Annotated in this window: 47 protein-coding genes, 2 tRNA genes, 1 other RNA gene and 1 pseudogene; 15 read left to right on the plus strand and 36 right to left on the minus strand. The window is 59.4% G+C overall.

Features of this window, described 5'->3' with window-relative positions; all coding sequences use genetic code 11:
• The 5 genes from QP922_RS04780 to QP922_RS04800 form a co-directional block, all read right to left on the minus strand.
• The coding region (locus QP922_RS04780; RefSeq protein ID WP_284808133.1) for an HtaA domain-containing protein at positions 1 to 918 on the minus strand (918 nt) is incomplete at its 3' end.
• Positions 911 to 1,705, minus strand: coding sequence for an ABC transporter ATP-binding protein (locus QP922_RS04785; protein ID WP_042531671.1), 795 nt, complete (start codon positions 1,703 to 1,705; stop codon positions 911 to 913). The genes QP922_RS04785 and QP922_RS04780, both read right to left, overlap by 8 nt.
• Positions 1,705 to 2,748: a FecCD family ABC transporter permease gene (locus QP922_RS04790; RefSeq protein WP_042531673.1), complete on the minus strand. Its 1,044-nt coding sequence runs from the start codon at positions 2,746 to 2,748 to the stop codon at positions 1,705 to 1,707. The genes QP922_RS04785 and QP922_RS04790 overlap by 1 nt, the downstream gene beginning before the upstream one ends.
• A complete protein-coding gene (locus tag QP922_RS04795; protein WP_042531676.1) occupies positions 2,729 to 3,775 on the minus strand; it encodes a heme/hemin ABC transporter substrate-binding protein in 1,047 nt (348 codons plus the stop codon). Before QP922_RS04795 ends, QP922_RS04790 begins: the two co-directional genes overlap by 20 nt.
• A 10-nt stretch (positions 3,776 to 3,785) precedes the next feature.
• Positions 3,786 to 5,639 carry an HtaA domain-containing protein gene (locus QP922_RS04800; protein WP_070670313.1) on the minus strand — a complete coding sequence of 618 codons (1,854 nt, stop codon included), beginning with the start codon at positions 5,637 to 5,639 and terminating at the stop codon, positions 3,786 to 3,788.
• A gap of 114 nt (positions 5,640 to 5,753) precedes the next feature.
• Here QP922_RS04800 and QP922_RS04805 point away from each other — a divergent pair, with 114 nt between their 5' ends.
• Together QP922_RS04805 and QP922_RS04810 are read left to right on the plus strand one after the other, a co-directional pair.
• A complete protein-coding gene (locus tag QP922_RS04805) occupies positions 5,754 to 6,218 on the plus strand; it encodes a hypothetical protein (RefSeq protein ID WP_042531680.1) in 465 nt (154 codons plus the stop codon).
• A gap of 139 nt (positions 6,219 to 6,357) precedes the next feature.
• Positions 6,358 to 7,335 (plus strand): SLAC1 family transporter, encoded by a 978-nt coding sequence (locus tag QP922_RS04810; protein ID WP_083311835.1) that lies wholly within the window; start codon positions 6,358 to 6,360, stop codon positions 7,333 to 7,335.
• A gap of 30 nt (positions 7,336 to 7,365) precedes the next feature.
• Here QP922_RS04810 and QP922_RS04815 read toward each other — a convergent pair whose 3' ends face one another.
• Positions 7,366 to 7,938 carry an META domain-containing protein gene (locus tag QP922_RS04815; protein WP_042531684.1) on the minus strand — a complete coding sequence of 191 codons (573 nt, stop codon included), beginning with the start codon at positions 7,936 to 7,938 and terminating at the stop codon, positions 7,366 to 7,368.
• Between the two features lie 121 nt (positions 7,939 to 8,059).
• Entirely contained in the window at positions 8,060 to 8,653 is a 594-nt protein-coding gene (locus tag QP922_RS04820; protein WP_284808134.1) for an META domain-containing protein, read from the minus strand.
• Between the two features lie 105 nt (positions 8,654 to 8,758).
• Between QP922_RS04820 and QP922_RS04825 the strand changes: the two genes are divergently transcribed.
• Positions 8,759 to 9,133, plus strand: a complete 375-nt coding sequence (locus QP922_RS04825) for a hypothetical protein (protein ID WP_284808135.1) — start codon at positions 8,759 to 8,761, stop codon at positions 9,131 to 9,133.
• Here QP922_RS04825 and QP922_RS04830 read toward each other — a convergent pair.
• Genes QP922_RS04830 through thrC form a run of 4 tightly spaced genes read right to left on the minus strand, consistent with a single transcriptional unit; the run spans position 9,112 to position 12,085 of the window.
• Positions 9,112 to 9,645, minus strand: a complete 534-nt coding sequence (locus tag QP922_RS04830; RefSeq protein ID WP_284808136.1) for an NUDIX hydrolase — start codon at positions 9,643 to 9,645, stop codon at positions 9,112 to 9,114. The two genes, QP922_RS04825 and QP922_RS04830, sit on opposite strands and share 22 nt — an antisense overlap.
• Before the next feature lie 18 nt (positions 9,646 to 9,663).
• Positions 9,664 to 10,500 (minus strand): trypsin-like serine protease, encoded by an 837-nt coding sequence (locus tag QP922_RS04835; RefSeq protein ID WP_284808137.1) that lies wholly within the window; start codon positions 10,498 to 10,500, stop codon positions 9,664 to 9,666.
• Positions 10,493 to 10,636, minus strand: coding sequence for a hypothetical protein (locus QP922_RS04840; RefSeq protein ID WP_284808138.1), 144 nt, complete (start codon positions 10,634 to 10,636; stop codon positions 10,493 to 10,495). Before QP922_RS04840 ends, QP922_RS04835 begins: the two co-directional genes overlap by 8 nt.
• Before the next feature lie 3 nt (positions 10,637 to 10,639).
• Positions 10,640 to 12,085: a threonine synthase gene (gene thrC / locus QP922_RS04845; RefSeq protein ID WP_284808139.1), complete on the minus strand. Its 1,446-nt coding sequence runs from the start codon at positions 12,083 to 12,085 to the stop codon at positions 10,640 to 10,642.
• A gap of 38 nt (positions 12,086 to 12,123) precedes the next feature.
• Between thrC and QP922_RS04850 the strand changes: the two genes are divergently transcribed.
• Positions 12,124 to 13,419 carry an MFS transporter gene (locus tag QP922_RS04850; RefSeq protein WP_284808140.1) on the plus strand — a complete coding sequence of 432 codons (1,296 nt, stop codon included), beginning with the start codon at positions 12,124 to 12,126 and terminating at the stop codon, positions 13,417 to 13,419.
• Between the two features lie 258 nt (positions 13,420 to 13,677).
• Here the strand turns inward: QP922_RS04850 and QP922_RS04855 are convergent, their stop codons facing one another.
• The 4 genes from QP922_RS04855 to QP922_RS04870 all read right to left on the minus strand — a co-directional run bounded on the left by QP922_RS04855 (position 13,678) and on the right by QP922_RS04870 (position 18,991).
• Positions 13,678 to 14,115 (minus strand): hypothetical protein, encoded by a 438-nt coding sequence (locus QP922_RS04855; RefSeq protein ID WP_284808141.1) that lies wholly within the window; start codon positions 14,113 to 14,115, stop codon positions 13,678 to 13,680.
• 28 nt (positions 14,116 to 14,143) lie between these two features.
• Positions 14,144 to 14,461 carry a Cgl2226 family protein gene (locus tag QP922_RS04860; protein WP_284808142.1) on the minus strand — a complete coding sequence of 106 codons (318 nt, stop codon included), beginning with the start codon at positions 14,459 to 14,461 and terminating at the stop codon, positions 14,144 to 14,146.
• Between the two features lie 125 nt (positions 14,462 to 14,586).
• Positions 14,587 to 17,646 carry a bifunctional [glutamine synthetase] adenylyltransferase/[glutamine synthetase]-adenylyl-L-tyrosine phosphorylase gene (locus QP922_RS04865; protein ID WP_284808143.1) on the minus strand — a complete coding sequence of 1,020 codons (3,060 nt, stop codon included), beginning with the start codon at positions 17,644 to 17,646 and terminating at the stop codon, positions 14,587 to 14,589.
• 7 nt (positions 17,647 to 17,653) lie between these two features.
• The gene (locus QP922_RS04870; protein WP_284808144.1) at positions 17,654 to 18,991 is read right to left on the minus strand and encodes a glutamine synthetase family protein; all 1,338 of its coding nucleotides are present in this window, start codon (positions 18,989 to 18,991) and stop codon (positions 17,654 to 17,656) included.
• 193 nt (positions 18,992 to 19,184) lie between these two features.
• On the opposite strand from QP922_RS04870, the gene QP922_RS04875 reads away from it, so the two are divergent.
• Complete coding sequence (locus QP922_RS04875) at positions 19,185 to 20,258, plus strand: DUF2786 domain-containing protein (RefSeq protein WP_284808145.1); 1,074 nt, start codon at positions 19,185 to 19,187, stop codon at positions 20,256 to 20,258.
• A gap of 111 nt (positions 20,259 to 20,369) precedes the next feature.
• Positions 20,370 to 22,091, plus strand: a complete 1,722-nt coding sequence (locus tag QP922_RS04880; protein ID WP_284808146.1) for a CYTH and CHAD domain-containing protein — start codon at positions 20,370 to 20,372, stop codon at positions 22,089 to 22,091.
• A gap of 133 nt (positions 22,092 to 22,224) precedes the next feature.
• Here QP922_RS04880 and QP922_RS04885 read toward each other — a convergent pair whose 3' ends face one another.
• Positions 22,225 to 22,413, minus strand: a complete 189-nt coding sequence (locus QP922_RS04885; RefSeq protein ID WP_039676191.1) for a hypothetical protein — start codon at positions 22,411 to 22,413, stop codon at positions 22,225 to 22,227.
• Positions 22,414 to 22,627: 214 nt separating this feature from the next.
• Between QP922_RS04885 and QP922_RS04890 the strand changes: the two genes are divergently transcribed.
• The gene (locus QP922_RS04890; RefSeq protein WP_284808147.1) at positions 22,628 to 23,899 is read left to right on the plus strand and encodes a galactokinase family protein; all 1,272 of its coding nucleotides are present in this window, start codon (positions 22,628 to 22,630) and stop codon (positions 23,897 to 23,899) included.
• Here the strand turns inward: QP922_RS04890 and QP922_RS04895 are convergent.
• The 5 genes from QP922_RS04895 to QP922_RS04915 all read right to left on the minus strand — a co-directional run bounded on the left by QP922_RS04895 (position 23,896) and on the right by QP922_RS04915 (position 28,508).
• Positions 23,896 to 25,311, minus strand: coding sequence for a ribonuclease catalytic domain-containing protein (locus QP922_RS04895; protein WP_284808148.1), 1,416 nt, complete (start codon positions 25,309 to 25,311; stop codon positions 23,896 to 23,898). The two genes, QP922_RS04890 and QP922_RS04895, sit on opposite strands and share 4 nt — an antisense overlap.
• 36 nt (positions 25,312 to 25,347) lie before the next feature.
• Positions 25,348 to 25,785, minus strand: an RNA gene (rnpB, locus tag QP922_RS04900) — RNase P RNA component class A.
• A 15-nt stretch (positions 25,786 to 25,800) separates the two neighbouring features.
• Positions 25,801 to 26,946 carry a bifunctional RNase H/acid phosphatase gene (locus QP922_RS04905; RefSeq protein ID WP_284808149.1) on the minus strand — a complete coding sequence of 382 codons (1,146 nt, stop codon included), beginning with the start codon at positions 26,944 to 26,946 and terminating at the stop codon, positions 25,801 to 25,803.
• On the minus strand, positions 26,943 to 27,659 hold the full coding sequence (locus tag QP922_RS04910) for a zinc ribbon domain-containing protein (protein ID WP_284808150.1): 717 nt from the start codon (positions 27,657 to 27,659) through the stop codon (positions 26,943 to 26,945). The genes QP922_RS04905 and QP922_RS04910 overlap by 4 nt, the downstream gene beginning before the upstream one ends.
• Positions 27,660 to 28,508 carry a Nif3-like dinuclear metal center hexameric protein gene (locus QP922_RS04915; RefSeq protein ID WP_284808151.1) on the minus strand — a complete coding sequence of 283 codons (849 nt, stop codon included), beginning with the start codon at positions 28,506 to 28,508 and terminating at the stop codon, positions 27,660 to 27,662. It lies immediately after the preceding gene.
• Between the two features lie 105 nt (positions 28,509 to 28,613).
• Here QP922_RS04915 and QP922_RS04920 point away from each other — a divergent pair, with 105 nt between their 5' ends.
• Together QP922_RS04920 and QP922_RS04925 are read left to right on the plus strand one after the other, a co-directional pair.
• Positions 28,614 to 29,105: a low molecular weight protein-tyrosine-phosphatase gene (locus tag QP922_RS04920; RefSeq protein ID WP_284808152.1), complete on the plus strand. Its 492-nt coding sequence runs from the start codon at positions 28,614 to 28,616 to the stop codon at positions 29,103 to 29,105.
• Between the two features lie 10 nt (positions 29,106 to 29,115).
• Entirely contained in the window at positions 29,116 to 30,081 is a 966-nt protein-coding gene (locus QP922_RS04925) for an SURF1 family cytochrome oxidase biogenesis protein (RefSeq protein ID WP_284808153.1), read from the plus strand.
• A gap of 428 nt (positions 30,082 to 30,509) precedes the next feature.
• On the opposite strand, the gene QP922_RS04930 is transcribed toward QP922_RS04925, so the two are convergent.
• Together QP922_RS04930 and QP922_RS04935 are read right to left on the minus strand one after the other, a co-directional pair.
• Positions 30,510 to 30,585, minus strand: a tRNA-Val gene (locus QP922_RS04930).
• Positions 30,586 to 30,695: 110 nt separating this feature from the next.
• Positions 30,696 to 31,133, minus strand: a complete 438-nt coding sequence (locus QP922_RS04935) for a DUF3052 domain-containing protein (protein WP_070670261.1) — start codon at positions 31,131 to 31,133, stop codon at positions 30,696 to 30,698.
• 172 nt (positions 31,134 to 31,305) lie between these two features.
• Between QP922_RS04935 and aceE the strand changes: the two genes are divergently transcribed.
• Positions 31,306 to 34,062: a pyruvate dehydrogenase (acetyl-transferring), homodimeric type gene (aceE, locus tag QP922_RS04940; protein ID WP_070670324.1), complete on the plus strand. Its 2,757-nt coding sequence runs from the start codon at positions 31,306 to 31,308 to the stop codon at positions 34,060 to 34,062.
• Positions 34,063 to 34,302: 240 nt separating this feature from the next.
• Here aceE and QP922_RS04945 read toward each other — a convergent pair whose 3' ends face one another.
• Positions 34,303 to 35,316: an alpha/beta fold hydrolase gene (locus QP922_RS04945; RefSeq protein WP_284808154.1), complete on the minus strand. Its 1,014-nt coding sequence runs from the start codon at positions 35,314 to 35,316 to the stop codon at positions 34,303 to 34,305.
• 26 nt (positions 35,317 to 35,342) lie between these two features.
• Here QP922_RS04945 and QP922_RS04950 point away from each other — a divergent pair, with 26 nt between their 5' ends.
• Both QP922_RS04950 and QP922_RS04955 read left to right on the plus strand, forming a co-directional pair.
• Positions 35,343 to 35,645: an acyl carrier protein gene (locus QP922_RS04950; protein ID WP_284808155.1), complete on the plus strand. Its 303-nt coding sequence runs from the start codon at positions 35,343 to 35,345 to the stop codon at positions 35,643 to 35,645.
• Positions 35,642 to 36,421 carry an HAD-IIA family hydrolase gene (locus tag QP922_RS04955; RefSeq protein WP_284808156.1) on the plus strand — a complete coding sequence of 260 codons (780 nt, stop codon included), beginning with the start codon at positions 35,642 to 35,644 and terminating at the stop codon, positions 36,419 to 36,421. Before QP922_RS04950 ends, QP922_RS04955 begins: the two co-directional genes overlap by 4 nt.
• A 3-nt stretch (positions 36,422 to 36,424) precedes the next feature.
• Here QP922_RS04955 and QP922_RS04960 read toward each other — a convergent pair whose 3' ends face one another.
• The 3 genes from QP922_RS04960 to QP922_RS04970 form a co-directional block, all read right to left on the minus strand.
• On the minus strand, positions 36,425 to 36,874 hold the full coding sequence (locus QP922_RS04960; protein ID WP_284808157.1) for a hypothetical protein: 450 nt from the start codon (positions 36,872 to 36,874) through the stop codon (positions 36,425 to 36,427).
• 338 nt (positions 36,875 to 37,212) lie between these two features.
• The gene (locus QP922_RS04965; RefSeq protein ID WP_284808158.1) at positions 37,213 to 38,016 is read right to left on the minus strand and encodes a serine hydrolase domain-containing protein; all 804 of its coding nucleotides are present in this window, start codon (positions 38,014 to 38,016) and stop codon (positions 37,213 to 37,215) included.
• Positions 38,017 to 38,026: 10 nt separating this feature from the next.
• Positions 38,027 to 38,698, minus strand: a complete 672-nt coding sequence (locus tag QP922_RS04970) for an excalibur calcium-binding domain-containing protein (protein WP_284808159.1) — start codon at positions 38,696 to 38,698, stop codon at positions 38,027 to 38,029.
• A 127-nt stretch (positions 38,699 to 38,825) separates the two neighbouring features.
• Here QP922_RS04970 and QP922_RS04975 point away from each other — a divergent pair, with 127 nt between their 5' ends.
• A complete protein-coding gene (locus QP922_RS04975; protein WP_284808160.1) occupies positions 38,826 to 40,493 on the plus strand; it encodes an alkaline phosphatase D family protein in 1,668 nt (555 codons plus the stop codon).
• 134 nt (positions 40,494 to 40,627) lie between these two features.
• On the opposite strand, the gene QP922_RS04980 is transcribed toward QP922_RS04975, so the two are convergent.
• The 5 genes from QP922_RS04980 to QP922_RS05000 all read right to left on the minus strand — a co-directional run bounded on the left by QP922_RS04980 (position 40,628) and on the right by QP922_RS05000 (position 46,119).
• Complete coding sequence (locus QP922_RS04980; protein WP_284808161.1) at positions 40,628 to 42,184, minus strand: mechanosensitive ion channel family protein; 1,557 nt, start codon at positions 42,182 to 42,184, stop codon at positions 40,628 to 40,630.
• A 53-nt stretch (positions 42,185 to 42,237) separates the two neighbouring features.
• Positions 42,238 to 43,842: an ABC transporter substrate-binding protein gene (locus QP922_RS04985; protein WP_284808162.1), complete on the minus strand. Its 1,605-nt coding sequence runs from the start codon at positions 43,840 to 43,842 to the stop codon at positions 42,238 to 42,240.
• Positions 43,843 to 43,888: 46 nt separating this feature from the next.
• A complete protein-coding gene (locus QP922_RS04990) occupies positions 43,889 to 44,965 on the minus strand; it encodes a trimeric intracellular cation channel family protein (protein ID WP_502869587.1) in 1,077 nt (358 codons plus the stop codon).
• 514 nt (positions 44,966 to 45,479) lie between these two features.
• Positions 45,480 to 45,929: a Panacea domain-containing protein gene (locus tag QP922_RS04995; RefSeq protein WP_284808164.1), complete on the minus strand. Its 450-nt coding sequence runs from the start codon at positions 45,927 to 45,929 to the stop codon at positions 45,480 to 45,482.
• A gap of 116 nt (positions 45,930 to 46,045) precedes the next feature.
• Positions 46,046 to 46,119, minus strand: a tRNA-Ile gene (locus QP922_RS05000).
• Positions 46,120 to 46,413: 294 nt separating this feature from the next.
• Between QP922_RS05000 and QP922_RS05005 the strand changes: the two genes are divergently transcribed.
• Together QP922_RS05005 and QP922_RS05010 are read left to right on the plus strand one after the other, a co-directional pair.
• Complete coding sequence (locus QP922_RS05005; protein ID WP_284808165.1) at positions 46,414 to 47,742, plus strand: AAA family ATPase; 1,329 nt, start codon at positions 46,414 to 46,416, stop codon at positions 47,740 to 47,742.
• A gap of 65 nt (positions 47,743 to 47,807) precedes the next feature.
• Positions 47,808 to 48,227 carry an organic hydroperoxide resistance protein gene (locus QP922_RS05010; protein ID WP_284808166.1) on the plus strand — a complete coding sequence of 140 codons (420 nt, stop codon included), beginning with the start codon at positions 47,808 to 47,810 and terminating at the stop codon, positions 48,225 to 48,227.
• Positions 48,228 to 48,330: 103 nt separating this feature from the next.
• Here the strand turns inward: QP922_RS05010 and QP922_RS05015 are convergent, their stop codons facing one another.
• The 4 genes and pseudogenes from QP922_RS05015 to QP922_RS05030 form a co-directional block, all read right to left on the minus strand.
• On the minus strand, positions 48,331 to 48,903 hold the full coding sequence (locus tag QP922_RS05015) for a PIN domain-containing protein (protein WP_284808175.1): 573 nt from the start codon (positions 48,901 to 48,903) through the stop codon (positions 48,331 to 48,333).
• Positions 48,904 to 48,943: 40 nt separating this feature from the next.
• Entirely contained in the window at positions 48,944 to 49,411 is a 468-nt protein-coding gene (locus QP922_RS05020) for a helix-turn-helix domain-containing protein (protein ID WP_284808167.1), read from the minus strand.
• Positions 49,412 to 49,540: 129 nt separating this feature from the next.
• Positions 49,541 to 49,693, minus strand: a complete 153-nt coding sequence (locus tag QP922_RS05025) for a hypothetical protein (RefSeq protein WP_284808168.1) — start codon at positions 49,691 to 49,693, stop codon at positions 49,541 to 49,543.
• Positions 49,694 to 49,954: 261 nt separating this feature from the next.
• Positions 49,955 to 50,123: pseudogene (locus QP922_RS05030) on the minus strand (IS3 family transposase); the annotation flags it as partial.

Here is a 50,123-nt window from a genome sequence, read left to right on the forward strand (position 1 = left end):
CTTCGGCTTCTCCCCCTCGGACGGAACCTGGGGCTTCGGCTTCTCCCCCTCGGACGGAACCTGGGACTTCGGCTTCTCCCCCTCGGACGGAACCTGGGACTTCGGCTTCTCCCCCTCGGACGGAACCTGGGGCTTCGGCTTCTCCCCCTCGGACGGAACCTGGGACTTCGGCTTCTCCCCCTCGGACGGAACCTCGTCATTGTCTTTCTCTTGGCCGCAGCCCGGGGCGAGATTGAGGGTCAGCTGCGCGCTGTCCACCTCTGGGTTGTAGTCGTGGCTGTACATACCCATGAACAGGAAGTCAACGCCCTCGACGTCACCAGAATCATTCGTTCCGGGCTGTCGCTCGTACATCACGTCGGAAGCATTAAGCGTGAGAGTATCGCCGTCCTTGCTCCACTGTGCCTTACCTTGACCGAACGCCCCTTCACCAGTACGCTTGTTGGCTTCAACGCGGTCCTCCGGGGTGTACTGCGTCATGTGCTTGCCTTCAACAAAGTAGGCCTCGTAGCCGGAGCCGAGCTGGGCCTTATCGCCTTCGGTCTGCACGAATGGGTTCGTCATCTTGGAGTACAGCGCTCCGTGGTGTCCAGTGAAAGTAATCGAAGAGTCCTTGGCCTTGATCTTCGATGCAGTGACATTGCCGGCCTCGTCCACAGAGACTGTGGACGCTTCCGGATCGACTTCGAAACCGAAGGTGAAATCGCTGCCTGTCGGATCGCCGTTTTCCTTCACCGTTCCGGTCGTCTCCCAGTCACCGTTAGCGATTCGTCCCTTGATGTAGGAGCGCCAGGAGTGCTTGATACCCCAGTTGAAAGTGCCGGATTCGATGGTGCAGGATTCTGCTTCTGCCGCGGTTGCCTGCGGCACAGTAATCGCCGTCGCTGCGATAGCGGTCACCAAGATTTTTTTAAACATGGAAGTCCTCCAGTTGATGCGAGAAAAATGAATTGATTGTGGGCGCGGCACGCTGTGGTTGTACCTGCAGCCCGTCGACGGAGATCGGCCAGCCGTACACCTCTGACAAGATGGGACCGGTGAAAACCTCCGCCACGCGCCCTTGAGCTGCGATCCCCCCGCGTGAGACGCACACGATGTGATCGCAATATGCGGCTGCCGCGTTCAGGTCATGGAGCACCACGAGTGCGGTTACTCCTGCCTCGCGGGCTAGGGCTTTCGCAGAACCCAGTAGCTGTTCTTGGTGGCGGATATCGAGGGCCGCTGTCGGTTCATCCAGCAGGATTATTGGAGTATTTTGTGCAAGAACACGGGCAAAGGCCACCCGCGCACGTTCACCACCGGAAAGCGTGCTGATATCGCGTCCGGAGAGATGCGCGGCTCCAGCTGTTTCAAGGGCAGCTTCGATAAACTGCTCGTCAAGTTCGGCGTGGGGCGTTCCGCGCCAAGGGCGGCGGCCCATCGCGACAACATCGCGTACCAGAAATTCAAAGGACACCGAAACATCCTGAAGCATCACCGCACGTTTGCGTGCGAGCTCACGGGGCGAGGTCTTCGGCGACAAACCGCCGACACTGATTTCACCGGAGAAGTCGATATCACCCGCGATCGCGCCAAGGACAGTTGACTTCCCCGCACCATTCGGGCCAATTAGTCCGGTGACCTCGCCTGGCCGGGCATTAAAGGTCACGCTGTCAACGAGGGTAACCCCGTCGACTTGGACGGTGAGGTTGTCCACGTTCAGCATCAGTGCACCCCCTTTCGCATCATGCGGCGCAACAGGATGAAGAAGGTCGGTCCGCCAACTAAGGCGGTAAAAATACCGATTGGGAGGTCCGCAAAGGGAATCAAGGTTCGTGCTGCCACATCCGCAAAGCCGATGAGCACCGCACCACCTAAGGCGGATGCAGGAATGAGGATGTGGTTTTGCGGTCCTACGATGCTGCGTAACAAGTGGGGAACGATGAGCCCAACGAAGCCGATGAGGCCGGCGAAGGACACAGCAGCTGCGGTAAGCACTGCGGATGCCACAATTGCCACGATGCGCAACACAGACACATCTACGCCAGTGTGCACAGCAGCGCGTTCGCCCAGCGCAAGAATGTCAAGTTGCCTGCCCAAACGCAGGGCTACTGCTATACCGATAAGGACGATGGGAAAAACAACCCATACGTGCTTCCACTGCGAGCCATTGAACGAACCCATCTGCCAAAAAATGATGGCTTCCCGGTTGGCGGTCGGTGCTAGGTACACCATGAAGGAGATGATTGCATTGCACACTGCATTAATGGCGATACCCGTGAGGATCAGGTGAACCACCGTGACGCGACCGTTATAGCGTGCAAGTTGGTAGATAATGAAAGTAACTAAAAGTGCGCTCAAGAAAGCCAGCGCTGGCACAGTGAAAGTTCCCACGAAGGTGAGGTTGAAGACGAATGCTACAGCCGCCCCAACACCTGCACCGGAGGTCACTCCGATGATGGATGGCTCCGCCAGAGGATTGGCAAAGATGGCCTGCATCAACGTGCCGGCAACGCCTAGAGCAGCACCTACGAGTAGCCCCAAAACCAAGCGCGGCAGGCGAATATTCCATACCACGCTGGCTGTGAGGGACTCTTGCCCCGGCCCTAAGGCCAGAATCGGGAACAGATCAGAAAGCGCAATGTAGTACTGTCCGAGGACGATCGAGATGAGTCCCGCTAGAACAGCAAGCACCGCTAAGAATATGAATACCGATATCCGCTGAGTGCGGCGTCGTGTGAAGACGTCGCTATGCATTGTCTGGGTCATATACAGCCTTTGCGAGTTTGACCAGTGTCTGACCGGTCATGGGGCCGAAGGCCAGGGACTGGCCGTCAGGAATGGTGACGATGCGCTGCTTTTGACCAGCAATGGTCTGAGCCACACCAGGACGTTCCAGTAGTCCGTCGACTCCGCCAGTGGATTTCAAACCATCGGTCATCATGATGATCACCTCTGGGTTGATGCGGGCCAGCGCTTCTGCGTTAGCAGGTTCGGCATAAGAAAGGTTGTTCTCCGCAGCGAGGTCGACTCCCCCTATTCCTTCGATGAGGTCTTGGGCGCCGGTCCCCTCCCCCATGATGAAGAACACGCCACCGTTCCCGCGGGCGTAGAGGAAGGCCATACGCATTGGTTCCTCGGGGGCAATGGTCTTAATGGCTTCCTTCGACTCATCAATTTCCTTGATGGAGCGCTCTGATAACTTGCGGGCCTCGTCCGGAAGCCCGACGGTCTCACCCAGCGTAATGATGTCTTCGTCAACCGAGTCGATGGTCCGCTGCGGTTCCATGACCACAGTGGTCACGCCTGCTTCACGGATCTGATCGATCGCATCACGGGGCCCAATGGAGTGGTCCACGATAACGAGCGTCGGATTAAGTTCTAGGACTGCCTCAACATTGATATTGTGGCCGCCTTCAGTCACGACAGGACGATCCGCCAGATTCGGTTCAGTGGAAGAGACGGTGCGGCCAACGATATTGTCCGCGAGCCCCAATCCACTCAGCGTTTTGGTGTAGGTCCCATAAATATCGAGCGCCAGAATCCGCGAGACGTCCGTGACGGAGACGTCATAACCATCAGCGTCAGTAAGTTCCACCGGAAGGGCGGGCTGGACTTTAGTACTTACCGGCTCGATATCGGCGAAGTCACTTACCTCAGTAACGCCTTCGAAGGAGCGCGGGTCGGAAAGGTCCTGCGGGTCCGGTAGCTGGTCTGTATAGCTTCCTTGCACGCCACAGGCAGTCAATCCCACGATGCACAGAAGCGGGAAAAGGAGACGTAGGAGAAGTTTCACGGCGATCTTTCTAGGAGTTGTTCATAATGAGGCGGCTGGTGGAGCCTCCGGCGATAATGAGCCCGGCGATGAACAGGAGGAGGTAGGTAACTAGGTCATCGGTGGTGCCGTTCTCGGAGTTCGCGGACTTGATCTGGAATTTCTTTGAACCATCTTCGTAGCCCTGCGACGAGTCACTGGCCAGCGCGTTGTCTACTGCTTCGGAGTTGACGCCGCCACTGCCCTTCGCCTCGGAGCCGGCACTGTCTCCCGCACTGGACGAGCCGCCACCACTATTGCCGCCAACAGCGTCGTTGCAATCGGCGTTTCCGCCCAGGCTGGCGTTGAAACTTAGCGGATCGAGTTGTGTTCCAGGTTCATAGAATTCGGCGAATGCCTTGGAGCCAACGTCAGTCAGGGATACTGTTGCTTCACCCGAAACGGCATCTGTCCCCACTTCCAGAGACGTGAAATTCAAGTCGGCGATGGCGGTGCGTCCGAAGTCCTTCTTCTCGCCTTCCATGTTGGAGGAGCGCACGTCGCCGATTAGTTTTCCGGTTTTACCGTTGAAGGAGATTTCTAGATTCGCAATATTGAGGTCGAGCTTGCCGTGGTGGCCGGTGAACTGGATGCTTCCGCCGTAGCGCACGGAACCCGCGCCGTCCTTAACTGCGCCTGAGTTGCCGGAAAACTGGAATCTACTATTGCTGTATCCGACTCCCGAGAGATCCCATTTTCCTTGCGCAATGGAGCCGGTGATATAGGACTGGAATGACTTCTTCACTCCCCACTGCGCCCTAGCTTGGGTCACACCGGTGGCTTGGCAGGTTTCGTTGGCTGCAGAGGCTGCCCCTGACGAAGAATCCGCCGAGCTCGTCGCCCCCGAAGCACCGGAGTTAGGCACTCCAGCTGTCGACGCTCCCACGCTGGATCCGTTGCCAACTGCTGCTGTTTCTGGAAGGCTGTTGGCGCTTCGGCCCGGGGTACTGGTGCTACCGGAGGTAGAGTTGCCAGACTGCGCGCTAGCCGACACCGCTGGAGCCGCAGCCGAGTTGGTGTCGCCTCGCTTCTTGAATGAGTCCAGCTCGTCCAAGAAGGCTTGGGTATTACCCATAAACGTGGTGACACCGTTCATGGTGTCGTTGGTTTCGGACAACATAGCCATGACTTCCTTGTTGAAGCCCGTAAAATTGCCGGTAATAGAGTTCAGCTGCCGTTTCGAGCCAGATCCATTGTCGGCTGCACCGCCGGAACCAGAGCAGGATCCATCCAACGCGATGGTGCCTGAGGAAGGATCGAGTTCTTCGCCCTGCTCATAGAAGCCCGTGAAGAGCTTGACTCCCCCGGCGCTAAGAGACGTGGTTCCCGTCAGGTTCACTGCCGAGCCGTTGTCCTTGACAGGCTCCTGCAGATTAATGGTGGCGATGACCTCATCGTCGCCCTTAATCTGGGCCCCGCGGGTGTAGTTGCTTCGGTTCAGTTCATAAGAAACGTAGTCAACCGTCACTTTTGCTTGGTCACCGGAAGCAATGACCTTGAAGTCCGACATTGTCATGTCGAGAACCCCGTCATGTCCTGTGAAGTTCAGCGTGCCTTGGAACGGGATGGTGACTGTACCGCCAGAGGACGTGGGCGCGCTGGCTTGGAACACAAAAGCACCGTTGCCTTTTTCATCACCGCTAAAGCCGATACCGCTGGCTCCCCAGCCGCCGCGGGCGATATTGCCTTTGATGTAGCTTCGGAAGGATTGCTTGATCCCCCAGTTCCACGTACAGGAAGTCTCTGCGTGAGCTACCGGGGCGCTGTTCAAAAATGGAACGGCGCCGAGAGCAAGGGGAGCTGCGATCATCACACCGCATGCTGAGCGCCAGAGATTGCGAATCATGTTGAGAACCTTGTTTCATCCAGGACTAATTATAGGCTAGGCTTGCCTTGGTAAGGTCAGCCTGCCCTAAATTAACAGGTTTGTCAACATATCAACTAAACCGGAGGAAACAGCATGCACAGCCACCCCCACACCGATATCTTCAGGAGCATCTACCCCGACGTAGATCCGGCCCAAAAGTTCCCCCCTACTCTGTCGGAACGCGTGGCGTTAGCGTTCGCCGTCGGCGTTTTCATGTTCGGCGGAGTGAAGGGAGACCTACTCATCGCTGGCGCAGGGCTGGTGTTTGTTGTGGGCTGCGTTTGGACGCTTTCCCGAAAGACTCCCCGGCGCATCCGTGCCGAAGCGCGTAGCCGGTTCCCCCAAGAACCATGGGTGGAAAACCCTAGCCCCCTTATCCCCGCTTTATGGCTCGTGCTCGGTGCACTCGCCGTATCCGCGTGGTGGTTTACCCCTGATGAGTTTCTCACATGGAGCGCTTCCGCAGTGGCTATCCTGGCAGCCGCTGTAACGTGGTACATGCCGGCTATACAAGCTCGTCGCACGGATGTACCTGAAGGACCTGATTCAAACCCATAACAACCCCGAGCTTCCGTGATGCCGCGAGCCCGATCCTTGAAGCTAGCAGGCACAAATGGGCAGGTTACCCACCCCACAGGAGCCCGGTTCCGCAAAGTTCAGCACATCAATAGGACAGTAGGCGGGGAATACAGCTACCATGCCATCTGTGTCTGATAGATTCCGCCAATTGCCGCCGCCTGGCCCCGCTTGGGGAGGCAGTCTCATGGGTACCTCGATCGTATCCCGCCTCCTTGTCGAAAACGGTTTGATGATTGGCTCCGCCGTGTTTGCTGGCATTGCCTGTGTCATCTTCTTGGTTCTCACCATCGGTTTTGCGCGCTACCGCCAGCCCAGCTTTGCGCGCACAACAATGGCGGAATGGTCGATGTACTTTATTGGAATCTTGGCGCTCGGCGCGGCACTGTCGGGTCTAACGGGTATTCCAGCGTTCCGGCTCGTGGGTTTCTGGATCGGTGCTCCCGTCACCGTTGTCACGTGGGCTATTCAGCTCACCCGCTTCGACGGCCAGCCACGGTTTACCTGGGGATTGCCGCTGGTGGGACCCATGATTTCCTCCTCTGTCGCCGGGTTCTGTGCCCGCGATTACGGCCAGTTCTATCACTTGTTGGGCACGGGCTTTTTCGCCATGTCGATTCTCACGGCCGTCCCAACGTTCATCCGTGTGTACTGGGCCGCGTGGCACAGCAAAGTGGATCTCAGTGGCCCGAACTCCGCCACCGCCTGGGTGCCGCTGGGTGTGGTGGGACAGTCCACCACTGCGATGCAGATCCTCTACCCAGGTAAGTTCTCCGTGTACTACGGTCTCACCGCGATGATTATCGCTATCCCCCTTGCTCTGTGGGCAATGGCGAAGTTCTACCCCAACGTCGTACGGTGGGCGGAGTACACACCGGCCTGGTGGGCATGCACCTTCCCGCCGGGAACGGTGAGCATGGGAGGCCACCAAGTCGCTCTCGTCAACGGCTCTGAGCTTTTAGATCTCATCTCCCTGAGCCTGCCTATCTTGCTCATTGTTCACTGGACAGCCTGTTCCAGCCGCTTTGTCAGCTGGGCAATCGAGGGCCGCCGAATTGCTGAACGCACAAAAGAAAGTGGCCAGCCCGTTGCGGGCTAGCCACCGTGCAGCGCAGTTTGTTTACTTTATTTACTCCGCAGCTTTGACGAACTGAATGACGTGTCCCTGGGTGACGAAGGCAATGGTCGAATCGTCGATGGCGTAGACGTGTGGCTTGGCGTAGACAAGATCGGTGAATGCCTTAGCATCCTCCATCACGGACTTTTCGCAGCCCTTTTTCGTGGTCATCACGTCCTTCAATTCCACGGTGCCGTTCTTTTCGTCGACCGCGTAGGTGCCGCTGCCGCCGTTGCAGCCGTCATCAACGGCAACGGTGCCGTCTTCTTGGAAGCCGATGGTGATGTTCTTGTTCTTCTTGGCTTCAAACGGGCCGTCAAGGAGAACCTTGTTGGCCTCATCGGCAGAGAGTGGTGCCTTCAGGCCCTCGACGTCATCGATCTTTTCGACAACGCCGGAGCCCTTCTCATCATCTTGGCCGCCAAAGATCTTGGAGCTCAGCTGTGCGAACTGGCTGGAGCCGGAGGCGAAGGGGTTGGTGGGGGCAGATTCCACAGCACCAGCAACGCCGGTGCCAAAGGCGCTGCAGGTCAGTGCTGCGAACGCGGTTGCAATGGTCGCTTTCTTGAATGTGTGCGTCAACATGGTTTCACCCTAAAAAGCATCACGCTACAAACACAAGGCTTTTCATGGGTTTGTACTACAACTTTATACTTTCCCCAAGGAAACCATTTGTCTCACAGCTTTGACACGCACCGGCAAGATTTTACTTGTCTTCAGACTTGACGAACTGAATGACAATACCCTGGGCGCCCAAGGCATAGGTGGAATCGTCGATAGGGAAGACTGCAGGCTTAATCTCTAGAATCGACTTGAAATCCTGGGCATCAGCCATCACCGGCTTATCGCATGCCATCCTGGTCTCAGTGAGATTGTCAATGACAATCGCATCAGCCCCGTCGAAGTGGTAGGTGCCAGAACCGTGGTTGCAGCCATCGTTGTAGGACAGGGTGCCGTCCTCGTTGAAGGTGACAGATACGGCATCGTTCTTCTTGGCCTTGAAAGTGCCGACAATCGCCTTCTTCGCTTCATCGGCAGGAAGCTTGTCCTTGAAGCCGTCGACCTCCTCATACTTCTCGATGAGGCCGGAGCCCTTCTCATCATCCTTGCCGCCGTCATTGTTGCCGCCCTTGTTGCCAAACAGCTTAGAGCTCAGCTCTTCGATCTGGCTGGAGCTGGAGGCGAAAGGGTTAGCGGAGGTCGGTTCCGCAGCACCAGCAACGCCGGTGCCGAGGGCGCCGCAGGTCAGTGCTGCGAGTGAAGTTGCAATGGTCGCTTTCTTGAGTGTGTGTGACATCATGGTTTTACCCTAAAGAGCACCACACCCACACCTCAAGGGATTTCATTAGTTTGTGCTACTACTTTATGCTTCCGCCAAGGAATCAATCCTTCTCCCAGCTTCGCCATGCCGCTACCACTGACCTTTATTGCCCTCGACCGCGCCAACGTTGATGCGGTGCGCAACCTGCTTGCAGGCTTACCCAGGGAAGGCATCTATCTGCGCCGCGGCAATCTGCTGCTCGAAACCTCCTACCTGGGTCCAGGTGCGCGGGATGTGTATGCCACGGCATGGAGCTATGGGCTTAGTGATACCGCCCTGTTCTTCGCGCTTTCCTGTCATGGACAGCTGCTGATGACGGTGGAACAGCGGGTCGTGGTGGGCGTCGATAAGCACAGCCCGTGGATTAGCCGAGAAGAACTAGAGGACTCCATCGCCGACGGCGAGGTGATTGTGGTGACGGAGCCGAAAGAGCTGGCTTACTGGTTGCGCTTGACGTAGCCCATGCGAGGACGGAAGCCCTGCGGGTGCTTCATCTGCGCCACGGCATCCCCGATGATCATGCGGTGGCGGGCGCTGACGGACGTCGGCATCTGCGCCACGGAGAACCACTGGGCGGCCAGGTTCTCTTCGTCGGAGATAACCGGCTCCGCATCATCCGGCACGGAGACCCGGATGGCGGTATCCATGTAGAGACACTTATCCCCATTGGGGCAGACTACTGGGCCCACCTGGCCCACGCCGAGGAGCGCTTCGATGCGACCATCGAGGCCCACTTCCTCCTTGACCTCACGCAGTGCAGTCGCCGTGACCTCCTCACCCGGCTCACAGATACCGGAGACGGGAGCCCACATGCCATTATCGGCTCGCTGGGCCAGCAGCACTGAAGGCAGCTCCCATATCGCAGAACCGGTAGGAACCGCCCGCACAATAATCGCGGTCACGCTGGGAAGGAAGAGCTGGTCGTGACCAATTTTCTCACGCAAGGACAGAATATACTCAGGAGTGGGCATGGCTTTTATCCTACTGGTTTAGAGGGCTTCCAGAATTCCCGGGAGGAGAGCTTCAATATCGGCGGCCACAGTAAAGGACATTTCCGCGCCGGCATCGGGCGCGCACTCGGCGCCGTCGATAGCCGCATCCGTCGTCCCAGAAAGCACGCCCACGATGACCCCTTCCTGCGGGGTTCCCGGTGCGCCATACACCGGCGCGCCAGAGTCGCCGCGGGCTGAGCAGGCCTGCGCCCGCGCGGACATCGTATCCACCGTGCGTTCCCCATACGTGAGCTTGCCTGGACCTTCGCGGTGCGTGAGCTGCCCACACGTCTCTCCTGTGATGCGCCCCAGCTTGCACACCTGGTCAGGCAAGGTGCTCTCCCCTGCCGCGGCGACGGAGGTGGGCATGTCCTGCGGTGCGTAGAAGTCAATGTCGCGGGTAATCTCCACCAACGCGAAGTCGAGCTCGTGCGTTTCCGGCGCCGACAGATCGGAATAGATGATGGTGCCCACAGGCTCAGCCGGGTATGTGAATTCCCCTTCGGCGTTGCCGGCCCACACGGTATCGCCAGGCTCACCGCAATGGGAGGCGGTGACGGCGATCGTGCGTTCGCCGCCAAACACAAAGCTCCAGGCCACCGTGCACAGGTTGAAGTCGAAATTCTCACCTGGAACGGGCTCACCGGAGCTGACGTCCAAGGCGGCACCTGGCGGCACCGGAGATGATTCCGGCGTTGTTGCCCGCGGTGGTGCGGCCACCACGGTCGAATACGGCGCGCTGCCTGCCGCAGAGAGGGGTTCCTCCACAGAGACGCAGGAGGCCGTAGCTAGCCCCACGGCGCACAGGACGCCGGGGAGGATGCGCCTAGCCATCCTTCTCTGGGCTAGCCTCTTCCGTGTTCTTGGCCTTTTCTTTTTCCATCTCCGCAACCTGCTTCATGTCACGGATGAACTTCTCTGGATCAAACTCCGTGTAGTATTCCGGTCCTGAGAACTGTTCCTGTGCCATGGTTTAGACCTCCGTTGTGCTAATCGACGCCATAATGTAATCCTTCACCGCTGCCGCATCATTCGGCAGATCCTTGACGTGGCGCTCAGCGTCGAGGATGCCTTGGAAGCGCTCAGGAACCACCGGTTCTTCACCGATGGCCTCCACGATGGTCTCGGAGAACTTCACCGGCAGGGCCGTCTCAAGACACACAATGGGGCTTTCCACTCCGTATTCTTCCTTGACCGTGCGGGCCACCTTGATGCCGTCCGCGGTGTGCGGGTCGACGAGGACATCGTACTTCTCGTGCACGTCCTTGATGGTGGCAAGACGGTCTGCGTGCGTCGAGGCACCAGACAGGAATCCATAGTCCGCGTGGGCAGCGTCGAGTACGCGCTTGTCGACGCTAAACCCGCCTTCCTTCACCTTGGCACCGAAAAGCTCGTCCACCTGCGCGGCATCGCGGCCCAGCAGATCGAAGACGAAACGCTCAAAGTTGGAGGCACGGGAAATGTCCATCGACGGCGAGGAGGTCTTGTGCGTCTGCGCCGAGGAGCGCGGACGGTAATTACCCGTGCGGAAGAATTCATCCAAGACGTCGTTCTCATTCGTGGCCACGATGAGACGGTCAATCGGCAGACCCATCTGGCGGGCAATGTGCCCGGCACAAATATCACCGAAGTTACCGGTCGGGACACTGAAGGAGACTTTCTCGGTGTTTTCCGCGGTGACTTTGAGGTAGCAGTTGATGTAGTAGACAATCTGCGCCATGAGGCGAGCCCAGTTGATGGAATTCACCGCGCCGATGCGGTACTGAACCTTGAAGTTTGCGTCAGCAGACACAGCCTTAACCACGTCCTGGCAATCATCGAAGACACCATCGAGGGCGATGTTGAAGATGTTGGGGTCATCCAGACCGAACATCTGAGCTTGCTGGAACGGGGTCATCCGCCCGGCAGGGGTCAGCATGAACACGCGGATGCCCTGACGCCCGCGCATGGCGTACTCCGCAGAAGAACCCGTATCGCCCGAGGTAGCGCCCAGAATATTGAGGGTTTCGCCACGGCGCACCAGCTCGTACTCGAAGAGCTCGCCGAGCATCTGCATCGCCATATCCTTGAACGCAGCGGTGGGCCCCTCAGAAAGGTGGCCAATGTACAAGCCCTCTCCCAGCTCGCTGACCGGGACGATCTCCTCGTTGGCGAACTTCGGGAAGGTGTAAGCGCGCTGTGCGATAGCCTCGAGATCCTCTTCCGGAATATCATCCACGAAGAGCTTCAGTACCTCCGCAGCCAGCGCTGTGTACCCGCCTTCCGCGAGCGTCTGGCGCCACGCGGTCAGAGTGGCATCGTCGATGCGCGGGTAGGATTCCGGCAGGTACAGGCCTCCGTCAGGAGCCAGGCCTCCCAAGAGGATGTCCGTAAAGGAAGCCGGCTGCCGGTCGGTGTCTCGGGTCGAAATGTACTTCACCCCCTGCATCTTAGTGGGTTGGGCGTAAAGTATCAGCCATGTCGGCTCCTCATCCTCGCGAAGTCATCACCACTAAAGCCCTGTCTGTGTGGGTTGCCGCGATGCTGGTGTACATCGTGGCGATGACTGGCCGTACCTCCTTCGGCGTGGCCGGGTTGGAAGCTATTGACCGCTTTGAGGTGGACGCCTCCCGGATTGCGGTATTTACCTCGGTTCAGCTGGGCGTTTATGCTCTCGCGCAGATTCCTACTGGGTTGCTCATTGATAAGTTTGGGCCTCGGCGCTTGCTCGTCATCGGCTCCGTCATTATGGGCATCGGCCAAGTGGTGTTGGGTTTTACCGCCAACTATTGGGTTGCCATCGCCGCGCGCATTTTAATCGGCTTAGGCGATGCCACTGCCTTCCTTTCGGTGATGCGTATCCTCCCTTATTGGTTTCCACTGCACCGCACTCCCATGTTCACGCAGGTGACCTCATCGCTGGGTCAGCTGGGCCAGTTCATGTCTGCCATCCCGTTCTCCCTGGTGCTGGGGTGGGCCGGGTGGACTACAGCCTTCGTCACCTTGGGCGCGGTGGGCATCCTCATCGCTGTGGCCGCCGCGGTGGCGGTGGCAGATTCGCCCGAAACACTGGGGATTGTTTCTGCCCCGAAGGAGCGCCCCAATGCTCAGCCGCGCCGCTTGGGCTCGCTGCTGGCCTCGGTGCTGCGTTCCCCGGTGGCCTGGCAGGCTTTCTTTATCCACTGGGTGGGACTCGCTGCCACCAATGTTTTCGTCATGCTGTGGGGGATGCCGATGATGACCGCGGGTCTGGGCTTTTCCAAAACGGAGGCTGGCTGGGTACTCACCTGGTTTAGTGTGTGCATGGTCCTCGTTGGACCTCTCCACGGCAAGATTTCCTCCCGTGCCAGTGGCTATCGCCCGTGGCTCACGCTTGGTTTCGTCGCGGTTAATATCACTGTTTGGATTGTCTTCTTCCTAGCGGGCGGCAGCTACTTGTCCTTGTTTATCCTCATCAGCCTGGTGTCGTTGTGCACGCCCGTGGCGAACTATGGTTTCGATATCGTGCGGGAAAACCTTGACCGCACCGTGGTGGCCACCGCGACTGGCCTGGGGAATATGGGCGGGTTCATCTCCTCCATGCTCGGCGCGCAACTGTTTGGCGTGGCGCTCGACCACCTGGGTCACGGCCCGGACTACCCCATGACGGATTTCAAGCTTGCTGCGTTCGCAGTGCTGGGCGTGTGGTGCATAGGAATCGTGGGCGTCATCGTGACCCATTTCTTGCGTGGAAAGGACTCTGGCCCACGCGCCACCATCGTGCAGGTGGGTTAGCCTGCGGGCAGCGCGCTTATCGACGCCTCCAAGGGCACCCCATTCGCCACCGCGAACATTCCCAATCCCCCGCCGATGGGAACGAGGATAGCGAGGCTTACGCCGCACACGGTTCGCAGGAACTCTCGCAGTTGTCGCCGTTTCTCCACGTCAACGCACCAACCTTTATCGTTTCGTTATCTGTGCGTTTGAGAATAAGGCGTCCTCCTGCCAAGAGCGTGCTGGGTTTCTGCCGACTACCTGCCAGAAGCTGGGGGTTTAATGCGCCGGGTTGGATTCGGCGACGATAGGCCCCATGGCCGGGGTCACCAGGCCGGCGTCGAAAGCGGCGAGTGTGCCCGCGGCATCCTCCTTGGTGATCTTGTCGTTCGCCACGGCTTTATCCAGCTCAGCTTTGAGAATCTGACGGGAGCGATACACATCTGAGGACACCGAGAGGATTCCGCGCGGCACGGATTCCGCGGGGATGCCGAGCGCTTCTGCCAACGCCACGATGCGGTCTTGCTCCGCTGGATCCACGTACGCGTTAAGCGATTGGTCCTGGGGCACTCCGCCATCGACGACGTCCTTGACGGTGAGAGCACCTTCGGATACCTGCTGACGCTCTGTCACCCACCAACCAGTGACGACAACAGCGACAACCGCCAGCACCACCGCGATCCACACGGCGATAATTTGCTTGGACTTCACGCCCATCAGTCTAGTTCGCTCTCATCCGCACGGCTTAATCCGTGTCGGGGTCAAACGTGCCAAAGGAGCTGCCACGCGGCGGGTACGGACGGTCGAGGCGCTCGGAAAGGGCATCAATGATGGAACGGATGGTGTTTTCGGCAACGGGACGGTCAAAGTGTGAGCGCTGCTGTGCGTCCTTCTGCGGTTCGACTGGGCGCACGCGTGGCTTATCGACGTCCACCCGCATCACCGTTCCATCCACACTCAGCGCTGCGTGCGGATCACTATCGGCAGCCCGCGCTGCGGCGAGAAATGCTTCAAGGTCAGCGAGGGTGGCATCGTTCAGATCGAGGGAAAGGTTAAGGCTCATGGTGTGGTGTTCCTTCTCTGTGGATTGAGTGTGGTCTGTTGTTTGTGCTTTTGTGGGTCTTCAGGATGTGAGCAGTGGGAAAATCTTTTCCTAGTGCTAAGGATATAGATTTTTAGGGAATCGGTTTAGTCATGTTCAAAGGACTCCGCTTCTCCCCAGAACACCTCATCCACCACTTTGCGGGCATGGCGTGTGACTTTGAGATAGTGCTCGAGGAAATCTTGGTTATTCTCTGGCGCCCATCCCGCAGCGCCAGCGACCTGCGCCAACTGCGGTCCTGGTGCCGGTAATTGGTCCACGCGTTTGCCGCGAACAAGGACTAAAGCATTTCGGGCATCGGTGGCCAATAACCAGGCTTCACGCAGCTCCTGGACCTGCTGTGCCGGAATAACCTCATGTTCCTCCAGCGCATCCAGCACGCGGAGCGTGGAAGGATCATGTAACTCCGGTACCTCGTGTGCATGCATCATTTGCAGCAGCTGTACGGTCCACTCGATATCGGTCAGACCACCTCGCCCCAGCTTGGTGTGGGTATTGCGGTCAGCACCGCGCGGCAGGCGCTCATTATCTACGCGTGCCTTCATACGACGAATATCACGAAGCGTCTTCTCGCTCGCTCCTTTGTCTGGGTAGCGGAACGTATCGATCATGGCCATAAACCGCTCTCCTACTGCCTCATCGCCGGCAACAAAGGCGGCGCGCAACAGGGCTTGCATTTCCCAGGATTCGCCCCATCGCGAGTAGTAGCGCTCATAAGATTCAATCGAGCGTGCTACGACACCTGACCTTCCTTCAGGCCGCAGGCCCAAATCGACCTCAAGTGGCGGGTCTCCAGAGGGTTTGGCAAGGCGACGACGCAGCTTGTCGATGATGCCAATGGCCCACGCCATGGCCTCTGATTCCTCCTTGCTTTCAGTGGGCTCAGCAACGACGATGACGTCAGCGTCCGAGCCAAAGCCTAGCTCCATTCCGCCTAGACGCCCCATGCCGATGACCGCGATACGTGCAGGAGGTTCCGCATCCTCGTTGTCTATCCGCCACGCGCGGACTTCAGCCCTCAGTGCAGCTTCAAGGACGGCATTCCAGATCGTGGAAAGCTCGTGACACACCTGCTGGACCGGTAGGAATCCGAGAAGGTCTGCTGACGCAATACGGGCAAGTTCCACGCGGCGCAGCGACCTCGCGACGGCCACAGCCTTATCCGGATTGGCATGACGCTTGCTCGAATTGATGAGTGCCTTCGACACCTGCTCCGGCTTAGTCTCCAGTAGCTTCGGCCCGGCTGCTCCATCAGAAAGCTGCTTGACCACATCTGGCGCTTTGATGATGAGCTCCGATGTGAACGGCGAGGTGCCCAGAATCTTCATGAGGCGTTGTCCTACGACACCTTCATCACGCAACATGCGCAGGAACCAGTTACGGTCATAGGCTGCTTCCGATAGTTTGCGGTAGTTCAACAGCCCCATGTCGGGGTCTGCAGTAGCGGAGAGCCATTCCATCAGTGTGGGCAGCAAGATGGCCTGGATACGGGCCTTGCGTGAGCTGCCTGCCGCCAAGGATGTGAGATGCTCGAAGGCGCGATCTGGGTGCCGGTATCCCAAAGCTGCGAGCTGCAAAAGCGCGGCTTCTCGGGAAAGTTTGAGCTCGTCTGCCGACATCGACGCCACAGAGTTGAGAAGTGGGCGATAGAACAGGCGCGAGTGCAGTTCTGAAATGAGCAAGCGGATTTTTCGCAGATGCTCATTCATTCTGTCCGCGGCTGATTGCTGGCCGTGGGAGTGAAAACCTGCGTTAATAGCAAGCCACTTAAGTGCAGCGGCATCATCATTTGCCGGCATTGTGTGCGTGCGGCGGAATCGCTCCAGTTGTAGACGGTGCTCTAGCAACCTCAAAAACTCATAAGCTTCAATGAGCTGTGTGCCGTCTTCTCGCCCCACGTAGCCCGCACGCACAAGAGCTGCGAGCGCATCGACGGTGGCCAGCGAGCGAAGCGTTTCATCAGAGCGCCCATGCACCAACTGAAGCAATTGCACTGCGAACTCAACATCGCGCAAGCCGCCTTCGCCGAGTTTGAGCTCGCGATGGCGCATGTCCTCCGGTACATTCTCGAGGACGCGACGACGCATGGCTTGAACATCCTCTACAAAGGACTCACGCTGGGATGCCGTCCAGACCATGGGTCCGATTGCGTCGAGGTAGTCTTCCCCGAGCGGGAGATACCCGGTCTGTGGACGTGCCTTGAGCTGTGCCTGGAACTCCCACGTTTCTGCCCACCGCTTGTAATACGCAACGTGCGAATCCAAGGTTCGTACTAGTGCGCCAGATTTTCCCTCTGGTCGCAGGTTCGCGTCGACCTCAAAGAAGCAGGCCGAGCCGATGCGATTGAACTCTGAAGCCAAGCGCGTTACTCGAGGCGAGGCGTCCGAACCAACGAAGATGACGTCAACGTCTGAGATGTAGTTAAGCTCCCCTGCTCCACACTTGCCCATTGCCAGGACGGCCAATTGCGCATCAAGCGGTTGATCACCATAGACAACGCGAACTGCGCCGGCTAGAGCGGCCGTCAATGCGGCGTCTGCCAGAGCTGTCGTAAGCCGCGTCACCTCGCGGAAACCGACGCGAGGTTGCGGTCGCGACTGTCCCTTTCGCGAGTGAAAGGTACCAGCAAGGTCGTGCGCGGCGATGCGCATCATCAGAGTGCGGTACACGGTTTTGAGTTGCGCCTTATGGTCTCCTGGTGTGGCGCGGTAGGTTCCGGGGGTTGTCAGATCTTTACTCGCGGAATCGGGGCGCTCTGGCTCTTGAGCAAAGGTTGCGGGTTCTGCTCCCACCGTTGTGAGAAGGGTATGAAGCATCTCGGTAGGCGTCGGCAGCGCTCGCTGCAGTTCTTTCCATGCTTCTGGGTGCGCTGCAAGATGGTCACCAAAGGCTGAAGAACCACCGAGTAGTGCAATAAGACGCACGCGGAAAGTCTCGTCTTCCTGCATCGCGGTAATGACCTCGGGTGCTCCGTCAACAACCCGCATGAGGGTATTGAGCGCCATGTCAGGATCGCCTGCCGCAGCCAAAGTCCACAGCACATCGAGTGACTCGGCGTTGTCCCACCCTAATTGAGCAAGGTCTTCGGCAGCAGTTGGCCTCGTCAGCCCGAGAGTTGCCGGTGACGGTACAGATGCAGGACGCATGCTTCTCCTAGAAGTTCAGGTTGTGGCGCAGTTCAAAGGCCGTAATCTGCTGCTGGTATTCGTGCCATTCATCCCACTTAGCGCGCAGGAAGTACTCAAAGACATGCTCTCCCAAGACTTCCGCCATAAACTCAGAGCGCTCAAATTCACGAAGCGCCTGATCCAAGCTCGTAGGCAAATCCTTGTAGCCCATTGCGAGGCGTTCCCGTCGCGTCAGCTGGTGGACATCGTCTTCTGCTGGATCTCCAAGCTCGTATCCTTCCTTAATTCCTCGAAGACCTGCGGCGAGCAGCACCGCGTAGCCCAAGTAGGGGTTCATTGCCGAATCCAGCGAACGAATTTCTACCCGGCGCGACATTTCCTTGGACAGGCGGTACGTGGGCACACGCACGAGTGCAGACCTGTTGGATACTCCCCAGGTCACCGACCCCGGAGCTTCGCTACCGAACATGAGGCGCTTGTAGGAGTTTGTCCACTGGTTGGTGATTGCGGTCATCTCGACGGCATGCTCGAGAATTCCAGCAATAAATTGCTTTGCCGTTTCCGACAGAGAAATTTCGTCATCCGGATCGTGGAAGGCATTCGAGTCACCCTCAAAGAGGCTCAAGTGCGTGTGCATACCGGAGCCCGAACGGTGCTCGAAAGGCTTGGGCATAAAGGTGGCATGCACGCCTTGCTGAGAGGCTACCTCCTTGATGACGTATCGGAAGGTCATAATGTGGTCTGCCATCGTCAGCACATCCGCATGACGGAGGTCAATTTCCTGCTGCCCTGGGGAGGTTTCGTGGTGACTAAATTCCGTAGCGATCCCCATGGACTCCAATGCATACATGGAGCGACGACGGAAACTGGGCGCGTTGTCATGAGTGGCCTGGTCAAAGTACCCGCCGTTGTCCGTCGCAACGAGGTTATTGATATCGCGGGCATCCTCGAGAAGATAAAACTCTACTTCCGGCGAGGCCATACAGGTAAAGCCCTCGTTGGCGGCCTCGGTAACTTGCCGGCGCAGAATATGGCGTGGATCCACCATCGAGGGCTGGCCATCAGGCTGGGCAATATCGCAGAACATGCGCGCCGACAATAGCTCCGGCTCGTCTTTATCGAAGGGCATGATCTGAAATGTCGATGGGTCCGGCATCGCGATGGTGTCTGCTTCAGAGATGCGCGAGAATCCCTCGACCGATGAGCCGTCGAAGCCAACGCCTTCCTCAAACGCAGATTCCAGTTCCGAGGGGCTCATCACCACGGATTTCAAGGCGCCCAGGATGTCAGTAAACCACAGACGAATAAAGCGGATATCGCGTTCTTCAACCGTGCGGAGGACGAATTCGTGTTGGCTGTTCATGCTTTAAACCCTACCGGCGGGCGCCGCGCCCAAGCTGAAAGTCGCCAGGATTGCCCCCGCACCGCCAAACGTTCTTCCTGTTCGCAAGAGTAACTCGGGGGCAAGGAATTTCTAATTTACAGCCCCTTCTCCAGGCAGCATGCTTGAATAGCATCACACACCGAACACATGTACCAAACAGAAAAGGACAATCATGAACGCTTACTACTCAGCTCTCAGTGACAGAGGTATTGAGCTCGTCATTAGCGCGGCTCAACATGGCTGGTCTCCCAAAGACCTTCTCCACGTGCTTGGCAGCTACTGCTACCCCATTATCTACCGTGCCGCTGGCCGTATACCGGCCCACATTACGTCTACGGTACTCCGCAAAGAATGGCTCACCCTCGAACCACCAACATCCATGAGTATGACTACTCAAGAGGTGGAGACTCTCGTTGAAGAGGTAACGAGACTTCCTTGGCTGCGTGACGTCGATGTTCTCGCAGAGAAGACCAATTCCAGTCCTTTACGCAACAGCAAGGAAGAAAAGATTCGAACCAAAATCATCAATCTTCTCAAGAAGGCAGAGTCGACTCCGTACGAGGAAGAAGCCAGTGCGCTCATTGCCAAAGCTCAAAGCCTTCAGCAACAGCATCGCCTCGACGGACTGTGTAGCGATTCCCCTATAAAATTCGTCTCCAAACGAATCCACATCAGCGCGCCATATATCAACCATCAATCGACGTTGCTCAGCGTCATCGCGGACAGAAATGGCTGCTCCGCGCTACAACTTCATCCTAAGGGAATTATCACTATTTTCGGCGCTGAAGATGACCTCGACCATGTCATCGATCTCTTCACATCTCTTCAACGGCAGTGCGATTGGCATATGCGCCACGGCGAACACGCCGAGACTGCGCAGCAGCTAGGCAACCTCGCTTCCTACCGCCGCAGCTTTATCTTGTCCTACGCTTCTCGCATTGGAGAACTCCTCGATGAAGCTAATAAGTCTTTTACGCCTCAGGACGCTGACGACACTGACTCAGGACCGTCAACACAGCAGGGTGCTCAAAACGCACTAGCTCAATCGCGTCGCGCACTTCATGCTCTGGATCAGCGAAGACTCGATGCAGAGGCAATCCGTGACCGCTACTTTCCACGCGCACGGACGATATCTCTGGCCATGGGAAGCCATGCCGGCGTCTCCGCAGGGGCATCTGCGGCCGAAAAATCTCGCCTCAGCGGCGATTCTGCAGGGGTGAAAGGACGCCGACAGTTAACACGCTAAGCAAATAGAAGGACGCACAAATGGGTCCCGTACCCAGGTAAACTAGATACATAAGACAGGGCATTTTCCGCCCGAAAATGAACTATCCCTCCTCCCGACGAAGGTGTGTGTATGTCTCCGAAGACGTTCTTAGAAGTCGAAGCCAAGTTCGCCGTGGACGAATCCACCCCGGTACCTGATCTCACCCAGCTCGAAGAGGTCGCACGAGTCGCAGAAACCCGTCATCACTCGATGTCCGCGATTTACTATGACACCGAGGATCTTCGCCTTACCCATGCGAAAATCACGTTGCGTCGTCGTACAGGCGGCAATGATGATGGCTGGCACATCAAGATTCCAGGCGATGCGGGACGCACTGAGATTCGTGCCGAGTTGGGCGAGCCGGTTGACGGCCGCTACGAGGTTCCGGCAGAACTCATCCACGAAGTTCGCTCTGTAATCCGCAATCATCCTCTGGCCCCCATCGCACAGGTCGACAACAACCGCACCGAGTTGTTGTTGGTCGACGACACTGACCAGCCTGTCGCGGAGTTCTGCGATGACCACGTCACCGCTTTCTCCTTCCTTCCCGGCGGCACGCAGTGTGCATGGCGCGAATGGGAAGTTGAACTCGCGGGAGAACTTCCTGCCACCAAGAAGGGCGGCTCACTCCTTCGTCACGCCACTTCGCTCCTCATTAGCTCTGGGGCTCGCGTGTCGTCTTCACCGTCGAAGCTAAAGTCAGCCTTGGGTGACTCCATCAACAATGTTGCGTTGCCGCCGGCTCTTGCAGTGCCGAATCTTGACCCGGACTCCCCCGCTGCTGCTGTTGTAAACGCGCTCAAGGCTAACCGCGACAAGCTCGTGGAGTACGACCCACGCGTTCGCCGCGACGAGTGGGATTCCGTTCACCAGATGCGCGTTGCTACCCGTGAGCTTCGCAGCCACCTCCAAACGTTCCACGGAATTGTTGTCGGTCCGGAGATCGAACGGTTGGAGTCGGATCTCAAGCAACTGGCCAGTATGTTGGGCGTTGCCCGCGATGCTGAGGTTGTCGAAGAACGGTGGCAGAACCTCCTCGCATCTGAAGATTCGGATGTGCTGGATGAGGCAACCCGTGAGCACATCGCGCATGACATGGGCCGCGACTACCGCCGAGCTCATCGTCGCGTCATTGCCGCTCTCGATTCCGACCAGTACCTTGACCTCCTCGATGCTCTCGATGCTTTCCTGGCCAACCCACCAGTCGCGGGTGAGGACACCGAGTTCGAGGGCGATGCAACTGATTCCGATGCGGAGTCTGCAGCATCCGAATCGGCAGAAGAGATTGAATCTCCAGAGAAGCAGGAACAGCCGAAGGAATCCAAGCCGAAGCATGCTAAGAGCGAGGATGCGGAGCACCATGACCTCGATACCGTTATGGCGCTGCACCTCAACCAGGCGTACGACAAGCTGGTGAAGCGCCACAAGAAGGCGGTTAAGAACTGGGATAACACCGAGTTGACCTTGCATGAGCGCGAGGAGTACTTCCACGACATGCGTAAGGCTGCCAAGAAGCTGCGCTATGCTGCTGAGGCTGCGGGCTCTGCCACTAACCTCAAGACCAAGAACCTTTACAAGGCCTGCAAGAATATGCAGTCGGTCTTGGGTGACTTCCAGGATTCGGTCACGTCCCGAGACAAGCTCATTGAACTGGCAGAAACGGCACGTCGCCGGGGCGAAGACACCTTTGGCTATGGCCTGCTCTACCAGCGTGAGCGTGCCATCGGCTTGGAAGCACTCGACGCTTACGCAGAGAGCTTCAAGGCGATTAAGTCAGCCTTCAAGCCGCTGCGTAAGAAGCTGGATAAATAACTCTGCCTACTCGAGCGGTGTAGAACGACACTGACCCCACTGTTTCCCTTATCACCCAGTGTGCGAGGCACTCGGTGGATGGGATTCAGCGAGGTCAGTTCTTTGTCAGCAGATGCTGCTCAAAAGCGCTGCTTTAGTAGTCGTCTTCGGCTGCGTCCTCGGCATCGGCCGCGGCCGTGCGGGCATTGGCAATCTCGATGGCGTGCTCGGCTTCCTCACGGGAGTCATAGGGGCCCATGCGGTTTTCCCAACCGGAAACCTTGCCCTGTGATACCTCACCGGTAGAGGGATCGTAGAACCACTTCTTGTCAGCGTCAGCCATTGTCTTCTCCATTCTGGGATGCTCATCCCTCATACTGTGAACCGCGGGAATTCGCTCACTTCTCTGGCGCGGTGGCCGGAAAGGTGGGCTTTCGGGTCTCGGTGCACCCCACACTACAGACCGGCGGCGCTTCGTGCGGCTAGAATAGACAGGTCACTCTCTTCTGCACCTGTGCAGAGAACCTATCGCCACCAGCAAAGGAGTACCTTCCCCGATGCCCCAGTGGACTGCCCCTTCGACACCGGTCGTCGACCGCGCACGCACCGCTCACCGCGATAATGTCGGCACCGAGCCAACACATATCGCGAGTGCCCCGGCCACGTGGTCGCTCATCGGCGAGCACATCGACCACTTCGGCGGCATCGCCATCATGGGCTTGGCGGATCTTCGCGCCGCAGTTGCCGTTAGCCCCCGAGACGATGGCACCGTGTCCGTTCGCTGCCTGTGCGCTGACGGCAGCACCACCGAAGATTCCATCACTTTGGAAAAGGTGTCCGCTCTTGCTACCGAGCAGCAGCCCAGCGTCGATTCTGAGGGCCAGCCTGTTGTACCCCCTGCACCGAAAGGTGAGCTGGCAGCCCGTCTGGGCGGCATCGTCCACACGATGATCAACCGCCAGCTGCTGTCCCGCGAAACTGCCGGTGCAGACATCACGGTGGTCACGGACATTCCAGACAACGCGGGCTTGGGTGCTGCTGCAGCAGTCGATATTGCGACCGCTCTTGCGTTGCTGGGAGGGGCTGATGAACCGCACGATGCGCCTTTGCGTGCACGTCTGGCTGAGGTCTGTTCGCAGGCGGTAGGAACTTTCGGGCGCTTCCCCGCCTTGCGTGCCCGTCACTCCGCGGCACTGCGCGGAACGGGTGAATCCATCACCATCATCGACTATGCCGATGGCTCCGTCACCCAGGCACCACATGCGGTGAACCAAGACCTCGTAGCGTATGCGCTTGCTGTCCCCGGTGACTTTGACTGCGAAGAGACGATCGCTGATATTCGTGCCCGCGAGCGTTTCATCGATGACGCCTGCCATGCCTTCGGCACGGAATCGCTACGTCTCTTGCCGGATGCACCACAGCGTGTGCTTGATTGGTTGGCAGCCGTCCATAAGATTCACGGCCCTGAGAATCAGCCCACCATTGCCCAAGCCACGGCATGGTTGACGTTTTATGCAGAGGAAACCCAGCGTGCCCAAGGCGTGGCCCGTGCGCTGCGCTCACGCCGCGGCACGGAGCTTTTCCCGTTGCTGACGCAATCGCAATCTGCCCTTGCTACGGTCTATGGTTTTGATTCTGCGGAAAAGCTTGCCCAGCTGGCGACTGCCCGCGGTGCTGCTGCCGCACGCTCAGCGCATGCGGGTACCTCAACAGCGGTCATCGCGTATGTCCCGAGTACTAAGGCCACCAACTTTGCCGCAGATTTGGCTGAGGATGGGTTGCTCGTGGTTCCACTGAACGCCGGCGCACCGGCGGTGACCGAAAGCTAGTCGGCGGGCCAAGCAAAGAGCACGTCGCGCTCAGCGACATCAGCCTTAACCAGCGAGACGGTGGTCTCGCTACCCGTGGGAGGCTGGCCCACAGCCTCCCCCATCACTGGCGGCTCCAAGATAAACAGGCGTGCTTTGTCACGCTTTTCGCCGCCATCGACCACAACTGACTCGAAGTTGGTGCCCACCCAGGGAGCCAGCACGGTGGCCTCAGTGAGATTGAGGCAGGCTCGGTCTACCTGCGAAGCCAGCTGGGACGTGGAGCGCATCGTAAAGATGACATCCCCGGCGCGGTTGCGTACCCATTCAGGAACCTCGTAGCCGCCACTTAACGCGAGGCAGACTTCGGTGGCGAAGCGATCGACGAGTCGACGCAACGGCGCTGTGACGTGGGCGTAGTAGCCGCCGATACCCGCATGAACGTCAGCTGGAGATTCTTCGAGCCACACATAATCAGCGCCGCGCAGCAGGCGCTGGGCTTCGCGCATGACTGCCATGCCGCGGGGAGAGTCAGCATCGACTGAGTGCAAGAACTCAGAAATTGATTGGCCTTCCAGAGTAAAACCCAGCGCTTGGGCTTCGGAGCGGAACTCAGCCTCAGCTTCCGGGGTAGCAGCTGCCAAGGTGCGCAAGAAACCAACGCCATGGGATTCCATGAGGCGGCCCGCGCACATGCCAGTCAGCAGGGAAATCTCCGAGTTATAGTCCATGACTTCGTAGCGCGGCTCGATGATGAGCTCATAGTGGTCTTGGTCCTCGCCTGCTTCTGAGTCGGAGGCCTCGGACACTCGCTGAGACGGCAGGCGGAGGTTAATGGCGTCGCGGCGCAACGAGGAGGCTTGGCGTAGCTTGCCTACTTCCGGTAGCAACGCAATGGAGGAATGCAGGGAACCATTCTCCAAATCCTCGTGAACCTGGTCGTAGTCCAGCCGTGCGCGGTTGCGCACGAGGGCGCGCTCCACCGAGAAGTCCTGCACCTCGCCGGCGGAGTCGAGGTCGAAGGTCCACAGGACGGCGGGACGGTCGACGTCGGCAAGCAGCGAGGCCCTATCCTCCGAAAGCTCAGCCGGGTGCAGCCGTGCGGGCTCATCGGGAAGGTAAATGGTCTGCCCGCGCTTGAGGGACTCCTCTTCGAGGGCAGAGCCGGGTTCGATGAAGGCAGCCACGTCGGCGATGGCATAGAGCACGCGGTAGCCGCCATCGCGGGCTTCGATGAACACCGCCTGGTCCAAGTCCATCGAACCTACCGGGTCGATGGTGACCAGGGGAATATCGCGGGCATCGCGGCGCTGGTCCGCAAAGCGGTCCTGCGCGGAGGCAGCCTGTGTGGTGACCTCTTCGGGGAAGTCGGTGGGGACGGAAAACTCCTCCGCGATGGCGCGGAAATCCAACGGTGCGGCATACAGCTTCATGCCGCCCCATTGTTCCAAAAAATAAAAATGTAGGAGCGAATGAGCCAACCTATAAGCCGGATTCTGTACCGCGCACCACGGCGCGGTGGTAAACATCCATCCAGGCCAACCGTTGCCGGGTGGCTCAAGCAGCTACCTTCAGGCTTCGGCGAGCAACCTACTAACGCCTGATCAGGCCCGCTAGCGTGGCGGGCCGTGATGCCTTGCTCCCAGTGGGGTTTACCCAGCCACCGCCATCACTGACGGTGCTGGTGCGCTCTTACCGCACCGTTTCACCCTTACCGCTTGCCCCTACACCGCGCCGAAGCGCAAGCGGAGGCACGCGGCGGTTTACTTTCTGTTGCACTTGCCCGCGGGTCACCCCGGGTTGCTGTTAGCAACCACCGTGCTCTGTGGAGTCCGGACTTTCCTCGGCCCGCGCCTTGCCCCAGGAAGGGGGCCGGTTCGACGGAACGCGTTTACCCGGTCGGCTCATTCGCGCCTGTTAGTTTATCCCAGTGCGCTCAAATGCCCCACATCGTTGAAACGGTGCAGGACACCACGGTCATCGAAGAACTCGACTTCGCTCAAGGAAGCCAGGCCCAAGAAGAGGTGGAGCGGGGTCTGCGGGCCTGAATCAAGGGCTTGGCGGATAAAGGACTTAATCGGGTTGACGTGGGAAACCACGAGGACCGTCTTGCCTTCGTAGCGCTTCTGCAGCTCACGACGGGCAGCACTGACGCGGCGGTGGACCGCGCGCAGGGACTCGCCACCGGGGCAGGATACGGAGGTATCCTGCAGCCAGCGTGCGTGGAGCTCAGGGTCGGCGGCGTCAGCTTCGGCGAAGGTCTTGCCTTCCCAGCGGCCAAAGTCCACCTCGATAAGCTTCTCCACGGTCTCAACCTGCAGGTCCCGGCCTTCCACTACCGCGGCCGCGGTCTGCTGGCAGCGGCGCAACGGGGAGCAGACGACGGCGTCGATGTGGGTATCGGCCAGAGCCTGGGCGGCAGCGAGTGCCTGCTTCTTTCCCAATTCGGTGAGCTCCGGGTTCGCGCGGCCGGAGTACTGCTTAGCCGCAGACATCGGCGTCTGCCCATGGCGCAGCAGGATAAAACGCGTCACGGGGCCGGTCTCGAGGCGCCAGTCGGAGGCCGTCGAGGAATCGGTTGCGGTTTCCGCAGGCGCAGTGCTTGGCGACGCCTCCCCCGCCTCCCCACTCCCCATATCGAGGATGCCAACGGGTTCGCCCTTCGCGGCAGCATCCATGGCGACGTTGGAGAGTTCATCGGCCACGGAGTTCTGAGCGCGTGGAACCCACTCGAGGGTGTAGCTGCCAATCTGGTTGAGCAGGCCACGTGCCTCAAGGGCAAGTTTTTGCATGTCGGGGTGCTTGATCTTCCAGCGCCCGTTCATCTGTTCCACCACGAGTTTGGAGTCCATATAGAACTCCACCTCGTCCGCGCCCAGCTCTACGGCGGCCTCCAGACCGCGGAGGAGGCCATGGTATTCGGCCACGTTGTTGGTGGATTGTTGGCCTACCACGTAGGCGATTTCCTTCAGCAGCTGCGAGCGGTCCTCGTTGTAGACCGCAGTACCGGAGCCGGCGATGCCGGGGTTGCCGCGGGAGCCACCGTCAGCAAAGATGACGAGTTTCATGATGCCGGGCGCACGAGGTAGGAACCGCAGTCGCCGCACTGTGGGAGGACGTCGGCAGCCGCGTTGCGCACCGCGTTCTGCTCAGCCGGCGGCAACACGATGAAGCAACCGCCGCAGGCACGGCCGGTGAACGCCGCTGCACCTACGCCATTTTCTTCACGCACGGTCTCGTACTCGTCGAGGACGTCCGCTGGCAGCTGCTCACGCAGCTCGTTGATGCGCACCTGCGGATCCGGCTGGTTTGCGGCGGCTTCCCGGGCAGCCTCAGCTGCGCGCTTGAGCACCTCGAGCTTGCGCTCAGAATCGGAGACCCTAGCGCCATGAACATCCAGGTTGGCGCGCAGAGCGTGGATTTCGTTGTGGGCTTCCTGCAGCTCACTCATCAGGTCTGCGATGCGGGACTTGGCTGCATAAAGGTCGTGCTCGAGATCCTTGCGCTGCTCTGGGTCGGTAGCCGCACCCAGCTGGGCCTTGTCGTCGCGCTCGCGTTGGCGCAGCTTGCGCTCATCGGCCTGGATGCGCAGGATTTCCAGCTCCATGTCGTCGACGGCGAGTTGGGCGGAGCCGGAGGCGTCGATAAGCCGGGCGTGTGCGGCCTGAGCCTTCTCGTATTCCTCTTGTTCCGGAATGGTAGCGGTACCACCCAGCGCCTGGGTGCGCTCCAGGGTGGCCAATTCGAGCAAGGTCTGCTGCAGGTCCTGTGACAGCTTCATTTAGTTCTCCTTCTGCGCAGAAATCGTCCAAGGGTCGGTGCGGAGATCAATAATCTCGGTCTTCACGCGCAATACGCTCTCCACAATATCGCGCGCCTGGGCGGTCCAGGGAAATTCGCTGGCCCAGTGGGCAGTATCGACCACGGCCGGGCCTTCCGGATCCATGAGGTGGGCAGCACGCAGGTGCTCATCCACCGGGTGGTGGCGCAGGTCAGACGTGACATAAACATCCACGCCCAATGCAGCTGCCTTATCGAGGAAGGAGTCTCCCGAACCGCTGGAGACTGCCACGCGCTTGACCATCCGCTCCGGATCACCGGCCGCACGCACGCCCCACTCGGTCTTCGGGAGAGCCTCGGCCACGCACTGGGTGAACTCGCGCAACGTGATGGCCTCCGGCAACTCACCGATGCGCCCCAGCCCGAGGGCTTCCTCAAGGTTGTCATAAGGCTCTACCGGAACGATGGGGCGGCCGGGCGTGATACCGACGAGTTCCGCCAGCTTGTCGTTAACGCCGGGGCGAGCCTTGTCCGCATTGGTGTGCGCGGAGAGCAACGCCACGCCATTGCGGATGAGGGTGTGGATGACCTTGCCCTTCGGAGTATCCGCCGCGACCGAAGTTACCCCGCGCATGAGCAGCGGGTGGTGCACGATGAGCATCTGCGCGCCGAGTTCCACGGCCTTATCCGCTACCTCTTGTGTGCAGTCGAGGGCGAAGGCCACGGTGCTGACTTCAGCGTGCGGGTCGCCACAGACCAGTCCCACCGCGTCCCATGATTCGGCCAATTCTGGTGGGTAGGCCTCATGGATCACGCGGCGGATTTCGCCGACAGTCGTGCGTTCTGCCATCTCGTTTGCTCCTTAGTTGAAGGTAGGTTTCACGTCAGTCGCGTTGCTGCTATATCCTAGCTTTCGTTCGCCAGCGCACCCTCGATATTGTAAGGAGTCCCCTCCATGACGCCTCCGGAGAACGATAACCAGCTCCACATCGTCTTTGTGTGCACTGGCAATATTTGCCGCTCACCGATGGCGGAAATCATTACCCGCGATGCCATGGAGACCGACATGCTCGATCTTCTGGCCCGCGTCTCCTCGTGCGGCCTCGGCGGCTGGCACGTGGGCCAGGGAGCCGATGAGCGCGCGGTAGCGGAGCTGCGCCGCGGCGGCCACGATGGTGCAAGCCACCGTGCTGCCCAGCTCGGTGAGGAGCACATGGACGCCGACCTCTTCGTAGCCATGGATACCGGCCACCGCGATGCCCTCCTTGAGCGCGGCATCCCTGAGGAGAAGGTGCGCCTCATGCGCAGCTTCGATCCGAATTCCCCGGAGGATGCCAGCGTAGAGGATCCCTTCTACGGCACCGAGGAGGACTTCGAGCGCACCCGCAAGGAGATTGATGCCGCGGTGCCGGGCCTGCTCGATTGGATTCGCCAGCAGCACGACTAGACTGGGCCTCATGCTCAAGACGTTCCTCAAGCCTGGGTGGGTACTCCTGCTCATCTTTGTCGTCGCTTTTAGCTACTTCACCTTCACGGTGCTCGCACCCTGGCAGCTGGGCAAGGACGACCAGATTGTGGAGCGCAACCACCTCATTGAGGAAGCCTACGACTCCGATCCGCAGCCAATTGAGGAGGTCTTTTCCGCCGACGGCGCTCTCAACAAGGAGTGGACGCGCGCTGAGCTGACCGGCCACTACCTCCCCGACCAGGAAGTCTTATTGCGCTTGCGCCCGGTGGGGTCGAGCCCTGCGTTCCAGTCGCTCGTGCCTTTTGAGACCACCTCGGGCATGACGCTGTTGGTCAACCGCGGCTGGGTGCCCACAGATGAGGGCAACGCCGTGCCCCACATCGACAAGGCTCCGAGCGCGGAGGTCACCATCGAGGCCATGGCCCGCGTCAATGAGCCTCAACACACCTCCGCCCCGACTGAGCAGCAAGGCTACACGCAGGTCTATTCCATCAATACGGAACAGATCGCGGAGCTTATCGACGTCCCCCTCGCCCACGACTACCTCCAACTCACCGCCGATCAGCCCGGTGAGCTCAATACTCTCCCGATCCCGAAGCTGGACCGCGGCAACCACCTGTCCTATGGCTACCAGTGGATTGCCTTCGGCATCATGGCGCCGCTGGGCTTCGCATATTTCGTCTGGTCTGAGATTAGGGAACGCCGCCGCGCCCGCGAGGAGGAAGCTGCACTTGCTGCCGCTGCCGCTGCAGTCGATGGCCCCACCACCGACGAGACTTACCCTTCCGAGTCAGAGTCCTCGCAGTCTCTTACTCCGAAGCAGGACGAGCCTGACACCACAGCACCCTCCACGGACGCAGCTCCAGCCTCCTCGCGGCGTACCCGCTCACGGTACGGAACCTCCAAGCCGGACTTCTACGAGAGAATCCGCGAGCGCAGCCACGAACGCTTCTAGCGAAGACATGCCTGAAGCAGTGTGGCCAATCAACGGTAGTGAAGAAGAATGTCTCCGAATCGGCAAGCAGGCCTTCTCATTCACTCCCGACGCTACTAAATACGGGTCAATGAGGATACCGATGCGCCTTCCTGTGCTCGAACCAGGCCCAAATCAAAGAAGCCAAGAACAACAGTGGCGTAACCCACGCCAGACGATGCCACCAATGTGCTCCAAAGTATGATTCATCAGCACTTAGTCCTGCTAGATAATTGATTACAAGCGTTGCGATAAACAGCACTACAACGACAGTAACGCTCCACCAGTAGGCTGCGCTTTTCTGTTTACGCATCAATGCCATCCCTATCAATACGTGTTTGCTGTTCTAGCGCGGGCGCCGTCCGAGCACGACGAAACCCCTCTCCAACTTAACGGAAAGGGGTTTCATTTGGTGCGGCCTGAGGGGATCGAACCCCCGACCTACTGGGTGTAAACCAGTTGCTCTTCCAGCTGAGCTAAAGCCGCAGTGCACTTGGTGCGCTCGCACAAGATTAGCTTATAGGCACCCGCAGCAACAAATCAGGGTTCCTCTTGTTGCTGCGAATGCCACTTGAACAGGCTTTTCGCCTTAATCCTTAAGGCTTCTTGGTGTAGCCGCGCGCAACGAGGCAGGAGCCCTGCCACTCGCCGAGGCGCTCAGCCTTGGTCTGTACGAGGCCGGCCAGCTGAGCGGATTCAGAAATCTCGCCCGGCTCCAAGTTGCCCGGCTTACCAGCGCCCGGGGTCATCAGCCAAATGCGGCCAGAGTCCCCGAGGGGGCGGGTAGCGTCTACAAGGCCGTCAACCAAGTCGCCATCCTCAGCGCGCCACCACAGCAGCACAACGTCGCACAGTTCGTCGGTTTCCTCGTCAAGGAAGTCATCCCCCAGTACGTCCTCAATGGACTCGGAAATCGTGGAATCGCAGTCCTCATCCCACCCGAGCTCGAGGGCAATCTGTCCCTCTGTGATGCCGAGCTTGGCTGCCGTTCCGGTCACGCGTTGAGTTCCTTCCGATGGAGTCGTCGTTGTCATGCAGAGTATTTTAACGTCTGCGGTGCAGTTTTTCGCGTCGAACCGCCCCCAAATCTGCCTAGAAGTGGACATTTTCCCCTGTAAAACCACCCGTGGGGGCCTCGACGTGTCTCCCCAAAAGGAGGCGCGTATCCTTGTGACAGATCTTTGTACCACGAACCAGGAGGATTCCATGGCCGACTTGGACGCTGTCAACGGCGACTCCAACTTCCCCATCGTTCGCGATGGTGTAGCCGCGTACTTGCACGATAACGACCCGGAAGAGACCCGTGAGTGGATGGACTCCCTCGACGGTCTGCTGGATTCTTCCGATCCGGAGCGCGCCCGCTACCTCATGCTGCGCCTGCTGGAGCGCGCCACGGCAAAGCGTGTACCGCTGCCGTCCCTGACCTCCACAGACTTTGTAAACACCATCCCCACGTCTCTCGAGCCGGAGTTCCCGGGCGATGAGGAGTTGGAGAAGCGCTACCGCCGCTGGATTCGTTGGAATGCAGCCATCATGGTGCACCGCGCACAGCGCCCAGGCATTGGCGTGGGCGGCCACATCTCTACCTATGCGGGCGCTGCCCCGCTTTACGAAGTTGGCCTGAACCACTTCTTCAAGGGCAAGGACGATCCGTCTGGTGGTGACCAGATCTTCTTCCAGGGCCACGCTTCCCCGGGTGTGTACGCCCGCGCATTCATGGAAGGCCGCCTGACCGAGGAGGATATGGACAGCTTCCGTCAGGAGCACTCCCGTGGCGAGGACAAGGGACTGCCGTCCTACCCGCACCCGCGCCTTATGCCGGACTTCTGGGAGTTCCCGACTGTGTCCATGGGCCTCGGCCCGATTAATGCTATCTACCAGGCTCGCTTCAACAAGTACCTGGAGACCCGCGGCATCAAGGACACCTCGAAGCAGCACGTCTGGGCCTTCCTGGGTGACGGTGAGATGGATGAGCCGGAGTCGCGCGGTCTGCTGCAGATGGCGTCCCTCTACGAGCTGGATAACCTCACCTTCGTGGTCAACTGTAACCTGCAGCGCCTCGATGGCCCCGTGCGTGGTAACACCCAGATTATCCAGGAGCTGGAGTCCTTCTTCCGCGGCGCTGGCTGGTCCGTCATCAAGGTCGTGTGGGGCCGTGGCTGGGACAAGCTTCTCGACGCCGACAAGGAAGGCGCCCTTGTCAACATCATGAACACCACCTCCGATGGTGACTACCAGACCTTCAAGGCCAACGACGGCGCCTACGTCCGCGAGCACTTCTTCGGCCGCGATGAGCGCACGCTCAAGCTGGTCGAGGACATGACTGACGATGAGATTTGGGCACTGCGCCGCGGTGGTCACGACTACCGCAAGATCTACGCTGCGTACGACAAGGCTCTGAGCTACGCCGGCACCGGCCGCCCGACCGTCATTCTGGCCCACACCATTAAGGGCTACGGCCTGGGCCACAACTTCGAGGGCCGCAACGCTACCCACCAGATGAAGAAGCTGACCCTGGAGGACCTCAAGCTCTTCCGCGATAAGCAGGGAATCCCGATTACGGATGAGCAGCTGGAGGCTGATCCGTACCTGCCGCCGTACTACCACCCGGGTCCGGAGACTCCGGAAATCAAGTACATGCTGGAGCGTCGTAAAGAGCTCGGCGGCTTCCTTCCGGAGCGCCGTGAGAACTTCACCCCGTTGACCACCCCAGACCTGTCTAAGCTGCGTTCGGTGCGCAAGGGTTCCGGCAAGCAGGATGTGGCTACCACCATGGCTCTGGTCCGTACCTTCAAGGAGCTCATGCGCGATAAGGAACTGGGCAAGCGCGTGGTGCCGATCATCCCGGATGAGGCCCGTACCTTCGGTATGGACTCCTGGTTCCCGACCCTGAAGATCTGGAACCCACGTGGTCAGAACTACGTGCCGGTGGACCATGACCTCATGCTCTCCTACCGTGAGGCCACGGATGGACAGATCCTCCACGAGGGTATTTCTGAGGCCGGCGCTGCCGCTTCCTTCACTGCGGCAGCAACGTCCTACGCCACGCAGGGCGAGGCCATGATTCCGCTGTACATCTTCTACTCGATGTTCGGCTTCCAGCGCACTGGCGACGCCTTCTGGGCCGCCGCCGACCAGCTGGGCCGCGGCTTCATCATCGGTGCTACCGCCGGCCGCACCACCCTGACCGGTGAGGGCCTACAGCACATGGATGGTCACTCCCCGATTTTGGCGTCGACCAACCCGGCTGTCGAGGTTTACGACCCGGCCTTCGGCTACGAGATTGCTCACCTTGTTCCGCGCGGTATCGAGCGCATGTACGGCGAGGACCACGAGCCCGTCATGTACTACCTCACCGTGTACAACGAGCCCGTGAAGCAGCCGGCTGAGCCGGAGAACCTCGACGTTGAGGGTCTGCACAAGGGTATCTACCACTACAACACCGCTGAGTCTGGCTCCATCCCGGCCAACATCCTGGCTTCCGGCGTCGGTATGTATGAGGCACTGCGTGCGCAGGAGATTCTGGCTGAGCAGTTCGACGTCAAGGCTTCTCTGTTCTCCGTCACGTCCTGGGTCAACCTGGCCCGCGATGGCGCTGCCCGCAACCAGGAGGCCCTGCGCAAGGGTGAAGCCCCGACCGAGGCCTTCGCCACCACCCAGCTCAAGGGCTTCGAGGGACCGTTCATCGGTGTCTCCGACTTCGCCACGGACCTGCAGGAGCAGATTCGCCCCTACGTCCCGGGTGATTACATCGTCCTGGGCACAGATGGCTTCGGCTTCTCCGATACGCGCGAAGGCGCTCGCCGCTTCTTCAACAACGATGCCGAGTCCATCGTTGTCGCCGTCCTCGAGGGCCTGGCTCGCGAGGGCAAGGTCGAGCGCAGCGTCGTGCAGCAGGCTGCTCGCGACCTGAAGCTCGATGACCCGACGGCCACCACCTCCCGGTCCACCGATGAGGACTAAGCCTGATGCGGAATAAGGCTTAGGGCTTAACAGCCCCAAGCCCTCCAGCCCCTTCTGCCCCATTTTGGGCGGGAGGGGCATTCTTCTTGCCTAAACCCAGGGGAGCCAACTGTCGTTGTTGCCAAAGTTCTGGCCAGATCTTGAATCAGAGGCTATAACTTTGGCAGAACGGGCGGTTCGACCACCACAGGAGACCCAGCCAACGCCAATACAAAGCCCAACCGCCACCAGCAGCGGGGACTAGCCGCCAAGTACGCGATCGAGAACTCGGCCCAACGCCTTGGACACCTCACTGGGCTCTTCCAGGATGACCATGTGCCCAGCACCATCGATAACGGTGAGGTTGGCGGAAGGCCAGTGGCGGGCAATGACCTCGGATTGGCGGTGAGGGGTGACAATGTCCTGTTTGCCCACAACAATTTCGCCCGGAATATCGCGCAGACGCGCGGCGGCACCGAATTCGGAGTGCTCCACGAGGTCATCGAAGAAACCGGAATAGCTCGACATCGGGGTATCGAGCAGCATGGACACGTGGAACTGTAGCTTGTCCATCTGGGGGAAGCCCTGCAAGAGCGCCGCAAAAGCTGGGGCCACCACGGCGGCTATCTCAAAGCGCGCGGTGTTTGCGCGTTCTGGAAGCCGCAAGCAAGTCCGGTACACCGCCTTCATAAACTGTGTTTCGAGGATTCGCGCAACCCCCTCTGCGGCAAAGCGCTGCATGGAGGTCGACACCAGCACCATGCCGTCAATGCGCTGGGCCACCTGTCGAGGTGCGCGCCGAAGGAGATTGAGGGCAATCATCCCGCCCATGGAATGGCCCAAGACGACGAGAGGGCCGGAAGCGGCACGCTCAGCAATCACGGCAAGCACATCATCAGCTGCGCCCTGAACCGTGCACTCGGAGGGGGTGACGTGGGTGGTGCGGCCGTGGCCGCGGACGTCGACAAGCAAGCAGCGCACCGAGGGATAATTCGCGCGGACGTCCTCTACTTGGGAGTAGAAGCTCTCCGCAGACAAACAGTATCCATGAATAAAAACAGCGGTTACCGCGGCATCGGAAGGCCCAACTTCATACCACGCCACGCGCACGCCATTGTTGTCCACGAAGCCATAGTCACTGACCTGCGTCAGCCCTGGTTCCGTGGTGAGATCGTGTAATTGCGAATAAACAGTATGCTCGACGCGGCGCATCTGGGGGCGGACCCGGCGGGTCCAGCTGCGGGCGATTGCGGAGGAGCGTGCTCGATAAACCATGACATTTCAATACTAGACTGATGCACATGGCTAACGACCTTTCCGCACAACTCGCAGCCCGCTTCGGCTCAGCACCAGCCGAAGATACCGATTCGGCACCTGCCGGCGACACGTACGGCGAACTCACTCGTCTCATCACGAAAGTCACGGGCATCGAGGAAGGCTTGGAGCGCGATGCCCTTCTAGAAGACCTTGGGGTGGAGTCACTGGAGCGCATTGAGCTGGCCGTTCGCTTCGAAGAGGCCTGTGGGGTGCGCCTTGATGAAGAAACCATGCTCTCCGTGGCTACGGTGGGCGACCTTGCTGATTATCTGGAGGAACACTCGTGATTTCTTATCTCTCTGACATGGACGGCGTCCTCATCAAGGAAGGGGAGATGATTCCCGGCGCGGACGCCTTCATCCAGGCGCTGAAAGATAATGACATCGAGTACATGGTGCTGACTAATAACTCGATGTCGACGCCGCGCGATCTCTCCGCACGCCTGAAGAACACCGGCCTGGATATCCCGGCAGAGCGCATCTGGACTTCGGCGACGGCTACCGCGGCGTTCCTCTCGAATCAGGCGGGGCTGTCCACGGCTTACGTCGTGGGTGAATCTGGCCTCACCACCGCGCTGCATGAGGCGGGCTGGATTCTCAATGACACCGACGCGGATTTCGTGGTCTTGGGCGAGACGCGCACCTATTCTTTTGAGGCCATCACCACCGCCATTAATCTCATCCGCAATGGCGCGCGCTTTATCGCGACCAACCCGGATGTCACGGGTCCTGCTCCTCAGGGCGTGCTCCCGGCCACGGGCGCGGTTGCGGCGCTGATTACCGCGGCAACGAACCGCGAGCCCTACTACGTGGGCAAACCGAACCCAGTCATGATGCGCAGCGCGCTGAACAACATCGGCGCGCACTCGGAGAATACCGTCATGATTGGTGACCGCATGGATACTGACGTCAAGTCTGGCTTGGAGGCCGGCATGCGCAGCATCCTCGTGCGCTCAGGTATCAGTGATGACCGTGATATTGAACGCTACCCGTTCCGCCCGACGCGCATCATCAATTCCGTGGCGGACCTTCCTGAGCGCATCTTCGATCCTTTCGAGGATTAGGGCTTAGGCGGCGCGCTTGACGACGGCCCGGAAACCGTACTCCCCTGCCAGCATCTCCACCGCACGGCTCAGGGCCTCCAGCTCGCTGGGCGTGCCGGTAAGCACCTGACGGCAGCCGATTCCTACGCCGCGTGCGGCGCCGCCCAGCGACGTCCCGCTGACGGGGTCCCAATCGGCATCGCGGCACCAGCGGGTGCACCACTGCGCGGTGAGGGGATCATCGCCGGGCACGATGAATTCACTCTCGCTGCGAATGCAGCGCGCCATAGCCCGCTCGATGGCTGGGCGCAGGCAGCGGGGCATGCCTGAAATCTGCAGCACGGCTGTGCAGACCTCACCGCTGACCCGATTCGGCCAGCTGCTTGCCGGGCAAGCTTGCGAGTCACCGACTGGGCTCGCTGACGAGACCGACGCAGATGCGTCAGCCTGTTGCGGGTGAACGCGTAGATTCACTCCTGTGTCTCCTTTGACGTCCGTGTGATGGCACGCCGACTCAAGCCGACGCAAGACGAGCTTCGTCTTCCCCTACGAACTTGTCTGCATCACCTGCGGTGCGTCTGAAGTGTGACCACAATTTTCCCCCTGCCACGTGCACCCCATCAACCCTCAACCTGCACTTAAGCCCCCACAGCCTCAAGTGGAGCTTGAGACTTCACCCTCTAATGTCACCTCATGCGCCACTAGAATCACAAGCGTTTACATAAGCCACGCAGATGTACCGCGGCCACAGCGCCCTCACTACCCCCGCGCGGACCAGCTTCCCCAACCGCGCGGGGCCCTTCCCGGCGCGGCTAGCGGGACTGGCATTCCTCCCAGATGGCCGTGTTGGTCTCTGCCCACAGAGGCTTGCACCAGTCCCCAAAGTCGCGGTCAGTCAACGCCACCATGGCCCACTCGCCCGCCACCCAGAGATAGGTGCCGCTCATGCCGAAGTGGCCAACAGCATCGGAAGGCAAGCTCCCCATCCACTGGTCTTTCTCGCCATGAATCTCAAAGCCCAGCCCCCATGTGCAGTCCTTGAAGCTGCCATAGCCTGGGACAATGCCCCGCAGGCCAGGGAATTGGACGCGTGTCATCTCAGCCACCGTTGAGGGGTCCAGCAGCTGTGGGGACTGCACCTCACGGGCAAAAGCGACAAGGTCCTCCACGGTGGACGTCAGACCATGCCCAGCAGATCCTTCAAGCGTGGTGGCGGACATGCCCAAAGGAGCACAGACACCTTCAGCAAGGTACTCAGGGAAAGGAATCTCGGTGGCTTTCTCCACTACCTCCGCGGCCCACTCATAGCCCGCCGAGGAATAAATACGCCGCTCCCCTACGGGTTTTTGCGGTTCGCGGGAATCAAAGCCCACGCCGGAGGTATGCGCCAAAAGATGGCGCAGCGTGGAGCCTTCAGGACCAGCTGGTTGGTCCAGCTCCACCGCACCTTCTTCCACGGCCACCATCACCCCATAGGCGGCCGCCAGCTTGGTCACTGACGCAACAGGGAAGCGGCGGGAGGTATCACCCACCTGCTCCACTACCTCGCCGCGGTGCAGCAGTGCACCGGCGACGGTATCGACAGGCCAGGACTCGATGGAAGAAAAAGCGCTCATGCGCTCTAGCTTAACGAGGATCGCGCTCGCAGCCTACGCCATCACCATCGCGGTCAAACTTGGACTGGAAACCCGGGTCGCTCGGGTAGATGGGGCGGCCCAGTGCGTTCCACACATCGAGGCAGCGACCGTAGGTGGCAGGAGCCGGACGCGGTGCCGGGGCAGGTGCAGGTTTCGGAGCCGGCTTCGGCGCAGGAGCTGGCTGAGGCGCAGGCTTAGGGGCCGGAGCAGGCTCGGGCTTCGGCGCAGGGGCCGGGGCCGGAGCGGGTGCAGGAGCCGGGGCCGGAGCGGGTGCTGGCTTCTGCGGCGACGGGATGACTCCCGGCAGCGGGTTCGGGATGATGCCCTGCTGCACGGCCCAGTACACGCCACCAGCGACGGCGGCGAGAACAGCAGCGGTGATGCCCAGGCCCAAGGCAATCTTTTCGCCCTGAGAGGACTGCTGGCCTTCAACATCGCCGGCTTCTTCCTTGCTGGACGATTCCACGTTCAGGTCAGACGACAGCTCACCGCCAAGCTCAGACACCGAGGATTCAGACGGAGAGGATTCAGACACCGAAGCTTCCGAGGTGGCCGGCTCCACAGCGGGAGCGTCGACCTGCGCGTGTGCTGGGGTAACGACAGACAAGGACAGAGATACAGACAAAGATGCGGCGAGAACCGCGCGAGAGAACTTCTTCATAAAAATAAGTTATAGCCATAAACCTCGACTTCTGGAAATCCTTCCACCCCTTGGGGTAAAGCCTTCGTAACATGCGGGAAAACGGTTTTTAACCAGCGGGCGAATTCTCAGGCCTCAAGTTGCGCTAATGCTTCAGTGGAGAAACCGTGTAGGCATGCGCCGTTCCTTCTCTCGTCGCCGCCTCCTTCACGCCTCCGGCCTGGCCACCGCCACGGCCGCTTCTCTCGCCGCCTCATCTGCATCCGCTGCTGACCCCAACTCCACCGCTTCACTCGGCTTGGTGGAACCGCCACAAGGCGAATTGCCCTTCCTCCACGGCGTGGCCTCAGGAGATCCGATTCCAGATTCGGTTATCTTGTGGACGCGCGTGACCCCCACAGATGAGGCTCTCCCCGGCAGCGGGCTTGGCCCCGCAGTCACCGTGGAATGGGAGGTGGCCCGGGATGGGGAGATGGGGGACGTCGTCAAGCGCGGGCACACCCTAGCCACTGCGGAGCATGACCATACGGTGCACGTGGACCCGCATGGTCTGGAGCCGGACACGGTGTATTTTTACCGTTTCCTCGTGGATGGGGTCTCCTCCCCCATCGGCCGCACCAAGACTGCACCGGCGGCGAGCGCGTCACCGGAGAAGCTCACTTTTGGGGTGGCGTCGTGCGCAAATTGGGAATCGGGCTTCTTCAGTGCCTACCGTGACATCGCGCAGCGCGCTCATGCAGACCAGCTCGATTACATGGTCTTTTTGGGCGATTACATTTATGAATACCGCTCCGGGGCCTATTCCGGTTTCGGCCCGGTGCGCCTGCACCACCCGGCGCACGAGATTACGACGCTGGCGGATTACCGCACGCGCTACGGCCGTTACCGTACCGACCCGGACCTGCAGGCCGCGCATGGCGCGCTGCCGTGGATCGTAGTGTGGGATGACCACGAGATTGCGAACGATAACTGGGCCAACGGCGCGGAGAACCACGACCCAGCTACGGAAGGCCCGTGGGTTACGCGTCAGTCAGCGGCGATGCGCGCCTACTTCGAGTGGATGCCAGTGCGCGCCACCGCGCCGTCTGAGGCAGGGCATCTCTACCGTTCGCTGACTTTTGGTGATCTGGTGGAGTTGACCATGATGGACCTGCGAACCTACCGCGATGAACAGGTCTCCTGGAACCCCGTGGCTTTCACTGAGGAAGGCCGCTCGATGCTGGGGTCGGAACAGTACACCTGGTTGCTGGGCAAGATTGAGACCTCACAGGCCACGTGGAAGCTGCTGGGCAATTCCGTCATGTTTGCCCCGCTCAACCTGGTAACGCTGCAGGAGAATTCCGTCACCGCGCAGGTGGCCAATGCCCTCACGAGCAACATCACGGGTATCCCCGTCAATGGGGATCAGTGGGATGGGTATTCCGCGGAGCGCCGTGCGCTTATCGACGTCCTCCCGGACCATACCCTCTTCCTCACCGGGGACATCCACACCGAATGGGCCCACACCATCTCCAAGGGCGACCGCATCGTAGGAGCAGAGATGGTGTGCGCTTCCATTTCTGCGCCCAATATCAACGAGGCGCTCAACATGCGCCCGGGTAATGCCGTGTCCCACACCGCGCAGCAAGTTCTGCGCACGGCCAATCCGCACTGCAAGCACGTGGACTTGGATAGCCACGGCTATAGCTTCGTCACCGTCACTCGCGAGGAAGCCCACATGCGGTGGATGCGCGTCGAGGACCTGCTCACACCGGATTCCCCGGTTCATGAAGCAGTGTCGATGACCTTTAAGCCGGGCGTAGGTTTTATCAATTAATTAATTCCCTGAAGCCAGTAACGAAGGGGCCTCGGGGACCGATAAATCAGATGTAACGCTTCACCGCGTTGCATCCCTATCACTCATATGTCTCATGCGCTCTCTCCCGAGCGTCTCCCACGGTGAGCCTCCCGTTAATTCGCGGTAGAAGGCTCGGTGGCGTCGGCAGTCGCCACCGCCGTCTCCGGCACGTGGGATTCCTCGAAACCCGTGGCGGTCTCCGTGGCACCCTCAGTGCCCGAACCGCCACCTTCTACTGCTTCAGGAGTATCCACCGGTGCTGGTGCAAGGGAGGTCTCGTCCTGCGGGGCATCCTCCGTCGCCTCGTCCGTCACCTCTGCGGTGGGCTCCTGAAGAGTACTTGCCGGCGTCTCGTGCTCACTCGGCGCGGGTTCCGGCGTAGCGGACTCCGTGGATGGGACTGCGGATTCCGTAATCTCACTCATCCAGCGCGATGGAGACAGCCATCCGGCATCCACACCATCCGGGTTCGCGGAGGCCAGCCACAGCGCACCAACCACGCCGAGGCCTGCCAGGAGGCCGGTTGTCGACGCCCTCACGCGCCCACCTACCGTCCAGAAATAGGCCCACTTATTCTTCGGCTTATCCGCACGCCAGACGCCTCGCCCGTACTCGTCCGGCTCCTCGTCCTTGTCGCTGTCCGAATACGCTGGGCGGCCCGGCCCATTGTCATTGCTCGTGTCCGTCTTGGCGACGGCTCCGGACACCGCCTGTGACGCTTCCTGCGACTCTGCAGCAGACTCTGCGGTCTTGTCCGCATCCTGCGCTTTCGCTGCCGACATGACCGTCGTGGGCGCCTCGTTCAGGTCCACAGGGATATCATCCGGGATAGCTTCCGGGTTCGGCAGCTTATACAGGTCCCAGAAGGAGGCCAGCAAGGCCGAACGAATGGCGCGTTCCACTGCCCACTGGCGCGCAGGGTTGACCTGCACGAGCACGCGGTACTTGACCTGCCACGGCTGGCCGGCGACGGTCGGCGCCACGATTCCGGTAGCGGGGAGAACATCCAGCTCGCCGGCCACATCCGCGCGAATATCCGGGGTACGGATGGCATGTTCCGAAATCTTTTCCACACGCGCAGTAATGTCCGGCAGGTTATCTCCCTCATGAACCGGGATGGCGATATCCACCACTGCACGTGACCACTCTTGCGAGAAGTTCGTCACCACGCCCGCCGAGCCGTTAGGCACCATGACCACTTCGCCGGTAGGGGTACGCACGGTGGTCGTGCGCAGGGTCAAGGACACCACGGTGCCCTCCACGCCCGTCACGCCGTCGAAGCTCACGTAATCGCCCACGCCGAACTGCTTCTCCGACAGAATGAAGAACCCCGCGAGGAAATCACCAATAATGCTCTGCGCTCCGAAACCAACGGCAGCAGACACGACCGTTGCGGGGATGGCCGCTCCCAGGGGCGGCACGCCGAGGTTAGCCAATGCCGCAACGATGAGAAGGAAATACGCCACCGCTTGGGCCACGTACACCAGCGCGCCGGCCAGCGCTAGGCGCGCCTTGGTTGACTCCTCGTTCTCATCAAGCCGAGACTCGATTACGCGCACGGCCAAACGGCCGATGCGAGGAATGAGAATCGCCGTGAGCAGCATGCCCAGAAGCGGCAAACCGTGGTCGACAACAGCCTGCCAGATGGCGAACATGTAAAACTTCAGCATTGCACCAAGAGTAGACCTCAATGCTGCCAGAAGCCTTGGAGAACCAGACTGCCTTAGCGCTCAGCGCGGTGAATCAGATAGTAATTGGGCGTTGGCTTCCATGTGTATCCTGCCGGAACAATATCCTTGCCATACGCGCCCAAGGACTTCGACGTCCACAACGGAATCGCTGGCATCGCCTCCACCAGCAGGTCCTGAGCTTGGGCATAATACTCGTGGGCCTCGTCCTTGGTTCGAGCCTTACCGGCTTTCTCCAGCAGTTTATCGAACTCCGGATTCTCAAAACCAGACTCATTTGCCGCCGAGTAGGAGGCAAACAGCGGCGCTAGGAAGGACGACTCGTCTGGGTACTCCGCCTGCCAAGAGGTGCGGAACGCGCCGGTGATATGGCGCGCGGTGACCTCTTGACGCAGCTCCTTGAAGGTATCGATGGGACGGCCTTCCACCTGCACACCGAGGGTATCCGTCATCTGCTTCGCCACTGCATCGACCCACTCCTTATGGCTGCCGTCGACGTTGTAGGCAATGCTGAAGGTCTCTTCGAAGGGATCCATCTTCTCTGCCTTGGCCCAGAGCTCGCGGGCCTTGTCTGGCTGGTGAGTCAACGCCTCCGCATCTTGCGGTGCTGGCGGCATCTCTCCATGCAGCGGCGCGATAAAACCATTCGCTGGAATCACCGTGTCATAAAACAGCTCACTAGCTAGCTTCTCGCGGTCTATGGCCATCGACAACGCTCGGCGGCGCAGGCGACCTGCCTCGCCGGTGAAGTTGGAATCATTAGCCGGGATGGTGATTTCCATCATGGAACCCACTGGCCTGCTAAAAGCTTGCGAACCCAACTCTTCCTCAAAGGTGCCGAGCTTCTCCGCCGGAATGTGGACGAGCACGTCCAAGTCTCCTGACACCAAGTCCTTATAGGCCTGCCCCTCGGAAGGGTAAATCACGAACTTGATGCCCTCATTCTGCGGAGTGCGCGGGCCCGTGTAGCGCGGATTGGGCACCACGGTCAGCGCTTTTTCGTGCTCCCACGAGGCCAAGACATATGGCCCGTTGCCAATGGGATCGGTACCGCGTTCGCTGAGCTCATCCTGATCCTCGGAACGCATGGGGAAGAACACCGAATAACCTAAGCGCTCGAGGAAGCCGCTGGTGGGGCGGGAAAGCTCAATGCGGAAGGACTTCTTCCCTGTCACCTTCAGCCCGCGCATGTTCTTCTGGCCTTCATGGAATCCCAGAATCGGCTCGAAATGATGGGCCGAGAGCAGGGACTGGCGCACAGCAGTATTCCACGTATCCACGAAGTCCTCGGCATCGACATCGGAGCCATCGGCAAAGACTGCGTCGTCTCGGATGACCACGTCATAGGTCGTATCGTTGACCTGGGTCACGGACTCCGCCATGTCGTAGTGCGGGGTCCCGCGCTTGTCCAGGTACATCAGGCCGGAATACACCAGATTGATAATGGTGTGTCCGCAAACATCATTGGAGTCTGCTGGGATGAGAGAATTTGGTGGTTCCAATATATCGGTGGTGATAAGGTCTAGGCCTTCAGTGTCCACGGGTGAGGTGTCCGCAGTACACCCAGTAGACACAGCTGCCGCAGCACACACTACGGTCAGCGCTGCCACTACTCTGTGGCTCAGCCGAACAATTCTCACCTTTGACTCCTCTCGCACCCACTTACCTTAACGTATTTATTAGCTTCTAATCATCTCTTTTCTCATAGCGCCGCATAAGTTTTTCCACCAGCTCATCGGTGAGCTTGTCATCAGACAAAATTCGGTCCAACAGCTCACGCGGCGTGGGGCCATCAGTGTTCTGAGCATCATAAGAATCACCAGAAAGGTCTACACCGAAGTCAGAGTCGGTATCGGAGGAGGCCGCCGCCATCTCCGCGGACATCTCGGCGACCTCTTCGTTGAAGGAATCGAGGAAGTCGGAGGCGTCGATAGTCGCGTCGGCCCTGCGCTTGCCTGCGCGCACCTCACGTTCAATTCGGCGCTGTAGGGCTTTTTCCATCTGATTGTGGCGCCACGCGCGCAGCTTGGTCGGCTCCAGGCGGCGGCCGACGGCACGGCCCTTATTCTCCGCCTTGCGCGCCATGACCATGACATAGGCCGCGGTGTCATTCACCGGCGCCCACTCCTGACGAGCCGGCACTCGCCAGCCCGCCCAAATACCCAGCATGGTCAATACAAAGGAGACAATGGGGCCAATAATGACGCCCAACGCCAAGTGCCCCGTGGAATTCGCACCCAGCACCACCAGCGCGCACGCCACCGCCGGAATCACGGTGGGGGTGTTGTCACCGAACACCGCCGGCTCACGGCCCATCGCAATGTCACGGATCATGGAACCACCCGTGGCCGTAAACACGCCCATCATGATGCAGGGAATGAAGGGCAAGCCATAGGCGATGGCTTTGAGCGCGCCTGTCGACGCCCACAGGGCCGACACCACCGCATCACCATGGGACTGCACGTAATCCCAGGTCTTTCCCTTGAAGTAGACAAAACGGGCAATGAGCGCACCCGTGAAGGCGAGGTACAGGTACTCCGGCTGACTCATCGCCGCCACCGTGCCGCGGTTAATGAGCACATCACGAATCATGCCGCCGCCCAAGGAGGAAAACATCGCGATGAAGAAAAAGCCCACGATGTCATAGCCGCGCTGGCGGGCCATCGTGCCGCCAATCATGCCCATGAGAAGGACGCCGATAATGTCGGACCAGTAATACAGCGACTCGATTAACGGGTCCATCTCAACACTCATGTGGGTCATCGTAACGGGTAGCGCGCCGATTCTCGCATTAAGGGCACGCTGACCCGCGCTGTGGATGCTGCAGTGAGAAAGGAAGCAGTGTCGTGCTAGTGCGAGTACAACTTGCCATACGTGTTCTCAATCCAGATTACGTAGAACACTTCCCTATCTTTCCAGCCCACGAACGGCAAGTTTCCCTTGTGGCGGTAGACCCTAAACCGCGATAAGTCTTGAAAAGGCTGTGGGATGTCAGGCTTAATGGCAGTAGCAGGGATGTATTCAGAGCCCAGCCCATGTTTTGGATGCTGCGTCAATTCTTTCCATGTGAGGACAGACCGCCTGTGCCACTTTTCTAAGAACTCCGCTCGCATGGAATCATCCATCTCTTCAAAGCCCCACCCCTTCTGGAGAAACCTAGTGGATAAAAGCGGATATTCCTCTCGAGTACTGCCTAGAGCATCAAGAACGCCCTTCTCTGGTGTGCTTCTTGCTACGCGAACTGGGCGAGTCCCCCTTCGTTTATTCTTGCCCACGGCTAGCAGAAATAGCTCTTTAGATCGGCATCAGTGATTTCCAGCCCCCGCTCGCCTTCTACAAAGTTTCTTTGCCAAGGAGATTCCGTGTGCGTTTTATTCCGCAGCGCCCATGCAGAAAATGGTCCGTACTTATCCCAGACCTCAATCAGATCCTGTTCAACGTCACGATAGTCATCCCAGTCAAAATCCTCTGAGACAAACTCATCTGGGTTAATCGGAAGCTTTCCGTAGTGTTTTAGCTGGTGATAGATATCCACGACTACAGGGCCGTGCGCCCAAGCTTCCATCCGTTCGTGGAATAGCGGAACCCCCGAAGAGGACCGCATATACAGGCCTTTCGCATAATACAGAAGCTTCTGGAGCTTAAGCTGCGTTATCTCAGCATCATCAGTTTCGTCCGCCCACGCGACGAACCATTCGGCAATCTGCCGCGCCGTATGCTGTTCCATGACAGTCCTCCCTTCCTTCCCCGTCAGAGTACAACAAGGTCTGGACATACACCCAGCACAACGTTGCATTGTCATACTAAAGGTGTTTCACCCCAAGGAAAAGAGGCTGCCTACTGTGGGGCCACCGGGGCTCGAACCCGGGACCAACGGATTATGAGTCCGTAGCTCTAACCGACTGAGCTATAGCCCCGCGTATTCCCTGCTTCCATGTGCGCACCAGACTTCAAGCCAGCCGCGCCACGTTCAGCAGTGAATCCGCTCCCCGCAACATTAATCGGCAGGGTAGAAAAACAGCAATTTGCCGCTCCTCGTCGTTGTTCTTAAAGGCCGGTACGGATCGATCATTTAAGGCCCTGGATCTTCGAGTTTTTGGGGCGTTATTTGTTAGAAATGTACTCCGCCACGGCACTAGTCGGCGAATTCCTGCGCCGACGCAGCAGGCCCTCTCTCAAACGGCCGCGCAGGCTTGTGTAGCGTAGCGGACATGAGGCTCCTTTCCTTCAGCGTGTCGAATTTCCGCAGCATCCGCGCAACGCAAACGCTGTCGTTTTATCACCACTGGACGCACTCGACGCCGCCCGAAGATGGCTGGGCCACGGTAAGCCAGCCCATCACCGTGCTGGTGGGCCCGACGGCGTCGGGAAAGAGCAGCGTGCTCGATGCGCTGAACTTCGCGCTGCGAGCTATTTCCTTATCGGCTACGAAGTGGCTCGCTGATGCCCCGCCCAACCAGCTGCCCCACGCGCCGTTTCGGCTCAACCCCACCACCCAGCGCCGCCCCAGCACCTTTGAGCTGGAGTTTGCGGTTGATGGGGTGCGCTACCTCTACGGTTTCCAGTGGAGCTACACCGGTGTGCATACCGAATGGCTCAGCCGCGTCCCGGCGAATCGCTGGACTCCCTGCTTTGTGCGCAGTCGCGGGGAGGAAACGCAGTGGACGCGGACGTTTATGGATAAGGGGGACGTCGCCAAGCTTGGCTCTGTTGAAGACACCGAGCTAATTCTGTCTGTCGGTTTGCGCGATGAGCACCCCGTGCTCGCCCCGTTGGCCCGCGCGCTGGTGCATGATGTGGCGTACCTGCCGCATGCGCATTCCGCGGCTAACTATGCCGCGCGGTTTACCGCCCTTATTCGTGAGGGCAAGCTGCGCCTGCACGAGGCTGCCCCGCTGCTGCGCGCGGCCGATGCCGGCATCCATTCCGTGCGGCTCAACCAGGACCAGATCCCACGGCATGTCTTCTGCCAGATGCGCCCGGTCATTAATGCGTTGAGCAGCACCGATGGCGCTATCCGACGTCCCGACGCCTTCCGCGCCTACTCCGACGCCGAAATTGAATCCCTGCTGCATGCAATCATCGTCGAGCACAAGGGCGAGTCCGCACACTATTCGCTGAGCCTTACCGATGAATCCGGCGGCACGCAGACGTGGATGGCCACCGTGCCGCTTGTGCTCGATGTCCTGCGCCGCGGCGGCATCCTGGTTGCTGACGAGCTCGATTCTTACCTACGCCCAGCCCTGCTGGACTTCATCATCCAAGCTTTCCGCGAGCCCAGCATCAACGTCAACGGCGCGCAGCTCATCTTCGCCTCCCACACCTTCAGCGTGCTCGAGCGCGCTGCCGAGCTAGGACTTAATCCGGAAAGCTTCTGGTCCGTGGAGAAGACTGCCGCCGGCGAATCCGAGCTGCACAACCTTGCCGATGTCTCCCTCGACAACCCCGACACTACCCACCGCTTCCTCACTGAGCGCTACGGCACCGCCCCGCTTGAGGCCCTCGATGCCCTCAAGGAGCTCGTCACCGCGAACGAGTGAGCTGTCTTACTTTCCCGCGTACAATCGGCGGCCACAGAACCCCTCAACGAGCAAAGGAGTTACTCATGACCGCCGCCTACACCACCGAAGCACTCTCCACTGGCGCCGGCCGCGATGGCCGCACCGTGGTCCAGGATTCCGACCTCGACTTCACCATGACCGCCCCGAAGGAAATGGGCGGCAGCGGTGAGGGCGTTAACCCCGAGCAGCTCTTCGCCGCCGGCTACGCCGCCTGCTTCCACTCCGCGCTCAAGGCCGTGGCCAAGGACAAGGGCGTTGACATCACCGACTCCGCCGTCGGCGCGCGCGTGACCCTCAACAACGCTTCCGAGGGCTTCTTCCTCAGCGTCGAGCTCGAGGTCACCATCCCCGGCACGGCCCCGGAAGACGCCCAAGCGCTTGCCGACGCCGCCCACGAGATGTGCCCCTACTCCAAGGCCACCCGCGGCAACATCGACGTCAGCGTTACCGTGGCCCAGGACTAAAGGACTAAACCTGCACCAAGCCAGGCTCTAGGTCCCATCCTCAGGGGCCAGTGCCAGGTATTTCTCCCGCGACGTCTGCCCCCGTTCCAGTGAACCGGCGTGGCTACTGGCGTGCGAGAGTCTTCAAAGCTTCTCTCACCGCTCGTGCAAAATTGGGGCAGTCCGCACGCCTCAGAGCATCATCCAAACCCCTGAAGTTCTCTTGGGTCTGCCAATAATCGAGCTGCTGCTTCGTACACGTCAGGACTAGCTGAGGCGCGGAGTCGTGAACAAGCATTAAGAATTCATCCGCACCTAGGATCTCGTAATGCTGCACATCGGGAGACCTTGTTATATCTTCCTTCGAGTTATTTGTAAGGATGATGTCGGCATGCGAAGCAACAGCGGCCGCATGAACGTGGTAGTCGTCGCGGTCCATACCATCGAAAGGCAGCTCGCCTGGAAAGTCCTGAATGATCTCTTCCACCACAGCACTAATTTTCGTGATGCGGTGGTCAATTATTCTTCCGGGAGCAAAGGGATACTTTCGCCGCAAGGCCCGCGTAGTCTCCGCGAGCACGTCCTGCGAGGTATGAAAAGTAAACATCCCCCTTGATAAACACTGCAACGCAAAAAGCCAATCAAGAATCGTCCGGCTCGCTAAGACGTTTGCATCAATGAATACTCTCTGCGGCATAGTCACAAAGATAGTAAGTTCGCTCGCCCCTCGCAGAACCTCACGATTCGCCCTGCTGCCCTGCCTTGGACTCCGAGAAAAAGCCCTGATTCTCTTCTTCGAACGCGCGCCACTCGTTGAAGGCACGCATACGCTCTTCACCCCGCTTCCGCTTCAGGTCCAGCACGTTATCGCGCTTAAAACGGGTGTGCGTTCCACACTTGTGAGCCACTATCTTTCCCTCTTTAACCCATTTCATAAGGGTGGGACGGGAGACACCCAAAATCTCCGCAGCGACGGTGCTCGTAAGCTCCTCGGGTACGCGTGAAATGGTAACTTCACCGCGCTGCGCGACAGAAGCTAAAACTTGAGAAATCAGTCGCTGCACATCGGTAGGCAGCGTGACCGCGCGCCCTTCCGCATCTGTCGCTCGAAAAGTCGCAGTACCAAGAGAAGGTAACGACTTAAGGTCTTCGACCGTAGCATCGTCGATCATCACCCGATCATTAATTAAGGTAGCGGAGTTCACCGGCGCTCCTTCCTCTCTACCACACCAACAACATTTTTACACTTACAAGTGAAATCCCCTCCAATCGTAGCCATACCGCACGTACGTAACCACAAACTACCCCAATTCGGCACCCCCTAAGCCCTTTGGTCAAGCTAGACGGCGGTTAAGATCCGCGGACCAATTGGCAATCTCCCGCCCTAAGTACTCGACGTAGCGGCGACGGTCTTCCTCATCCATGTTCTGTACCTGAGCTACAGAAGTATTAATGCTGTCTGGCTTTGAAACGGTTGACTTTGTCAATTTAATCCGTCCTTTGTCCTTCAGTAGTCAGTGCCTGCTTATCTCAGAGATTAGCGCTCGTGGAGAATCTGCGTAGAGGAAGCCTTCAGCGCTCCTTTCCCAGCATGACACTTACACCTGAAGCGTCTTTCACCTAGCAGTGAGACTCTTCTCAAGGACAACCGAGTTGTGCGCGAATGCCTAGAGGCCACTCCAGTGCTCCACTTGCTGCGTATTGGGGTTGCCCGCAAATCGTGGACACGTAGTGGAGCTACCTAGTGGTTAGGCAGCTATTTCTTTTCTGCTGTTGATTGAGCCGGCGTGGTTCTCGAAGTCGACGGGGCTGACCATTCCGAGTGCGGAGTGCCGGCGCCGGCGGTTGTAGACGACTTCAATCCAGTAGGCAACGGCCTTGCGTGCGGCATCACGGGTCGCCCAGCGCTTACGGTCA

Origin of the sequence: Corynebacterium sp. MSK218 (genome assembly GCF_030232655.1) — a bacterium.
GTDB lineage: Bacteria > Actinomycetota > Actinomycetes > Mycobacteriales > Mycobacteriaceae > Corynebacterium.

Excerpts from the sequence above, each read along its gene's own strand:
- QP922_RS04785 (WP_042531671.1), bottom strand. The coding sequence starts at position 1,705 with ATGCTGAACGTGGACAACCTCACCGTCCAAGTCGACGGGGTTACCCTC.
- QP922_RS04790 (WP_042531673.1), bottom strand. The coding sequence starts at position 2,748 with ATGACCCAGACAATGCATAGCGACGTCTTCACACGACGCCGCACTCAG.
- QP922_RS04800 (WP_070670313.1), bottom strand. The coding sequence starts at position 5,639 with ATGATTCGCAATCTCTGGCGCTCAGCATGCGGTGTGATGATCGCAGCT.
- QP922_RS04805 (WP_042531680.1), top strand. The coding sequence starts at position 5,754 with ATGCACAGCCACCCCCACACCGATATCTTCAGGAGCATCTACCCCGAC.
- QP922_RS04810 (WP_083311835.1), top strand. The coding sequence starts at position 6,358 with ATGCCATCTGTGTCTGATAGATTCCGCCAATTGCCGCCGCCTGGCCCC.
- QP922_RS04815 (WP_042531684.1), bottom strand. The coding sequence starts at position 7,938 with ATGTTGACGCACACATTCAAGAAAGCGACCATTGCAACCGCGTTCGCA.
- QP922_RS04820 (WP_284808134.1), bottom strand. The coding sequence starts at position 8,653 with ATGATGTCACACACACTCAAGAAAGCGACCATTGCAACTTCACTCGCA.
- QP922_RS04825 (WP_284808135.1), top strand. The coding sequence starts at position 8,759 with ATGCCGCTACCACTGACCTTTATTGCCCTCGACCGCGCCAACGTTGAT.
- QP922_RS04830 (WP_284808136.1), bottom strand. The coding sequence starts at position 9,645 with ATGCCCACTCCTGAGTATATTCTGTCCTTGCGTGAGAAAATTGGTCAC.
- QP922_RS04835 (WP_284808137.1), bottom strand. The coding sequence starts at position 10,500 with ATGGCTAGGCGCATCCTCCCCGGCGTCCTGTGCGCCGTGGGGCTAGCT.
- QP922_RS04840 (WP_284808138.1), bottom strand. The coding sequence starts at position 10,636 with ATGGCACAGGAACAGTTCTCAGGACCGGAATACTACACGGAGTTTGAT.
- QP922_RS04850 (WP_284808140.1), top strand. The coding sequence starts at position 12,124 with ATGTCGGCTCCTCATCCTCGCGAAGTCATCACCACTAAAGCCCTGTCT.
- QP922_RS04855 (WP_284808141.1), bottom strand. The coding sequence starts at position 14,115 with ATGGGCGTGAAGTCCAAGCAAATTATCGCCGTGTGGATCGCGGTGGTG.
- QP922_RS04860 (WP_284808142.1), bottom strand. The coding sequence starts at position 14,461 with ATGAGCCTTAACCTTTCCCTCGATCTGAACGATGCCACCCTCGCTGAC.
- QP922_RS04865 (WP_284808143.1), bottom strand. The coding sequence starts at position 17,646 with ATGCGTCCTGCATCTGTACCGTCACCGGCAACTCTCGGGCTGACGAGG.
- QP922_RS04870 (WP_284808144.1), bottom strand. The coding sequence starts at position 18,991 with ATGAACAGCCAACACGAATTCGTCCTCCGCACGGTTGAAGAACGCGAT.
- QP922_RS04875 (WP_284808145.1), top strand. The coding sequence starts at position 19,185 with ATGAACGCTTACTACTCAGCTCTCAGTGACAGAGGTATTGAGCTCGTC.
- QP922_RS04880 (WP_284808146.1), top strand. The coding sequence starts at position 20,370 with ATGTCTCCGAAGACGTTCTTAGAAGTCGAAGCCAAGTTCGCCGTGGAC.
- QP922_RS04885 (WP_039676191.1), bottom strand. The coding sequence starts at position 22,413 with ATGGCTGACGCTGACAAGAAGTGGTTCTACGATCCCTCTACCGGTGAG.
- QP922_RS04890 (WP_284808147.1), top strand. The coding sequence starts at position 22,628 with ATGCCCCAGTGGACTGCCCCTTCGACACCGGTCGTCGACCGCGCACGC.
- QP922_RS04895 (WP_284808148.1), bottom strand. The coding sequence starts at position 25,311 with ATGAAGCTGTATGCCGCACCGTTGGATTTCCGCGCCATCGCGGAGGAG.
- QP922_RS04905 (WP_284808149.1), bottom strand. The coding sequence starts at position 26,946 with ATGAAACTCGTCATCTTTGCTGACGGTGGCTCCCGCGGCAACCCCGGC.
- QP922_RS04910 (WP_284808150.1), bottom strand. The coding sequence starts at position 27,659 with ATGAAGCTGTCACAGGACCTGCAGCAGACCTTGCTCGAATTGGCCACC.
- QP922_RS04915 (WP_284808151.1), bottom strand. The coding sequence starts at position 28,508 with ATGGCAGAACGCACGACTGTCGGCGAAATCCGCCGCGTGATCCATGAG.
- QP922_RS04920 (WP_284808152.1), top strand. The coding sequence starts at position 28,614 with ATGACGCCTCCGGAGAACGATAACCAGCTCCACATCGTCTTTGTGTGC.
- QP922_RS04925 (WP_284808153.1), top strand. The coding sequence starts at position 29,116 with ATGCTCAAGACGTTCCTCAAGCCTGGGTGGGTACTCCTGCTCATCTTT.
- QP922_RS04935 (WP_070670261.1), bottom strand. The coding sequence starts at position 31,133 with ATGACAACGACGACTCCATCGGAAGGAACTCAACGCGTGACCGGAACG.
- aceE (WP_070670324.1), top strand. The coding sequence starts at position 31,306 with ATGGCCGACTTGGACGCTGTCAACGGCGACTCCAACTTCCCCATCGTT.
- QP922_RS04945 (WP_284808154.1), bottom strand. The coding sequence starts at position 35,316 with ATGGTTTATCGAGCACGCTCCTCCGCAATCGCCCGCAGCTGGACCCGC.
- QP922_RS04950 (WP_284808155.1), top strand. The coding sequence starts at position 35,343 with ATGGCTAACGACCTTTCCGCACAACTCGCAGCCCGCTTCGGCTCAGCA.
- QP922_RS04965 (WP_284808158.1), bottom strand. The coding sequence starts at position 38,016 with ATGAGCGCTTTTTCTTCCATCGAGTCCTGGCCTGTCGATACCGTCGCC.
- QP922_RS04970 (WP_284808159.1), bottom strand. The coding sequence starts at position 38,698 with ATGAAGAAGTTCTCTCGCGCGGTTCTCGCCGCATCTTTGTCTGTATCT.
- QP922_RS04975 (WP_284808160.1), top strand. The coding sequence starts at position 38,826 with ATGCTTCAGTGGAGAAACCGTGTAGGCATGCGCCGTTCCTTCTCTCGT.
- QP922_RS04980 (WP_284808161.1), bottom strand. The coding sequence starts at position 42,184 with ATGCTGAAGTTTTACATGTTCGCCATCTGGCAGGCTGTTGTCGACCAC.
- QP922_RS04990 (WP_502869587.1), bottom strand. The coding sequence starts at position 44,965 with ATGACCCACATGAGTGTTGAGATGGACCCGTTAATCGAGTCGCTGTAT.
- QP922_RS04995 (WP_284808164.1), bottom strand. The coding sequence starts at position 45,929 with ATGGAACAGCATACGGCGCGGCAGATTGCCGAATGGTTCGTCGCGTGG.
- QP922_RS05005 (WP_284808165.1), top strand. The coding sequence starts at position 46,414 with ATGAGGCTCCTTTCCTTCAGCGTGTCGAATTTCCGCAGCATCCGCGCA.
- QP922_RS05010 (WP_284808166.1), top strand. The coding sequence starts at position 47,808 with ATGACCGCCGCCTACACCACCGAAGCACTCTCCACTGGCGCCGGCCGC.
- QP922_RS05015 (WP_284808175.1), bottom strand. The coding sequence starts at position 48,903 with ATGCCGCAGAGAGTATTCATTGATGCAAACGTCTTAGCGAGCCGGACG.